This window comes from Serratia montpellierensis, assembly GCF_020858655.1.
GTDB lineage: Bacteria > Pseudomonadota > Gammaproteobacteria > Enterobacterales > Enterobacteriaceae > Serratia > Serratia montpellierensis.
The window spans coordinates 1-56,356 of record NZ_VOSN01000005.1 but is presented as its reverse complement, the minus strand read 5'-3'; the positions used below and the strand labels follow the sequence as shown (position 1 = coordinate 56,356).

General features: G+C 57.4%; 55 protein-coding genes, 2 other RNA genes and 3 pseudogenes (1 of these 60 cut by a window edge). 32 read left to right on the top strand and 28 right to left on the bottom strand.

Annotated elements, in window-relative coordinates; genetic code table 11:
• The 3 genes from mdtG to FUU19_RS05645 form a co-directional block, all read right to left on the bottom strand.
• On the bottom strand, window positions 1-655 hold the 5' portion of the coding sequence (mdtG, locus tag FUU19_RS05655; protein WP_197832738.1) for a multidrug efflux MFS transporter MdtG. The gene continues 581 nt to the left of window position 1, outside the view; only the first 655 of its 1,236 coding nucleotides appear in the window; its start codon is at window positions 653-655; its stop codon lies off the left edge, out of view.
• 199 nt (window positions 656-854) lie between these two features.
• A complete protein-coding gene (locus FUU19_RS05650; RefSeq protein WP_197832737.1) occupies window positions 855-1,139 on the bottom strand; it encodes a YciI family protein in 285 nt (94 codons plus the stop codon).
• Between the two features lie 100 nt (window positions 1,140-1,239).
• Entirely contained in the window at window positions 1,240-2,160 is a 921-nt protein-coding gene (locus FUU19_RS05645) for a Kdo(2)-lipid IV(A) acyltransferase (RefSeq protein ID WP_197832736.1), read from the bottom strand.
• A 415-nt stretch (window positions 2,161-2,575) separates the two neighbouring features.
• Here FUU19_RS05645 and trhO point away from each other — a divergent pair, with 415 nt between their 5' ends.
• A complete protein-coding gene (gene trhO / locus FUU19_RS05640) occupies window positions 2,576-3,643 on the top strand; it encodes an oxygen-dependent tRNA uridine(34) hydroxylase TrhO (protein WP_141969566.1) in 1,068 nt (355 codons plus the stop codon).
• Window positions 3,644-3,686: 43 nt separating this feature from the next.
• Here trhO and FUU19_RS05635 read toward each other — a convergent pair whose 3' ends face one another.
• A complete protein-coding gene (locus FUU19_RS05635) occupies window positions 3,687-4,265 on the bottom strand; it encodes a YceI family protein (RefSeq protein WP_016928208.1) in 579 nt (192 codons plus the stop codon).
• A gap of 23 nt (window positions 4,266-4,288) precedes the next feature.
• A complete protein-coding gene (locus FUU19_RS05630; RefSeq protein ID WP_033646456.1) occupies window positions 4,289-4,843 on the bottom strand; it encodes a cytochrome b in 555 nt (184 codons plus the stop codon).
• Between the two features lie 442 nt (window positions 4,844-5,285).
• On the opposite strand from FUU19_RS05630, the gene FUU19_RS05625 reads away from it, so the two are divergent.
• On the top strand, window positions 5,286-6,344 hold the full coding sequence (locus FUU19_RS05625) for an AI-2E family transporter (protein WP_230490324.1): 1,059 nt from the start codon (window positions 5,286-5,288) through the stop codon (window positions 6,342-6,344).
• A gap of 593 nt (window positions 6,345-6,937) precedes the next feature.
• Entirely contained in the window at window positions 6,938-7,453 is a 516-nt protein-coding gene (locus tag FUU19_RS05620; protein WP_230490325.1) for a DUF2778 domain-containing protein, read from the top strand.
• Window positions 7,454-7,786: 333 nt separating this feature from the next.
• Here FUU19_RS05620 and FUU19_RS05615 read toward each other — a convergent pair whose 3' ends face one another.
• From FUU19_RS05615 to pyrC, 8 genes are all read right to left on the bottom strand, one after another.
• The gene (locus FUU19_RS05615; protein WP_230490326.1) at window positions 7,787-8,806 is read right to left on the bottom strand and encodes a zinc-dependent alcohol dehydrogenase family protein; all 1,020 of its coding nucleotides are present in this window, start codon (window positions 8,804-8,806) and stop codon (window positions 7,787-7,789) included.
• 3 nt (window positions 8,807-8,809) lie between these two features.
• Window positions 8,810-8,926, bottom strand: coding sequence for a DUF2770 family protein (locus tag FUU19_RS05610; protein WP_004927822.1), 117 nt, complete (start codon window positions 8,924-8,926; stop codon window positions 8,810-8,812).
• Between the two features lie 122 nt (window positions 8,927-9,048).
• Window positions 9,049-9,675, bottom strand: coding sequence for a response regulator transcription factor (locus FUU19_RS05605; RefSeq protein WP_141969556.1), 627 nt, complete (start codon window positions 9,673-9,675; stop codon window positions 9,049-9,051).
• Window positions 9,676-9,891: 216 nt separating this feature from the next.
• Window positions 9,892-11,007 (bottom strand): N-methyl-L-tryptophan oxidase, encoded by a 1,116-nt coding sequence (solA, locus tag FUU19_RS05600; RefSeq protein WP_230490327.1) that lies wholly within the window; start codon window positions 11,005-11,007, stop codon window positions 9,892-9,894.
• Window positions 11,008-11,147: 140 nt separating this feature from the next.
• On the bottom strand, window positions 11,148-11,402 hold the full coding sequence (gene bssS, locus FUU19_RS05595; RefSeq protein WP_004927812.1) for a biofilm formation regulator BssS: 255 nt from the start codon (window positions 11,400-11,402) through the stop codon (window positions 11,148-11,150).
• A 206-nt stretch (window positions 11,403-11,608) separates the two neighbouring features.
• Window positions 11,609-11,890, bottom strand: coding sequence for a hypothetical protein (locus tag FUU19_RS05590; protein ID WP_141969552.1), 282 nt, complete (start codon window positions 11,888-11,890; stop codon window positions 11,609-11,611).
• A 130-nt stretch (window positions 11,891-12,020) separates the two neighbouring features.
• Complete coding sequence (dinI, locus tag FUU19_RS05585; RefSeq protein WP_033638037.1) at window positions 12,021-12,260, bottom strand: DNA damage-inducible protein I; 240 nt, start codon at window positions 12,258-12,260, stop codon at window positions 12,021-12,023.
• Between the two features lie 75 nt (window positions 12,261-12,335).
• Window positions 12,336-13,382, bottom strand: coding sequence for a dihydroorotase (pyrC, locus tag FUU19_RS05580; RefSeq protein WP_141969550.1), 1,047 nt, complete (start codon window positions 13,380-13,382; stop codon window positions 12,336-12,338).
• A gap of 213 nt (window positions 13,383-13,595) precedes the next feature.
• Here pyrC and FUU19_RS05575 point away from each other — a divergent pair, with 213 nt between their 5' ends.
• Window positions 13,596-13,883: a putative quinol monooxygenase gene (locus tag FUU19_RS05575; RefSeq protein ID WP_141972975.1), complete on the top strand. Its 288-nt coding sequence runs from the start codon at window positions 13,596-13,598 to the stop codon at window positions 13,881-13,883.
• A 60-nt stretch (window positions 13,884-13,943) separates the two neighbouring features.
• Here FUU19_RS05575 and rne read toward each other — a convergent pair whose 3' ends face one another.
• Complete coding sequence (gene rne / locus FUU19_RS05570) at window positions 13,944-17,276, bottom strand: ribonuclease E (protein WP_230490328.1); 3,333 nt, start codon at window positions 17,274-17,276, stop codon at window positions 13,944-13,946.
• A gap of 552 nt (window positions 17,277-17,828) precedes the next feature.
• Here rne and rluC point away from each other — a divergent pair.
• The gene (rluC, locus tag FUU19_RS05565) at window positions 17,829-18,788 is read left to right on the top strand and encodes a 23S rRNA pseudouridine(955/2504/2580) synthase RluC (protein WP_230490329.1); all 960 of its coding nucleotides are present in this window, start codon (window positions 17,829-17,831) and stop codon (window positions 18,786-18,788) included.
• A gap of 6 nt (window positions 18,789-18,794) precedes the next feature.
• On the opposite strand, the gene FUU19_RS05560 is transcribed toward rluC, so the two are convergent.
• On the bottom strand, window positions 18,795-19,376 hold the full coding sequence (locus FUU19_RS05560) for a Maf family protein (protein WP_141969544.1): 582 nt from the start codon (window positions 19,374-19,376) through the stop codon (window positions 18,795-18,797).
• A gap of 141 nt (window positions 19,377-19,517) precedes the next feature.
• Here FUU19_RS05560 and yceD point away from each other — a divergent pair, with 141 nt between their 5' ends.
• The 14 genes and pseudogenes from yceD (at window position 19,518) to ptsG (ending at window position 31,828) form a co-directional block, all read left to right on the top strand.
• Complete coding sequence (gene yceD, locus FUU19_RS05555) at window positions 19,518-20,039, top strand: 23S rRNA accumulation protein YceD (RefSeq protein ID WP_004927780.1); 522 nt, start codon at window positions 19,518-19,520, stop codon at window positions 20,037-20,039.
• 16 nt (window positions 20,040-20,055) lie between these two features.
• Window positions 20,056-20,223, top strand: coding sequence for a 50S ribosomal protein L32 (gene rpmF / locus FUU19_RS05550; protein WP_004927778.1), 168 nt, complete (start codon window positions 20,056-20,058; stop codon window positions 20,221-20,223).
• Window positions 20,224-20,234: 11 nt separating this feature from the next.
• Window positions 20,235-21,269, top strand: a complete 1,035-nt coding sequence (gene plsX / locus FUU19_RS05545; protein ID WP_141969542.1) for a phosphate acyltransferase PlsX — start codon at window positions 20,235-20,237, stop codon at window positions 21,267-21,269.
• A gap of 6 nt (window positions 21,270-21,275) precedes the next feature.
• Window positions 21,276-22,229 (top strand): beta-ketoacyl-ACP synthase III, encoded by a 954-nt coding sequence (locus tag FUU19_RS05540; RefSeq protein WP_060418432.1) that lies wholly within the window; start codon window positions 21,276-21,278, stop codon window positions 22,227-22,229.
• Window positions 22,230-22,247: 18 nt separating this feature from the next.
• Window positions 22,248-23,177, top strand: coding sequence for an ACP S-malonyltransferase (fabD, locus tag FUU19_RS05535; protein WP_015377451.1), 930 nt, complete (start codon window positions 22,248-22,250; stop codon window positions 23,175-23,177).
• An 11-nt stretch (window positions 23,178-23,188) separates the two neighbouring features.
• On the top strand, window positions 23,189-23,923 hold the full coding sequence (gene fabG / locus FUU19_RS05530; protein ID WP_016928193.1) for a 3-oxoacyl-ACP reductase FabG: 735 nt from the start codon (window positions 23,189-23,191) through the stop codon (window positions 23,921-23,923).
• Between the two features lie 154 nt (window positions 23,924-24,077).
• Entirely contained in the window at window positions 24,078-24,314 is a 237-nt protein-coding gene (gene acpP, locus FUU19_RS05525; RefSeq protein ID WP_004719003.1) for an acyl carrier protein, read from the top strand.
• Between the two features lie 82 nt (window positions 24,315-24,396).
• Window positions 24,397-25,638, top strand: a complete 1,242-nt coding sequence (gene fabF / locus FUU19_RS05520; RefSeq protein WP_127146660.1) for a beta-ketoacyl-ACP synthase II — start codon at window positions 24,397-24,399, stop codon at window positions 25,636-25,638.
• Window positions 25,639-25,781: 143 nt separating this feature from the next.
• Window positions 25,782-26,581: pseudogene (gene pabC / locus FUU19_RS05515) on the top strand (aminodeoxychorismate lyase).
• Window positions 26,582-26,594: 13 nt separating this feature from the next.
• Window positions 26,595-27,620, top strand: coding sequence for an endolytic transglycosylase MltG (mltG, locus tag FUU19_RS05510; protein ID WP_230490330.1), 1,026 nt, complete (start codon window positions 26,595-26,597; stop codon window positions 27,618-27,620).
• Window positions 27,610-28,248: a dTMP kinase gene (tmk, locus tag FUU19_RS05505; protein WP_141969536.1), complete on the top strand. Its 639-nt coding sequence runs from the start codon at window positions 27,610-27,612 to the stop codon at window positions 28,246-28,248. The genes mltG and tmk overlap by 11 nt, the downstream gene beginning before the upstream one ends.
• Entirely contained in the window at window positions 28,248-29,255 is a 1,008-nt protein-coding gene (holB, locus tag FUU19_RS05500; protein WP_141969534.1) for a DNA polymerase III subunit delta', read from the top strand. The genes tmk and holB overlap by 1 nt, the downstream gene beginning before the upstream one ends.
• 19 nt (window positions 29,256-29,274) lie before the next feature.
• On the top strand, window positions 29,275-30,051 hold the full coding sequence (locus FUU19_RS05495) for a metal-dependent hydrolase (RefSeq protein WP_141969532.1): 777 nt from the start codon (window positions 29,275-29,277) through the stop codon (window positions 30,049-30,051).
• Window positions 30,052-30,394: 343 nt separating this feature from the next.
• Window positions 30,395-31,828, top strand: coding sequence for a PTS glucose transporter subunit IIBC (ptsG, locus tag FUU19_RS05490; protein ID WP_016928184.1), 1,434 nt, complete (start codon window positions 30,395-30,397; stop codon window positions 31,826-31,828).
• 56 nt (window positions 31,829-31,884) lie between these two features.
• Here the strand turns inward: ptsG and FUU19_RS05485 are convergent, their stop codons facing one another.
• Together FUU19_RS05485 and mntR are read right to left on the bottom strand one after the other, a co-directional pair.
• The gene (locus FUU19_RS05485) at window positions 31,885-32,250 is read right to left on the bottom strand and encodes a DUF4180 domain-containing protein (protein WP_230490331.1); all 366 of its coding nucleotides are present in this window, start codon (window positions 32,248-32,250) and stop codon (window positions 31,885-31,887) included.
• Window positions 32,251-32,264: 14 nt separating this feature from the next.
• Window positions 32,265-32,735 carry a manganese-binding transcriptional regulator MntR gene (gene mntR, locus FUU19_RS05480; RefSeq protein WP_038875534.1) on the bottom strand — a complete coding sequence of 157 codons (471 nt, stop codon included), beginning with the start codon at window positions 32,733-32,735 and terminating at the stop codon, window positions 32,265-32,267.
• A gap of 230 nt (window positions 32,736-32,965) precedes the next feature.
• On the opposite strand from mntR, the gene FUU19_RS05475 reads away from it, so the two are divergent.
• Window positions 32,966-34,270, top strand: coding sequence for an Nramp family divalent metal transporter (locus FUU19_RS05475; protein ID WP_049271379.1), 1,305 nt, complete (start codon window positions 32,966-32,968; stop codon window positions 34,268-34,270).
• Window positions 34,271-34,279: 9 nt separating this feature from the next.
• Here the strand turns inward: FUU19_RS05475 and FUU19_RS05470 are convergent, their stop codons facing one another.
• On the bottom strand, window positions 34,280-35,185 hold the full coding sequence (locus FUU19_RS05470) for a LysR family transcriptional regulator (protein ID WP_141969527.1): 906 nt from the start codon (window positions 35,183-35,185) through the stop codon (window positions 34,280-34,282).
• A gap of 158 nt (window positions 35,186-35,343) precedes the next feature.
• Here FUU19_RS05470 and FUU19_RS05465 point away from each other — a divergent pair, with 158 nt between their 5' ends.
• On the top strand, window positions 35,344-35,862 hold the full coding sequence (locus FUU19_RS05465) for a YybH family protein (RefSeq protein WP_230490332.1): 519 nt from the start codon (window positions 35,344-35,346) through the stop codon (window positions 35,860-35,862).
• A 51-nt stretch (window positions 35,863-35,913) separates the two neighbouring features.
• On the opposite strand, the gene FUU19_RS05460 is transcribed toward FUU19_RS05465, so the two are convergent.
• Window positions 35,914-36,663, bottom strand: coding sequence for an SDR family oxidoreductase (locus FUU19_RS05460; RefSeq protein WP_141969523.1), 750 nt, complete (start codon window positions 36,661-36,663; stop codon window positions 35,914-35,916).
• A gap of 99 nt (window positions 36,664-36,762) precedes the next feature.
• Between FUU19_RS05460 and FUU19_RS05455 the strand changes: the two genes are divergently transcribed.
• Window positions 36,763-37,140 carry a winged helix-turn-helix transcriptional regulator gene (locus FUU19_RS05455; RefSeq protein WP_197832723.1) on the top strand — a complete coding sequence of 126 codons (378 nt, stop codon included), beginning with the start codon at window positions 36,763-36,765 and terminating at the stop codon, window positions 37,138-37,140.
• Here FUU19_RS05455 and FUU19_RS05450 read toward each other — a convergent pair.
• Window positions 37,137-38,042 carry a transporter substrate-binding domain-containing protein gene (locus tag FUU19_RS05450; protein WP_197801554.1) on the bottom strand — a complete coding sequence of 302 codons (906 nt, stop codon included), beginning with the start codon at window positions 38,040-38,042 and terminating at the stop codon, window positions 37,137-37,139. The two genes, FUU19_RS05455 and FUU19_RS05450, sit on opposite strands and share 4 nt — an antisense overlap.
• A 221-nt stretch (window positions 38,043-38,263) precedes the next feature.
• Between FUU19_RS05450 and hinT the strand changes: the two genes are divergently transcribed.
• From hinT to FUU19_RS05405, 9 genes are all read left to right on the top strand, one after another.
• Window positions 38,264-38,614, top strand: coding sequence for a purine nucleoside phosphoramidase (gene hinT, locus FUU19_RS05445; RefSeq protein WP_004928776.1), 351 nt, complete (start codon window positions 38,264-38,266; stop codon window positions 38,612-38,614).
• A gap of 11 nt (window positions 38,615-38,625) precedes the next feature.
• Entirely contained in the window at window positions 38,626-39,015 is a 390-nt protein-coding gene (locus tag FUU19_RS05440) for a YcfL family putative periplasmic lipoprotein (protein ID WP_202669323.1), read from the top strand.
• Window positions 39,016-39,042: 27 nt separating this feature from the next.
• A complete protein-coding gene (lpoB, locus tag FUU19_RS05435; protein ID WP_141969515.1) occupies window positions 39,043-39,633 on the top strand; it encodes a penicillin-binding protein activator LpoB in 591 nt (196 codons plus the stop codon).
• Window positions 39,614-40,480, top strand: coding sequence for a thiamine kinase (gene thiK, locus FUU19_RS05430; RefSeq protein WP_230490333.1), 867 nt, complete (start codon window positions 39,614-39,616; stop codon window positions 40,478-40,480). Before lpoB ends, thiK begins: the two co-directional genes overlap by 20 nt.
• Window positions 40,481-40,518: 38 nt before the next feature.
• Window positions 40,519-41,538, top strand: a complete 1,020-nt coding sequence (nagZ, locus tag FUU19_RS05425) for a beta-N-acetylhexosaminidase (protein WP_141969511.1) — start codon at window positions 40,519-40,521, stop codon at window positions 41,536-41,538.
• A 79-nt stretch (window positions 41,539-41,617) separates the two neighbouring features.
• Window positions 41,618-42,160, top strand: coding sequence for an alpha/beta hydrolase YcfP (gene ycfP / locus FUU19_RS05420; RefSeq protein WP_141969510.1), 543 nt, complete (start codon window positions 41,618-41,620; stop codon window positions 42,158-42,160).
• 332 nt (window positions 42,161-42,492) lie between these two features.
• A complete protein-coding gene (locus FUU19_RS05415) occupies window positions 42,493-43,797 on the top strand; it encodes an NAD(P)/FAD-dependent oxidoreductase (protein WP_004928794.1) in 1,305 nt (434 codons plus the stop codon).
• A 355-nt stretch (window positions 43,798-44,152) separates the two neighbouring features.
• Window positions 44,153-44,689: a glycine zipper 2TM domain-containing protein gene (locus tag FUU19_RS05410; protein WP_185742304.1), complete on the top strand. Its 537-nt coding sequence runs from the start codon at window positions 44,153-44,155 to the stop codon at window positions 44,687-44,689.
• A gap of 265 nt (window positions 44,690-44,954) precedes the next feature.
• Window positions 44,955-45,434 carry an RrF2 family transcriptional regulator gene (locus FUU19_RS05405; protein ID WP_141969508.1) on the top strand — a complete coding sequence of 160 codons (480 nt, stop codon included), beginning with the start codon at window positions 44,955-44,957 and terminating at the stop codon, window positions 45,432-45,434.
• 64 nt (window positions 45,435-45,498) lie between these two features.
• Here the strand turns inward: FUU19_RS05405 and sdeB are convergent, their stop codons facing one another.
• Window positions 45,499-48,642, bottom strand: coding sequence for a multidrug efflux RND transporter permease subunit SdeB (gene sdeB, locus FUU19_RS05400; protein ID WP_230507088.1), 3,144 nt, complete (start codon window positions 48,640-48,642; stop codon window positions 45,499-45,501).
• A gap of 24 nt (window positions 48,643-48,666) precedes the next feature.
• Window positions 48,667-49,854, bottom strand: a complete 1,188-nt coding sequence (gene sdeA, locus FUU19_RS05395) for a multidrug efflux RND transporter periplasmic adaptor subunit SdeA (RefSeq protein ID WP_202669326.1) — start codon at window positions 49,852-49,854, stop codon at window positions 48,667-48,669.
• A gap of 299 nt (window positions 49,855-50,153) precedes the next feature.
• Between sdeA and FUU19_RS05390 the strand changes: the two genes are divergently transcribed.
• Entirely contained in the window at window positions 50,154-50,510 is a 357-nt protein-coding gene (locus FUU19_RS05390; RefSeq protein ID WP_033642706.1) for a helix-turn-helix domain-containing protein, read from the top strand.
• Between the two features lie 68 nt (window positions 50,511-50,578).
• Here FUU19_RS05390 and FUU19_RS05385 read toward each other — a convergent pair whose 3' ends face one another.
• From FUU19_RS05385 to FUU19_RS24750, 6 genes and pseudogenes are all read right to left on the bottom strand, one after another.
• Window positions 50,579-51,274, bottom strand: coding sequence for a hypothetical protein (locus FUU19_RS05385; RefSeq protein ID WP_197832718.1), 696 nt, complete (start codon window positions 51,272-51,274; stop codon window positions 50,579-50,581).
• 146 nt (window positions 51,275-51,420) lie between these two features.
• Window positions 51,421-51,540: non-coding RNA, RtT sRNA (locus FUU19_RS05380), on the bottom strand.
• A gap of 46 nt (window positions 51,541-51,586) precedes the next feature.
• A non-coding RNA gene (locus FUU19_RS05375) (RtT sRNA) lies at window positions 51,587-51,706 on the bottom strand.
• Between the two features lie 549 nt (window positions 51,707-52,255).
• On the bottom strand, window positions 52,256-53,644 hold the full coding sequence (locus FUU19_RS05370; protein WP_230490335.1) for a hypothetical protein: 1,389 nt from the start codon (window positions 53,642-53,644) through the stop codon (window positions 52,256-52,258).
• Window positions 53,645-54,790: 1,146 nt separating this feature from the next.
• A pseudogene (locus tag FUU19_RS05365) lies at window positions 54,791-55,886 on the bottom strand (IS3 family transposase).
• Between the two features lie 62 nt (window positions 55,887-55,948).
• Window positions 55,949-56,071: pseudogene (locus FUU19_RS24750) on the bottom strand (integrase); the annotation flags it as partial.
• Between the last annotated feature and the right edge of the window lie 285 nt (window positions 56,072-56,356).

The window sequence follows — 56,356 nt, the reverse complement described above, 5'->3', positions numbered from 1 at the left end:
CCAGCTTCGGGTTCTTCAGCGAGGCGAACACCTGCTTTGCGTGCAACATGTCGCGTTTTTGTACCGGGGTAAATTGCTCTTTGACATACAGCAGCGTCAGCATGAAGCAGACGAACAACACGGCGGCGGTGATATAAAACACCGGGCGCAGGCCGTACAGATCGGCCAACAAACCGCCGATCAATGGGCCTATCAGCGCACCGCCGACGCCGCCGGTGGACAGGGTGCCGAGCGCCCAGCCGCTGCGGTTGCGCGGCACCTGGGTGGCGATCAGCGCGTTGGCGTTGGGGATGAATCCGCCGAGCAGCCCCAGCACTGCGCGCAGCGCGAGAAACTGCCAGACCGTTTGCGCCATGCCCATCAGCGCCATGACGATCGCCATGCCTAGCGCCGAACGCAGCAGCATCAGTTTACGGCCGCGCCGATCGGCCAGGGCGCCCCAAAACGGCGCGGCGATGGCGGAAAACAGGAAGGTGATGCTGAACAGCAGACCGGACCACATGTTGAGTGCCTGATGGCCGGTAACGCCCAGCGTCTCTACGTACAGCGGCAGAAATGGCATCACCAGGCTGAAGGCGGCGCCGGTGAGAAAACATCCCAGCCAGGCGACGAAAAGGTTGCGTTTCCAGTTAACGGGTTCTGCTGCCGAAGCCATAAATGTCCACTGCCGAAAGGTTACGCGTTTTGCCGGCGGCAAGATGAAGGGGCAAAACGTGAAAGTTAGCCTGGTAAGTATGCGCCGCAAGCGCGGCGACGGCAAACGAGGGGACAAAGATTGGGTGAAAAATGAAATAAAGTTTTAAAAATGACGTTTAAACCTTATTCCGCGCTTAGCGCGCGGAATTTACAGCGTTTTATAGTCCGGTCAGCGCCTCGAAACCGGCGGCGGTGGTGGTGGCGCTAAAGTCGGTGACCTCGTAGTGGGCTACGGCGTTGAAGGGATCTTCGGCCAGGATGGCGTCTAACTGCGCACGGTCAATGCCCTTGGTCAGGATCACGCCGCCGGTGCGGGGATTCTTACGGCCGGAGGCGATAAAGGTACCGTCCTGAAAATATTTCTTAAGCCAGGCGATGTGGCCTTCAAGGTGGCTGTCTACGTCGGCGATTGGGCGATGGTAGGTCAGGCTGACAATGTACATAACGGCTCCAGGGTGGGCGACAAAGGCTTTACCATCCCACCCTCGCCGTCGATTCTCAAGAGGCGCGCAAATAAAAAACCCGCCGGTGGCGGGTTTTTTATCAGTAGAGCGAAGGCTCGCCTTCCGGGCGGGTCTTGAAGCGGCGATGCAGCCACATATATTGGTCCGGCGCCATCAGGATCTCTTTTTCCACCACTTTATTCATAAAGGCGGCGGCCTCGAGTTCGTTATCCAGCGGGAAGTTTTCCACCGCCGGTTGCATGATCAGCTCATACCCTTTGCCGTCCGGCAGGCGGCGCGGGGTGAACGGGATGATCGCCGGTTTGCCCATCCGCACCAGCACGTAGCTGCCGGTGGTGGTGGCGGCTTTTTCCACCGCGAACAGCGGCACGAAAACGCTGCTGCGCGGGCCGTAGTCGTGATCCGGCGCATACCAGATGATATCGCCCTGTTTCAGGGCGCGGATCATGCCTTTGACGTCTTTGCGATCCAGCATCGACTTGTTGGAACGCATGCGGCCCCAGGTTTGCAGCCAGTCCATCAGCTTGTTGTCGTGCGGGCGGTAAACGCCGATGCCCGGGTTGTGAATGCCGAAGATGCGCGCGCCCAGTTCCAGCGTCAAGAAGTGCAGGCCAATCAGCAACACGCCCTGATGGTTGTCGCGCGCTTTTTGGATGTGCTCCAGGCCGCTGACCTTGAACCAGCGTTCGATGCGCCAGTTCGGCCAGAACCACGCCATACCGGTTTCAAACAACCCCATGCCGACCGATTCGAAATTCTTTACCACCAGCGCATCGCGTTCGGCCTGCGGCATGTCGGGAAAACAGAGCTCGAGGTTACGTTGGGCGATAACGACGCGCCGTTTGAGAAAGCGCATGGAAAATCGCCCGATCGAGGTGCCGAGCCAGTAGATGACGGGGTAAGGCAACAGTACCAGCAGATACAGTAAGCCGATACCCACCCAGGTCAGCCAGTAGCGCGGGTGCAATAATGAGCGATTGAAAGTAGGAACTTGAGTCATGGGTTCTCTGTTTGAATACGGTTGTCTAAGTGTAATGACAGAGTCATAGCATGGTCTGGCGGCCGGGTCGGCTCGGCCGCAAGGTTCGTTTCTGCCGTTTGTTTGCGACTATTGTGGCATTTTTCTCGCGATCCGGGAAAACACAACGCATTAAAATCCCCTTTTGGCTATTGAATATGCATCAATTGCCGAATTTTTCCACAATGCTCCCGCCAAAGATCATGACGATATCACGATCGGGTAATTAGCAGGGGGTTAATGCGCCGGCATCATGGATGAGTGCGGGGAAACGGGTTTAGGGACGTTTGCGCCAGGGCTGCGCGGCGCCGGTTTTTCGGGTATGATGTGCGCCGCGCGCGGGCCGGCTGGCAGCGCGCGGTAATCAGTCACCTCCCGAAAAACAGGAAAGTACACCATGCCAGTGTTACATAACCGAATTTCTAACGAGGAACTGAAGGCGCGCATGCTGGCGGAAACCGAGCCGCGCACCACAGTTTCTTTTTACAAATACTTCTCTATCGACGATCCTAAAGCGTTTCGCGACAGCCTGTACGTTCAGTTTGAGAAACTGAAGGTGTTTGGCCGCATCTATGTGGCCAAAGAGGGCATCAACGCGCAGATCAGCGTACCGCAGCATCACTTCGACGCGTTCAAAGCCGCGCTGTTCGCCTCGCACCCGGCGCTGGATCAGGTTCGCCTGAACATCGCGCTGGAAGACGATGGCAAATCCTTCTGGGTGCTGCGCCTCAAGGTGCGCGAGCGCATCGTGGCCGACGGCATCGATGACGAGAGCTTCGATCCAAGCCAGGTGGGCGAATATCTGCAGGCCGATCGCGTCAATCAGATGATCGACGATCCGAACACGGTATTTGTCGATATGCGCAACCACTATGAGTACGAAGTCGGCCACTTCGAAAACGCCATCGAGGTACCGTCGGACACCTTCCGCGATCAGCTGCCGATGGCCGTGGAGATGCTGCAGGACAGCAAAGACAAGAATATCGTCATGTACTGCACCGGCGGCATTCGCTGTGAAAAAGCCAGCGCCTACATGCTGCACAACGGTTTTAAAAACATCTACCACGTGGAAGGCGGGATTATCGAATATGCCCGCAAAGCGAAAGCGCAGGGGTTGCCGCTGAAGTTTATCGGCAAAAACTTCGTGTTCGATGAGCGCATGGGCGAACGCATCTCCGACGATGTGATCGCTAACTGCCACCAGTGCGGCGCGCCGTGCGACACCCACACCAACTGCAAGAACGACGGCTGCCATCTGTTGTTCATTCAGTGCCCGAGCTGCGCCGCCAAGTTTGAAGGGTGCTGCAGCGAGATTTGCCGTGAAGAGCTGAAGCTGCCGCGCGAAGAGCAGCGTGCGCGCCGTGCCGGCCGCGAAAACGGCGTAAAGGTTTTCAATAAATCGAAAGGCTTGTTGCAGACCACGATGCACATTCCGGCACCGGAAGAAGAAGGCCCAGCCCGCTGAGCCTGAGGAAATAAGAAGCCCGGCCGCCAAGCCGGGCTTTTTTTTATTTCTCGCGCACGCCTTCTACGGAGATGATCAGCTCAACGTCTTGCGAGGCCGGGCCCAGATCGGTAGTGATGCCGAAATCTTTCAGCTTGATCTTGCCGTTGGCCTCAAAGCCGGCGCGGTAGCCGCCCCACGGATCGTTGCCCTGGCCAATCAGTTTGGCGTCCAGCGTGACCGGCTTGGTGACGCCGTTCAGCGTCAGGTTGCCGACCACCGCATAGCCGTCGCCGCTTTTCTTCACTTCGGTGGATTCAAACTTGGCCTGTTTGTTCTTTTCCACATTCAGGAACTCGGCGCTGCGCAGGTGCTTGTCGCGCTCGGCGTGGTTGGTGTCGACGCTGGCGGTATTGATGGTCACGTTGACCTTGTCCTTGGACGGATCTTTTTCGTCGAAGGTGAAGCCGCCGTCGAAGTCTTTAAAGCTGCCGTATAGCCAGCTATAGCCCAGGTGCTGGATGCGGAATTCGATAAAGGCGTGCTGGCCCTGTTTGTCGATCTTGTAGTCCGCCGCCAGTGCGGAACCAGCGCTCAGCAGCAGGGCGCCTGCGGTCAGGCCCAATACGGTCTTTTTCAACATAGCAATCTCCATAAATCCAAAGGTTAATCGGCGCTGCTACCCAGCATCCGTTTCAAAGTGACATCACGATCGATAAAGTGATGTTTAAGCGCGGCCAGCCCGTGCAGTACCGAAAGCACTACCACGGCCCAGGCCAGGTAAAGGTGAATGGCACCGGCGGTATCGGCTTGCTCCGCCATACCGGTCACGGTGGCGGGCACGTCGAACCAGCCGAACACGCTGATCGGTTGACCATCGGCGGTCGAGATCAGATAGCCGCTGATTAGAATGCCGAACAGCACGGCGTATAACGCCAGATGCGCGAGGATGGCGCTGACGCGAGTGAGGCGGCCATAGCTGGCCAGAGGCTTGGGTGGCGGCGAGACAAAGCGCCAGATCACGCGGATCACCATGACGATGAACAGCAGTGCGCCGATACTTTTGTGGATCTCCGGCGCCTGGTGGTACCAGACGTCGTAATAGCCCAGCGTCACCATCCACAGACCGAGCGCGAACATGCCGTACACCGTTAGCGCCACCAGCCAGTGGATCAACACTGACACATGGCCGAAACGATCGGCGGTATTTTTCCAGAGCATCCTGTTTCCTTCGATTACCGATTGGCTGGTTGCAATAATTAAACTTTAGGAAACATAAAATCAATAATAAATTTAACTATGTTACTTCTTAGAAATATTAGTCAGTGAATTTGTTTGAGATGTTCGGGGTTCATCAGATAAATCGTTGAAGATGATATTATTTTCTTCACATAACAATTATGCTAGTTGTTGAAAATTAGGCTTATTATCTATTAATGTCAGCTTTTGTCATTTTACGTAAACTGTCCATGAATTGCTCGGTGGGATTATTTGATGGCAAAGGTTATGCCTATTTCTTGCGGCAAAGAGCAGGGCGAAAAGATTAATTTTTTCGAACGGTTGCGCTAAATCCTCTGCGGCGTGACGGTGGATTTTGCTACCATTAGCGCCAAACGTCGGCTCTTGGTGGCCGGTTAACCCAGTGAAATAACAAGGAAACGTCATGGGCCGAACCCGTGTAACCGACAACAGCCTGCGTTTGGCCGTCCTGCTGGCGATGCTGGTGATCATTTTGGCTGGGGTAAAAGCCGCCGCCGACATTGTGGTGCCGTTTTTACTGGCGGTGTTCCTCGCCATGGTGCTGAACCCGCTGGTGGCGATGCTGGAACGCCGCCGGGTGCCACGCATCGTCGGGGTGACGTTGCTGGTGACGGCGGTGATCGTGGTCGTGATGCTGTTTATCGGCATGCTGGGCGCTTCGCTAAACGAGTTCGCCCGCTCGCTGCCGCAGTACCGCGGCATGATGATCGAGAAACTGCGCGAGCTTCAGCATTACGCCGATCGCTTCAATATCAGCCTCTCCAGCGAAGCGATGCTGCAGTATGTCGATCCCAGCGCGGCGATGAATCTGGTCACCCGCATGCTGGGGCACCTGTCTGGCGCCATGACCAACGTCTTCCTGCTGCTGATGACCGTGGTGTTTATGCTGTTCGAAGTGCAGTTGCTGCCTTACAAGCTGCAGCAGGCGCTGGATAAGCCGAACGAGGGGCTCGCCGCGATGCGGCGGGCGCTGGACGGTGTGACGCGCTATCTGGTGATTAAAACCATCATCAGCCTGGCCACCGGGGTGATCGTCTGGATCTTCCTGGCGGCGGTCGGCGTGCGCTTCGCCTTTATCTGGGAGCTGCTGGCGTTTCTGCTCAACTATATTCCCAACATCGGCTCGGTGTTGGCCGCCATTCCGCCGCTGATTCAGGCGCTGCTGTTCAATGGATTGGGCGATGCGCTGGTGGTGGCGGGCGGCTTTATCGCTGTCAACATGGTGATCGGCAATATCCTCGAACCGCGGGTGATGGGGCGCGGGCTGGGATTGTCGACGCTGGTGGTGTTTCTGTCGCTGATCTTCTGGGGCTGGCTGCTTGGCCCGGTGGGTATGCTGCTGTCGGTGCCGTTGACGATCGTGGCGCGCATCGCGCTGGAGACCACCGAAGGCGGCTATCGGCTGGCGGTTATCCTGGGCGACGGCCGCCCGCCGCGCCAGCCTCCGGCGTCGCCGGAGTGAGGAAGATTTTGCCGCCACGTTGAGCCCAGAGTTGTTAATACGCTTTGAATAAGCCACCCAACGGTGGCTTAACGCTTAAACTGTTAGTGCAGACTGGGAACATTGACTAATCAGTAAAAAACTACAACCACTTAGACCACTTTACATAGGCGACACAAACAACGATAGCCCAGATGAGAGTGAGATAAAAACCAGAGTTTGGGAACACTGAAACGAAAATAACCCCGCCGATAATAATGAGTACGATAGGGATTAGGTAAGCGAACGAGTTACCCAGCCATTCAATCAACCACTTCATTTTGTGAGTACCTAAAGCTCAGAAAGGTTTTCTATTTTACTCCTGAAGACTATACGGGTAACAACAGTAATATCACCTCGGTAAATTAGCGATACCCAAGGGATTCGTAAATTTTATCTTTATCCATATTATTTTCAATATATATAGTGCGGTAGTGATTAATGACAGGAATTATGGGTGAGACAGCGAGTGAAATACTTTTGCGAGCACAGTGAGAACTGCTATACATACTAAGAAAAGAGGTAGAGTACATAAATGTACCAAGCATAAGGATATGCGCATGTTGATAATGAGGATGAGTTACAACGATCTTTCAAAAAACGGAGGAGAAGCGAAGCTCCACGTCTATGGGCTAGGTACTTTCCCCGTGTTTTCTGGTAGGCAGCCGTACACAAATGATCCCAACTGTACCTACATTGAGAACAGTGCAATACCTGTTGGTCGTTATTGGGTGGTTGACAGGCCGAGAGGTAGTCTAGCCAATCAAATTCGTTCGTGGGTGCTTGACCAGTACACAGGAAACGATCATAGCGACTGGTTAGCTCTGTTCAGTGCTCAAACAATGAGTGACAGCATGTTTGTAAATAAGATCGCACGTGGTAGTTTTAGATTGCATCCGCTCAGACCAGATGGCCGCGGTTATAGTGAAGGGTGCATTACGTATGTAAGTCGTCTGGATTTTTACAAGGTCCGTCGCTTCATCCTGGGAATGAAGCTGATTAGAGTTCCTGGGTCACGCAGTACTATGATGACCTATGGTTTTGTTGATGTGCAAGGGGAGAGCAAGTTTGAAAAATGCATCGTTCGTTAAGAATATAGTACTGTATATTGCATGTTTCATTACTGCTTTCTGTTTCTCACACTATGGGATGCCACTGTATAGCTTAACGTCACTCATCATAGATACCTCTCAACAACTCTTTGGCAGGTACCAAACAGGTTTCTATGAAATGGACGCAGATCCACTGACATTCAGTACGCTGATATTCACTGTGGCTTTCTATGCTTTGGTTCTATTCGGTTTGGTAAAGATGGCATTAAGACAATTCAGATAAATACAGAATGTCCGATGTGCTAACAAAAGTGCATCTCACCACTAATAAGTTTGCATTAACGGAAAAGGCGCGTTTTCCTCCATGGCATTTTATTTATTGGGGACCCCGTTGAATAAGGACTCTTCCACCGCAATCGTCTCCGATGCCGTCGGCGTAAGGAAGATTTTGCCGCTGACGCCGGGCTGGGCGGCGTGTTGCAGCGCCGCTGCGTACTGTTGTAAAGGGTAAATCGCGGCGGGTGGGCGCAGCGCCAGCTGGCCGCGCCGCAGCAGCTGGAATAGCTGATAAAACGCCGTTTGCCACTGCGCCGGCGCCGCCTGCGCATTCCATTTACGCAGGTGAAACAGCGAAGCGCGCAGCTTCAATTCGTCCACCACGCGCCGCCAGTCTACCTGGCAGCCGCTCAGCAGGCCCAGCGCCACAAAATCGCCGCCGGTGCGGACTGCTCGTGCCAGCTGCAATCCGTCTTCTCCGCCGATGCAGTCGATAGCGGCGCGGGCGCCAAAGTGGGTCATTTGCGCCAGCTGCGGCGCTTCGATAACGCGCCAGGCGCCGGCGGCCAGCAGCGCCGGGCGATGAGTGACGTTGCGCACCACCACTGCCAGACGAATACCACGCAGCGCCGTCATCTGTGCCAGCAGCAGGCTAACGGCGGAGCCACCGCCGTTGAGCAGCAGCACGTCGCCGGCGTTGAGCGGTAGCCATTGCGTCAGCAGCACCCAGCAGGTGAGCGGGTTGATATAGATTTGCGCCGCGCTGGCATCGTCGATGTCGTCCGGTACCCAGACCACCCGTTCCTCAGGCAGCGTGACGAAGGTTTGCCAGCTGCCGTCACCCGCTACCGCCAGCGCGCGTCGGCCGGTCGAGCGTCCGCTTTGCGGATCGACGATGACGCCTACGCCTTCATAGCCCGGCACCTGCGGCAGGGCGATGCGGTGCGCGTATTGGCCGTGAATCGGGATCAGGTCGGAAGGGTTGATCGGGGCATAGCGCATCTGCAGTAGCCGCCGGCCGGGGCGCAGCGGCGGCCGGCTCGTCTGCTGCAGCGTCAGCACCTGGGCGGGATCGCCGAAGCGGCTGAAGCTCAATCGGGGAAATGACGACGGCATGGGTTACATCACGAAGAAAAAATAGACATCCAGCGCCAGCAGCACCAGCCACAGACAAAGATACAGCACCAGGTGCTCACGCACGTTGTTGACGATAGCCGCCAGTATTCGGTTTAACATTTCAGCCGCCTGAAGAAAGAGACCTTTGATTATAGTCCTTTTCTCGGCACCTTTTATAGCGGGGTGCGCGTGAGCGCTGGAAGAGCGGCGATAAAAAAGCCTGCGTTATCGCAGGCTTGATGTTACACCGCCAGCAGCGCCAGCGGCGTCGAATTCGTTGGCGCGCTTGGCGGGTAGAAATAACGCAGCACGTTATACAGCGAGTAGAACTCCAGCCGGTTGCGCGCGTTGATCTTCTCCGTAATGTGACGCTTGTGCACATACACCGTATGCGAGCTGATCTGCAGCTTTTTCGCGATGCGGTAGTTGGGCATTTCCGCCATCCAATATTTCATCACCGTCAGTTCCTGCGGGCTGAACAGGGAACGCTCTTCGCCGTCATCGGCCAGCGCCAGCGGATTTTCGCGCAGCGTGCGCAAGGTGAGCGGCAGAATGCTTTTATTGAACAAAAAGGCGTTATCGGCGATGCGCATCGGCGTTTCGCTGTAAGGGTAAGGTGTATCGAGATAGATAAACAGCGAGGCAGACTGGCTGGCCTCCATAAATGCCAGCAGCTGCGCGTCTGCTTCGTTATAGCGGCACTGGTTGCTGAGGTTCACCAGAATATGGCTTGGCTGAAAGCTGGCCAACAGCGGCGTAGCGTGCTCAATGCTGTGGCAGCACTTGATCGTCGTAATCCCACTATCAGCAAAGTAGCTGGCTATACCGACCCGGGTGAAGCAGCATTCGTCCACGACAAGTAGTTTCATGGTGACGTCCTTGTTGAAAGCCGATGGAGCATATCTTCTGTAAAATAGGACTTACACTGCAAGTGTTCAATTCGGAAATTCAAATGCTGAATACAAGAAATTTCCGTTATCAGAAATTTTACTTGGTATTTAAAAGAGTTAGCAGGTTAATAAATTGTAACCGCCAAATTTCGCTGTCCAGGGCTCGACGGCAACCTGGACAGCGAAATCCTTCGCTTAGCTAAATCGTTTCAGACCAAAGCTGGCGACGTCGACCGGCGGCGCTTTGTCCTGCGCGAACAGCGCGGCAATCTCACCCAACGCGCTGGCGAACTTGAAGCCGTGGCCGCTCAATCCGCTGATGACCATCAGGCGATCGCACCCCGGCAGGGTATCGATAATAAAGTCTTCGTCGGGGCTCATGTCATAACTGCAAGCTTCGCCGTGTAAACATACGCCTACACCCGGCAAAAACTGCCGCAGGAAGGTGAAAACTTCGGTGCCGTCGCTGGCGTAGCTGCCGAAGGGTTTACGCTGCTCGGGGGCGTCCATCGGCTGGCCGCCGTCGTGTTTGCCCACTTTCAGGCCGTCGTTATCCGCCGGGAAGCCGTAATAGTGCGTGCCGTCTTGCGCCTCGACGGTAAAGGCCGGGAAGCGATTGTTCACGCTATAGCGGCCGTCTGCCTGATGCCAGGAGAAGACTTTGCGCAATGGTGCAACCGGCAACTGCGGCAACAGCGCTTTCACCCAGGTGCCGGCGGTGACCACCGCTTTTCGCGCCGTGAAACGCCCTTCGCCGGTGACGACTTCAACGCCGCCCTCGATGGGGTTCACCGCGCTGACCGGGCAGTTGAACAACTGGCTGCAGCCGGCCTCTTTCGCCAGCTTGATCAGAGTGGCTATCGCCAGCTCGGCACGCAGGAAGCCGGCGTCGGGCTCGAACACGCCGACATAACCTTCCGGGGCCTGGAATTCCGGCCAGCGTTGAGCGATCTGTTCGGCACTGAGGGTTTGCGCGTTCAGGCGGAATTTTTGCGCGCTCTGCTGAGCATTGCGAATGAAGTCGGAGTGCTGCGGCCCCAAATTGAGGACGCCGCACGACTGGAACAGTTCCTCGCCGGATTGTTGAATCAGCGCATTCCACAACGCCTGGGCGCGCAGCACCAGCGGCACGTACTTTTCACCTTCGCCGTAAGCGTGACGGATAATGCGGGTATCGCCGTGATGGCTGCCGTTGCGGTGCGGGGGAATGGCGCTGTCGATCATCAGCACTTTCAAGCCGGCCCGGGTAGCGTAATACCCTGCCGCTGCGCCGACGGAACCGCTGCCCACCACAATCAAATCATATTCCACGTGCCCACCCTCTCTGATAACGATTTCTTATCGCTCCATGATAAAAGGTTGGCGAGTGCAATGCACTGATTGAACGGCGAAAGGCAAAGAAAAAGGCGCCGGGAACGGTCGCGGCGCCTTAGGGGGTAGGGAACGATGAATCAATGTTTTCTGCGATCAAGATCCTGGTAATCCGTAGCTTCAATTTTGGCGATGCCGGCCTCTAAGATATTGATTAATTGACGGGCGACATCGGTGGTCAGCCAAAGCGTTCGGTCTACTTGGGCTTCTTCTGGCGTTTGGTCTAGTGAAGACAGGTAATGAAGGCGTATCATCATGGCGTCGTAAACGTCGACAGTACTGATATCCCAACCGACAAGCGGGTGCGTCTGAATTACTTCATCATTTCTGTCCATAAAGACCCCTTATTGAGTAGTAACTACCGTGAGTGACTAACGAGGATCAATGCGGCTCATCATCATGATGAGCAATTACAGTATACGCATCCGCCTCCATCGGTGGAGGGGGTTGTCACCTAAATTTGCAAAATAAATATTTATTTGAACAATTATTCTACAAATTTGTGTGTGGGCATGAGGATGAAGAGTGAGGCGCAGTGGCGTTATTCCGCGCCGCTGCTGGGAGGAGGCGAGCCGTGCAGGCATTTTTCCAACTCTTCGGCCAAGTGGGCGAAATGTTTCTGCGTTTCGGCGTCGCGGTTCTGGCTGTGTGATTCCAGCTTTAGGCTGTGGATCAGCCGTTGGTTGGCTTTGTCATCCAGGCTGAAGGCCAGATAAGAGAAAGCCACTTCCAATACGTTCAAGCGCCTTTTCTGATCGGCAATCAGTGCCAGCAGTTCGCCAAACGTCATCGCGTCTTCGGATTTCACCTTGTCCGGGGCCATGCTTACTCCTTTGCGTTAAATACAGCGCTGAGGCGGGTTTTGTTCCAGAGTAAGGGTAAGCGATGAATGGACAGGGCGCCAGAAACAAAAAAGCCGGAGAGCGACCCCCGGCAAAAACAGCATTGCAGTGTTATTCTGCGCTGAACCATTCGTCCGCGCTTTCCCAGGTTTCCTGAAGGATTTCCTCGATCAGGTCCCGGTCGGTTTTGGCGCCCCCCAGCACGGAGAGCCCGTTGGCGCCGGCATAACGTACGTGCACGACGGCGTCTGGAAACTGGCGATTGACCCGTTTGCCCAGTTCACCGGTCAGCGCCTCAATGGCGCCCGACGGCAGTGGCCGGGTTTTATCTATAGTGACTTCAACACGCATAATTGCCCCCGAAGCGATTTACTGTTTATTTATACAGTTAACCGAGTGCGGGGGCAAGAGGGCGAAGCAAAAATATCAGTCTTTCAGCGACCAGTTCAGGGTTTCACCGGCCAGGAAGGGGATCACGGATTCATTGCCCAGGGCGATCTCTTCCGGTTGGGTGGTCGGCACGCGCTGCAGCTCGATGAAGTCTTCGTTGAGCGGCAGGCCATAGAAGCGTGGGCCGTTGAGCGAGCAGAAGGCTTCAAAGTGCTCCAACGCGCCGAGTTGTTCGAACACGGCAGCGTAAGCCGGGATGGCATTCGGCGCGTTGAAGCAGCCGGCGCAGCCACAGCTGGATTCTTTGCGGTGCTTGAGATGCGGCGCGGAGTCGGTACCGAGGAAGAAACGATCCGAACCGCTGGCGACCGCCTGACGCAGCGCTTCCTGGTGGACATTGCGCTTGAGGATCGGCAGGCAGAACAAGTGTGGGCGAATGCCGCCCACCAGCATGTGGTTGCGGTTGAACATCAGGTGCTGTGGCGTGATGGTGGCGCCGAGGAAACGATTGCCTGCCTGCACATATTGCGCCGCTTCTTTGGTGGTGATGTGCTCGAAGACGATCTTCAGCTCTGGGAACTGGCGGCGGATAGGTTCCATGACCTGCTCGATAAAGCGCGCCTCGCGGTCGAAAATATCGACGGCAGGATCGGTCACTTCGCCGTGGATCAGCAGCGGCATACCGATTTTTTGCATCTGCTCGAACAGCGGATAAATGCCGGTCACGTCGCTGACGCCGTGGCTGGAGTTGGTCGTGGCGTTGGCCGGATACAGCTTGGCGGCGGTAAACACCCCTTGCTCGAAACCGCTGACCAGTTCGCTGGCCGCCAGAGAGTTGGTCAGGTAACAGGTCATCAGCGGAGTGAAGTTGTGGCCCTGCGGGACCGCCGCCAGAATGCGATCGCGGTAGGCGCGCGCGGCGGCCACGGTCGTTACGGGGGGAACCAGGTTCGGCATCACGATCGCCCGGCCAAATACCTGGCTGGTATAGGGCACCACCGTTTTCAGCATCTCGTCGTCACGCAGGTGGATATGCCAGTCGTCTGGGCGGCGGATTTTCAGAACTTGAGGTTGTGCGGTCATCTAGCTAGGCTCCGGCGGTCAAATACGTCTAATGAAAAGCGAATAATGGGTTTATTCACGCCGGGGTGTAAGGATAAGCGGAAAGTGCCTGAGATGCATCTGTTTGTTGGCGACAAGTTGAAATCAATAGGGCGGCGGGCGCATAGTGGCAGAGACTTCAACGATGCCGACGCCAATACCGTCGACCTTCATCAAGTAGAAAGGGAGAAAGCAATGGAAGTACGCGTTATCGCCACCCTGCAAGCGAAAGCGGGATTTGAGGCCGCAGTCAGTGAAGCGGTGCACGACATTATCGAGCCGAGCCGCCAGGAGCTGGGCAACCTGCAATATGATTTGCATCGCGATCTGGAAAAAACGGGCGTTTTTGTGTTCTTTGAGCGTTGGGCCAGCAGCGAGGCGCTGGACAAGCACAATGAGACGGCGCATTTTCAGCAGTTCGTCAGCCGGCTTGACGGCAAGTTGGACGTTCTGGACATCAAAAAACTGAAGAAGATCGCCTGAGCATTTTACAGGCAAGAAAAAACCCGCCGATGGCGGGTTTTTTTAGGGTTACAGATTAACTTATTCGTTAACCGGCTGCGGCTTGGTGGCCGGCGCGGTGGCCTGGCTTACCGCCGAATGGCCGCCGGCTGAGCCTTTGCCTTCAAAATTGAAGGAAGGGCGTTGCCAGTCGCTGTGTTTGCGCGCTTCCGGCTGGTAGGCCGGCGCAGGCGCTTTGGTCATCGGCGCAGTGGCGATGTGTTTGTACAGCACGTCCTGCACGGCTTTCACCGGTGCCGGCTGCTGAGCTACCACAGGCGCAGGTTCGGCGATTGGCGCTGGGGCTTTTTCGACCGGAGCGGCTTCTACGGTGGCTGCCGCAGGTGCGGCTTCTACCACTGGCGTTTCTTCCGCTGGCGTGGCTTCTACCGGTGCAGTTTCGACCACCGGTTCGTCTTCCGCTGGTGCAGGTTCAACCACTGGCTCTGCAGCTACGGTTTCAGCCACCGGCTCGGCTTCCACTGCCGGGGCAGTCTCTTCCGCTTTCGGCTCTTCAACTGCGGCAGGTGCCGGGGTTTCCTCTGCCGGGATAGCAACGACAGGCGCTACGGCTACAGCTTCTTCCGTTACGGTGACGGCTGCAGTTTCAACGGTGGCTTCTGGTGCCGGCTCGTTGACGTTGGCCGTGGTCTGAGTATCTTCCACGGCAACGCTGTGCTGTTCAACCGCTGCGGCGACAACCGGTGCCTGTTCTACGGCTTCGGTTTGCACTTCGGCCTCTTCAACCTGAGCAACCGGGTAGCTCACCCAGACTTTACCTGACGCCATTTCCGGCGAAGCGAACGCGCCCGCCAACGGCATTGGGGATTGCAGCGGGTAACGCTCATCGCGGTAACGACGGCGACGCTGGCCGCTGACGCGCAGGTGACGCGGTGAACGACGGGAACGACGCGGCATGCCTTCGCCGTTGCCGCGGCTTTCGCCCTGGGCATCGTCTTCCTGCTGTGCGGCAACGGTTTCCGGCAACAGCTTGACGCTATCGTCGGCGGTCGCTACCGGCGCTTTCGGCGCCAACAGCTCTTCCGCTGCACGCTGCAGCTCTTCTTCCGCAGACAGGATACGCACTTTCTGCGACAGAGGGCGGCGCTGACGGCGCTGCATGTTCTGCTGCTGGCGCTCTTCCTGCTCTTCGTCGGTACTCTCGACTGCGTCAACGCTTTCCAGCGCTTTCACTTCCTGCTGAGCCTGACGTTTCTCTTCCTGACGACGACGCTGGCGTTCAGCACGCTGCTCACGGCGTTGCTGCTGATCTTCGCGCGGCGCTTTAGCACCTTCTTCCGAAGCGGTTTCCTCCGCTACCGGCGCGTTCTGCTGCTGGTTGCGGCGGTTACGGCGCTGTTCATCGCGGGATTCACGCGATTCACGGCCTTCACGGTTCTCACGCGGTTCACGGTTATCGCGCTCGCGATTGTCACGGCCTTCACCGCGCTCTTTACGCTCGCCGCGTTCCGGGCGATCGCCACGGTCGCTACGCTCACCGCGCTCTTTACGGCCGGTGCCTTGACGGCGCTGACCGCGACGATCCTGACGACGGTTCTCACCGTTGCCTTCCGCCTTCGGCGTTTCGGCCGGTTTGGCTTCTTCGACGGCAGGTTGTTCTTCACCGGCGAACAAGTTCTTCAGACCACCGAACAGGCGGCCCAGGAAGCCCGGTTTAGCGGCGGCCGGCGCTGCGGCTTTAGCCTTGGCGGCTGCAGCGACAGGTTTGGCAACGGCGACGGGTTCTTCAGCCGGCGGCGGCACATCGGCGGACAGGGAGAAGGAAGCCAGGGCCGGTTGCTCCGGACGCTTGCGTTCCATCGGCGCATCTTCCAGCGGACGCTCCATGTCTTCTTCATGCAGCTTCGGCAGCAGGTAGCTGAGGGTAGAGGTTTCCTCGCCCTTGCGCACGCGCAGCACCGAGTAGTGCGGGGTTTGCATTTCATCGTTCGGCACGATGACGGCTTTCACGCCACCCTGACGTTTTTCGATCGCGCTGACGGATTCGCGCTTTTCGTTCAGCAGGTACGAAGCGACCTGAACCGGCACGATAGCGTGAACTTCTTTGGTGTTTTCCTTCAGCGCTTCTTCTTCGATCAGGCGCAGGATGGACAGCGCCAGCGATTCGTTGTCGCGGATGGTACCGGTGCCGTTACAGCGTGGGCACACGTGGTGGCTGGACTCACCCAGCGACGGGCTGAGGCGCTGGCGTGACATTTCCAGCAGGCCGAAGCGGGAGATGCGGCCGATTTGGATGCGCGCGCGGTCTTGACGCACGGCGTCGCGCAAGCGGTTTTCCACTTCGCGCTGGTGGCGTACCGGCGTCATGTCGATGAAGTCGATGACGATCAGGCCGCCGAGGTCGCGCAGGCGCAGCTGGCGAGCGATCTCGTCCGCCGCTTCCAGGTTGGTGTTGAACGCCGTCTCTTCGATGTCGCCACCACGGGTTGCGCGTGCGGAGTTGATGTCGATGGCGGTCAGCGCTTCGGTGCTGTCGATGACGATCGAGCCGCCGGACGGCAGGCGCACTTCGCGCTGGAAGGCGGATTCGATCTGCGATTCGATCTGGTAGTGGCTGAACAGAGGGATTTCACCGCTGTACAGTTTGATTTTGCTGCTGAAATCCGGGCGGCCCAGCGCAGCGATGTGCTCTTTGGCCAGATCGAGAATTTTCGGGTTGTCGATCAGGATTTCGCCGATGTCCGGGCGCAGGTAATCGCGGAAGGCGCGCACGATAACGTTGCTTTCCTGGTGGATCAGGAATGGTGCAGGGCGGCCTTCGGCGGCTTTTTTAATCGCTTCCCAGTGCTTCAGACGGAAGGAGAGATCCCACTGCAGCGCATCGGCGGATTTGCCTACGCCCGCGGTGCGAACGATCAGGCCCATGCCATCCGGCAGTTGCAGCGAAGAGAGCGCTTCTTTCAGCTCGGTGCGATCGTCACCCTCGATGCGGCGAGAAATACCGCCGGCACGTGGGTTGTTCGGCATCAGCACCAGATAGCTGCCCGCCAGGCTGATGAAGGTGGTCAAGGCAGCGCCTTTGTTGCCACGTTCTTCTTTGTCTACCTGAACGATGACTTCCTGGCCTTCGCGCAGCACATCTTTGATGTTCGGGCGGCCATGGGAAGAGTAATTGCTAGGGAAGTATTCGCGGGCGATTTCTTTAAGAGGGAGAAAACCATGTCGTTCTGCGCCGTAGTCCACGAACGCTGCTTCAAGACTTGGCTCAATGCGGGTGATTTTGCCTTTGTAAATATTCGCTTTTTTCTGCTCATGACCCGGACTTTCGATATCCAAATCATACAGCCGCTGTCCATCTACGAGGGCAACACGCAACTCTTCCTGCTGAGTTGCGTTAATCAACATTCTTTTCATCTTAACTTACTCGTTATTTTTACATTATCGACAAAGCTGCGGGCAAAATAACCTCATGGCCGGAGTTAAACCGAAAGCCCCGTGTCTTCTCGCAAAGCCGTCAACCTCACGGTTGTCGCCTGCATAGGGGCGCATTATCTCGGTAAGCCTGCTTTTCTTTGTGAAAGACAGCACTTTTACTAGGGGAATAGCCTCTGATTTACGTCGACAGATCTGATTCCATTTGCCGGCCAAGCTGCAACCCGCAGCCCGCTAATTGTTTGATTTCGCATTACGTCTTACGCCATTGCTGCGTTTTTGCGCGATCAGACAAATTTTATAATTCCACCGTTTTCCCTGTTTAACGAGAATCAACGCGGAAAGTGACTGCATTATTCCACTGCTGATGCCGTTATAGCAAGGTGACTTTTCCTTAACTGCGGAAGAAATCGCAAACGTTCAAATCGGCTTGCTGCCTTATTGTCCGCTGGGGTTTCGTCCGCCGTCAGAGAGACAGTTAAGCACAGAAAAAGATGTGGCGCTATTCACGCGCTCTATTTAGAATCCCGCACCATGAAAACGAACAATCCAGCAGTACAATTCATCACGATTTCCGACGACGAAGCCGGTCAGAGAATCGACAACTTTCTGCTCGCTCGCCTGAAAGGCGTGCCGAAGAGCATGATTTATCGCATCGTGCGTAAAGGCGAGGTGCGGGTCAATAAAGGGCGCATCAAGGTCGAGTACAAATTGGCGGCCGGCGACGTGGTGCGCGTACCGCCGGTGCGCGTAGCCGAGCGCGAAGAGGCGCCGGTGTCGGCGAAGCTGGATAAAGTGGCCGCGCTGGCCGACTGCATTCTGTATGAAGACGACCACCTGCTGATCCTCAACAAACCTTCCGGCACCGCGGTGCACGGCGGCAGCGGTCTGAGCTTCGGCGTGATTGAAGGGCTGCGGGCGCTGCGCCCGGAAGCCCGCTTCCTGGAACTGGTGCATCGTCTGGATCGCGACACCTCCGGCGTGCTGCTGGTCGCCAAAAAGCGTTCCGCGCTGCGTTCGCTGCATGAGCAACTGCGGCTGAAAGGCATGCAGAAGGATTATCTGGCGCTGGTGCGCGGCCAGTGGCAGTCTCACTGCAAGGCCGTCCAGGCGCCGCTGTTGAAAAACATTCTGCAAAGCGGCGAACGTATCGTACGTGCCAATAGCGAAGGCAAGCCCTCGGAAACCCGCTTCAAGGTGGAAGAGCGTTACGAATTCGCTACCTTGGTGAAGGCCAGCCCGATCACCGGGCGTACTCACCAGATTCGCGTGCACACTCTGCACGCCGGGCACCCGATCGCTTTTGACGATCGCTATGGCGACCGCGAGTTCGATCGTCAGCTGGCGGGTACCGGCCTGAAGCGGCTGTTCCTGCACGCCGCGGCGCTGCGCTTCGAGCATCCGGCCACCGGCGAAACGATGCGTATCGAAGCGCCGATGGATGAAGAACTGCGTCACTGCCTGCAGGTGCTGCGCCGTCAGGCGACCAAATAATTCGTGTCAGACCAGCGGGTTGATGCCTTCAGCCCGCAACATCGCCAACAGCGCGATCAACGGCAGGCCGATCAGGGCGTTCGGGTCCCGGCCTTCCAGCCTGTCGAACAGCGCGATCCCCAATCCCTCGCTCTTGAAACTGCCTGCGCAGTTCAGCGGTTGCTCCAGACGGACATAGGCGGCGATCTCTGCTTCGCTCAGCGCGCGAAAATGCACGTGGAACGGCTCGCACAGGGCCTGCAGCTGCTTGCTGCGGCTGTTGTACAGCGCCAGGCCGGTATAGAAGGTCACGGCCTGGCCGCTGGCCTGGCGCAGCTGCGCCCGGGCGTTCACCTCGGTATGGGGCTTGCCGGTGATGCTGCCATCGATCACGCAGACCTGATCGGAACCGATAATCAGATGCTCGGGATAGGCGAGGGCCAGCGCCTGAGCCTTCGCTGCCGCCAGGCGCAGCACCAGCGCTTCGGCGCTTTCATCCGGCAGTGGGGTTTCATCCACCTGCGGCGCGGCGCAGTCGAAGGGCAGCTGCAGCTTCTCCAGCAGCATTTTTCGATAGGGGGAGGTGGAGGCTAAAAGCAATCTCTGCATAATTTTTTTCGCAAACCGTAGCGTAAATGGGTACGGCATTTTAAACTGTCGGCCGCTGTGGAAGCGAATATTGGTGAAAGGAGCCGTTTTACGGCCTTTTTCTTTGACTCTATGTCGTTACAAAGTTAATATGCGCGCCCTATGCAAAAGGTAAAATTACCCTTGACCATTGATGCGGTACGTACCGCTCAGAAACGCCTGGACTATGCTGGTGTCTATGCGCCTGAGCAGGTTACTCGTGTTGCCGACTCCGTGGTCAGTGTGGACAGTGATGTCGAGGTGTCGTTGTCGTTTAATATCGACAATCAGCGCCTCGCGGTGATAACAGGGCATGCGGACGTCACGGTAACGTTGATGTGCCAACGCTGTGGAGTCCCGTTCGAACATCAGGTTCACACAACATATTGTTTTAGCCCGGTCGTCAATGATGAGCAGGCTGAGGCATTACCGGAAGCGTACGAACCGATCGAAGTTGACGAGTTTGGCGAAGTCGATCTGTTGGCAATGATTGAAGATGAAATTATTCTTTCACTGCCTGTCGTTCCGGTACATGAATCTGAACACTGTGAAGTGTCCGAAGCGGACATGGTATTTGGCCAACTGCCTCCTGAGGCGGAGAAACCGAATCCGTTTGCCGTATTAGCCAGTTTAAAGCGTAAGTAATTGAGGAGTAAGGTCCATGGCCGTACAACAGAATAAACCAACCCGTTCCAAGCGTGGCATGCGTCGTTCTCACGATGCTCTGACCACGACTACTCTGTCTGTAGACAAAGTATCCGGTGAAACTCACCGTCGTCACCACATCACTGCCGACGGTTTCTACCGCGGTCGCAAGGTTATCGGCTAAGTAGCGATACCTTGACTCGTCTAACCCTGGCGTTAGATGCAATGGGCGGGGACTTCGGTCCCTGCGTCACAGTGCCTGCTTCGTTGCAGGCACTGGCCTCTAATTTACAGCTTCATCTCCTGCTGGTCGGCAATCCCGACGTCATCTCCCCTTTGCTTGCCCACGCCGATCCGGTTCTTCTGGAGCGTCTGCAAGTCGTGCCCGCCGAGTCTGTGATTGCCGGCGACGCCAAACCTTCACAAGCGATACGCGCCAGCCGCGGCACGTCGATGCGCATTGCGCTCGAACAGCTCAGCAGCGGCAATGCGCAGGGCTGCGTCAGCGCCGGTAATACCGGTGCACTGATGGGATTGGCGAAGCTGTTGGTCAAGCCGCTTGACGGCATCGAGCGCCCGGCGCTGATGACGGCGATCCCGAATCAGCAACGCAGTAAAACCGTGGTGCTGGATCTGGGCGCCAACGTCGAGTGCGACAGCACCATGCTGGTGCAGTTTGCCGTGATGGGCGCAGTGATGGCGGAAGAGGTGATCGGCATTACCCAACCGCGGGTGGCGCTGCTGAATATTGGCGAAGAAGAGACCAAAGGCCTGGATAATATCCGCGAAGCGGCCGCTGTGCTAAAAAATACTCCGGCAATCAACTATATTGGTTACCTGGAAGGAAACGAACTGCTCACCGGCAAGACCGACGTTTTGGTCTGCGATGGCTTCGTGGGCAACGTCACCCTGAAAACCATGGAAGGGGTGGTCAGGGTATTCTTATCGCTGCTGAAATCGTCCGGCGACGGAAACAAGCAAGCGTGGTGGCTGAAATTGTTGGGCCGTTGGTTGCAAAAACGGGTGGTTAAGCGGTTCGGCCACCTGAACCCCGACCAGTATAATGGCGCATGTCTGTTAGGATTGCGCAGCACCGTAGTCAAGAGCCACGGCGCTGCGAACCCTCACGCGTTTGCAGTCGCAATCGAACAGGCTGTGCAGGCGGTGCAGCGGCAAGTCCCGGAAAGGATTGCTGCGCGCCTTGAGGCTGTATTACCTAAGAGTGACTGATCGTACATGTATACAAAGATTCTCGGTACGGGGAGTTATTTGCCCGTACAAGTGCGCACCAATGCTGATTTGGAAAAAATGGTGGATACCTCTGACGAGTGGATCGTCACGCGTACCGGTATCCGCGAACGTCGCATCGCCGCTGCGGATGAAACCGTTGCGACGATGAGCTTCCAGGCCGCCGAGAAAGCGCTGGAAATGGCAGGTGTGGCTAAAGAAGACATTGGGCTGATCGTCGTGGCGACCACCACGACCACTCACGCGTTCCCGAGCGCAGCGTGCCTGGTGCAGCAAATGCTGGGCATCAAAGACTGCGCGGCGTTCGATCTGGCTGCGGCCTGTGCCGGCTTCACTTACGCGCTCAGCGTGGCCGATCAGTACGTGAAAAACGGCGCGGTCAAACATGCGCTGGTTATCGGCGCGGACGTCTTGTCGCGCACGCTGGATCCTGAAGATCGCGGCACCATCATTCTGTTTGGCGATGGCGCAGGGGCGGTGGTGCTGGGGGCTTCTGAAGCGCCGGGCATTCTGTCTACCCATCTGCACGCCGACGGCAGCTACGGCAACCTGCTGACGTTGCCGTACAAGGATCGTCAGAATCAAGACAAGCCGGCCTATGTCACCATGGCGGGCAACGAAGTCTTCAAGGTTGCGGTCACCGAACTGGCGCGCATCGTCGACGAGACGCTGCAGGCCAACAACCTGGACCGCAGCGAGCTGGATTGGCTGGTGCCGCACCAGGCCAACCTGCGCATCATCAGCGCAACGGCGAAAAAACTGGGCATGGGGATGGACAAAGTGGTGGTGACGCTCGATCGTCACGGCAACACGTCTGCCGCCTCGGTGCCTTCCGCACTGGATGAAGCGGTGCGTGACGGGCGAATTCAGCGTGGCCAACTGGTGCTGCTGGAAGCCTTTGGCGGCGGCTTTACCTGGGGCTCGGCGCTGGTTCGTTTCTGATTTGGACAGGAAGAAAAAATGACGCAATTTGCTTTTGTTTTCCCGGGCCAGGGGTCGCAGACCGTTGGCATGCTGGCCGAGTTGGCCGCACAGTTCCCGATCGTCGAAGAAACCTTCGGCGAGGCTTCTTCCGCCCTGGGTTACGACCTGTGGCAGCTGGTGCAGCAAGGCCCGGCGGAAGAACTGAACAAAACCTGGCAGACCCAACCGGCTCTGCTGGCTGCCTCGGTGGCGATTTTCCGCGTTTGGCAGCAGCAGGGCGGTAAAGCGCCTGCGCTGATGGCGGGTCACAGCCTGGGCGAATACTCGGCGCTGGTCTGCGCCGGCGTGCTGGACTTCAAGGCGGCAATCCGTCTGGTCGAGCTGCGCGGCAAGCTGATGCAGGAAGCGGTGCCGGAAGGCACCGGCGCTATGTACGCCATCATCGGTCTGGACAACGACGCGATCGCCAAGGCGTGTGAAGAGTCTGCGCAAGGGCAGGTGGTTTCTCCGGTCAACTTCAACTCGCCGGGCCAGGTGGTCATCGCCGGCAACAAAGAAGCGGTTGAGCGCGCAGGCGCCGCCTGTAAAGCCGCCGGCGCCAAACGTGCCTTGCCGCTGCCGGTGAGCGTGCCTTCGCACTGCGCGCTGATGAAGCCGGCCGCCGACAAGCTGGCCGTGGCGCTGCAGGACATCACCTTCAACGCGCCTCAGGTACCGGTGGTGAACAACGTCGACGTGCGCACCGAAAACGATCCGGAAGCGATCCGCAGCGCGCTGGTACGTCAGCTGTACAGCCCGGTGCGTTGGACCGAAAGCGTAGAGTTTATCGCAGCACAGGGCGTGACGTCGCTGCTGGAAGTGGGGCCGGGCAAAGTGCTGACCGGTCTGACTAAACGTATTGTTGACACCCTGACGGCTGCGGCGGTGAACGACACCGCCAGCCTGTCGGCGGCGCTTGAACAATAAAGAGGAAAATGATGAGCTTCGAAGGTAAAATCGTTCTGGTCACCGGCGCAAGCCGCGGTATTGGCCGAGCTATTGCAGAAACGTTTGTGGCACGCGGCGCCAAAGTGATCGGTACCGCGACCAGCGAGAGCGGCGCTGAAGCGATCAGCAGCTACCTGGGCGCAAACGGCAAAGGGTTTATGTTGAACGTTGTTGATGCGCAATCTATCGACAGCGTGCTGGCATCGATTCGCGCCGAATTTGGCGAAATCGACATTTTAGTGAATAATGCCGGCATCACGCGTGATAACCTGCTGATGCGTATGAAGGATGACGAGTGGGAGGATATCCTCGACACCAACCTGACTTCCGTATTCCGCCTGTCAAAAGCGGTAATGCGCGCTATGATGAAAAAGCGGTTTGGCCGTATCATCACCATCGGTTCCGTTGTCGGCACCATGGGGAACGCAGGGCAGGCGAACTACGCGGCGGCTAAAGCCGGCCTGATTGGTTTTAGCAAATCTTTGGCACGTGAAGTTGCTTCACGTGGCATTACGGTCAACGTCGTGGCACCTGGCTTTATTGAGACGGACATGACACGGGCGTTGACAGATGATCAACGCGCAGGCATTTTGTCATCAGTTCCAGCCAACCGGCTGGGCGATGCTAAAGAAATCGCCAGCGCTGTTGCATTTTTGGCCTCTGATGAGGCCGGCTACATCACCGGTGAAACGTTACATGTCAATGGCGGCATGTACATGATTTAAAAAATGTGAAAACCATTTGCGTTATTTGAGGCAAAAACCGCAAAATAGCGTAAAATCGTGGTTTGACCAGCCGGGATTTAGTTGCATCTTTTTCAGCATTTTATACACTACGAAAACCATCGCGAAAGCGAGTTTTGATAGGAAATTTAAGAGTATGAGCACTATCGAAGAACGCGTTAAGAAAATCATTGTTGAGCAACTGGGTGTTAAACAGGAAGAAGTTTTGAACAACGCTTCTTTCGTTGAAGATCTGGGCGCTGATTCTCTTGACACCGTTGAGCTGGTAATGGCACTGGAAGAAGAATTCGACACCGAGATTCCAGACGAAGAAGCTGAGAAGATCACTACTGTTCAGGCAGCTATTGATTTCATCAACGCTAGCCAGCAGTAAGAGAACATATCTAGGCGGTCGTTCGACCGCCTAAGTTTTTTCTATCCCTAGTGTCATATTTTTCCCTCCCTGGAGGACAAACGTGTCTAAGCGTCGAGTAGTTGTGACCGGACTGGGCATGTTGTCTCCTGTCGGCAATACGGTAGAGTCCACGTGGAACGCTCTTCTTGCCGGTCAGAGTGGCATCAGCCTGATCGACCATTTCGATACCACTGCCTATGCGACCAAGTTTGCTGGCCTGGTAAAGAATTTTAATTCTGAGGATTTCATCTCTCGCAAAGATGCGCGCAAGATGGATGCCTTTATCCAGTACGGTATCGCTGCCGGCATGCAAGCCATGCAGGATGCAGGTCTGGACATCACCGAGGCTAACGCCAGCCGTATTGGAGCCGCGATCGGTTCCGGCATCGGCGGCCTGGGTTTGATCGAAGAAAACCACAGTTCACTGGTTAACGGTGGCCCACGGAAAATCAGTCCGTTCTTCGTGCCCTCCACCATCGTGAATATGATTGCAGGCCACCTGACAATCATGTACGGCATGCGTGGCCCAAGCATTTCCATCGCCACCGCCTGTACTTCAGGTGTGCACAACATCGGCCATGCGGCGCGTATCATTGCTTACAATGATGCTGACGTGATGCTGGCCGGTGGGGCAGAGAAAGCCAGCACCCCATTGGGCGTCGGCGGCTTTGGCGCAGCGCGTGCCCTGTCCACCCGTAATGAGAACCCGCAGGCGGCGAGCCGTCCGTGGGATAAAGACCGCGACGGCTTCGTGCTGGGCGATGGCGCCGGCATGATGGTGCTGGAAGAGTACGAACACGCGAAAAAACGCGGCGCGAAAATCTATGCCGAAGTGGTTGGCTTTGGGATGAGCAGCGACGCTTATCACATGACGTCACCACCGGAAAACGGCGCAGGCGCTGCGCTGGCGATGGAAAATGCCTTGCTTGATGCCGGTGTGACCCCGTCACAAATCGGTTACATCAACGCACACGGCACGTCTACGCCGGCGGGCGACCAGGCGGAAGCGCAGGCGGTAAAATCCGTCTTCGGCGCTGATGCCCAGCGCGTGCTGGTGAGCTCGACCAAATCGATGACCGGCCACCTGTTGGGTGCGGCGGGCGCGATCGAGTCTATCTTCACCGTGCTGGCGCTGCGCGATCAGGCGGTACCGCCAACCATCAACCTGGATAACCCGGATGAAGGTTGCGATCTGGACTTCGTGCCTCACGAAGCACGCCAGGTCAGCGATATGGAGTACACCTTGTGTAACTCCTTCGGCTTCGGCGGCACCAACGGCTCGCTGATCTTCCGCCGAGTGTAACTCGCGCGGTTGTTCGCTGATGAAAGCCCGGTTTTTAACCGGGCTTTTTTACGCCTATCGTTTGGGGCCCAACAGGGCTGCGTATTGCCTCGTCGCCTGCTATTCTGCGAGCGTAATGAAATCACCCGGCAACAGGAGGAAGCATGTACTGGATTAACGGACAACGCGCCACGATGCGCTGGCGCCGAGCGATCGTGGCCTGCAGTTCGGCGATGGCTGCTTTACTACCGCCCGGGTTGTCGATGGCAAAATCGAGCTGCTGCCCTGGCATCTGGAGCGGCTGCAGCAAGCGGCACAGCGGCTGATGCTGCCTGCCACCGATTGGCGGGCTTTCGAGCGGGAGATGGCGCTGGCGGCCGAATCAATTCCGCTCGGCGTGGTCAAAGCGATACTGACGCGCGGCAGCGGCGGGCGGGGCTACAGCCCGACGGGATGCGAAAACCCGACGCGCATCGTTGCCCGCAGCAGCTACCCTGCGCACTATTTGCAGTGGCGCGAGCAGGGCATCACGCTTGCGCTCAGCCCGGTGGCGCTGGCGCGTAATCCGCTGCTGGCGGGGTTGAAGCATTTGAACCGCCTGGAGCAGGTGCTGATCCGCGCGCATCTTGACCAGACGGCCGCCGACGAGGCGCTGGTGCTTGACACTGCCGGTATGCTGGTGGAATGCTGTGCGGCTAATTTGTTCTGGCGTAAGGGAAAAGCGGTGTTTACCCCGGATCTGAGCCAGGCAGGCGTCGCGGGCCTGATGCGGCGGCGGGTGATCGCGCTGCTGGCGGGCTCGGAATACCGTCTGCACTGCGTCAGTGAACCGCTGGAGACGCTGGCCGATGCCGACGAAGTGCTGGTGAGCAATGCGCTGATGCCGCTGCTGCCGGTAAACGCTGCGCAATCATGGCGTTATGCTTCGCGCCAGCTGTATGATTTTTTGCGTCCACACTGTTAACCATGGCTGATTGATGAAGAAAAGAAAGCTGAAGGTCCTGTCTGTTATTGTTGTTCTGGTATTGGCGCTGCTGTTTTGGGGCTACCAGAAGATCGAACGCTTTGCCGATACGCCGCTGGCTATCCAACAAGAAACCATCTTCAAACTGCCGGCCGGCACCGGCCGGGTGGCACTGGAAGGGCTATTGGTGCGCGATAAACTGGTGCGCAACGGCCGTTGGTTCCAATGGTTGCTGAAACTGGAGCCGGAGCTGGCGGAGTTTAAAGCCGGTACCTACCGGTTCACGCCGGGCATGACGGTGCGCCAGATGCTGAAACTGTTGGCCAGCGGCAAAGAGGCGCAGTTCACCGCACGCTTTATCGAAGGCTCACGCCTGCGTGACTGGCAGCAGGTGCTGCAGCAGTCCAAATACCTAAAACACACTCTGGCGGGCAAGAGCGAAGCGGAGATCGCCGCGGCGCTCGGTATTCCTGCGGGAGAAACACCGGAAGGGCATCTGTACCCGGATACCTATCAGTATACCGCCGGCATGAGCGATATCGCGCTGCTCAAACGCGCACATGTGCGCATGAACAAAGCGCTGCAGGCTGCATGGGCCGGCCGCGACACCAGCCTGCCGTACAAAACGCCGCAAGACCTGCTGACCATGGCCTCGATCGTCGAGAAAGAGACCGCGGTGCCGGAAGAGCGTAGCAAGGTGGCGTCGGTGTTCGTCAACCGTTTGCGCATCGGCATGCGCCTGCAGACCGATCCGACGGTGATCTACGGCATGGGCGAAAGCTATAATGGCAACATCACGCGCAAGGATCTGGATACGCCAACGCCGTACAACACCTATGTGATCGCCGGCCTGCCGCCAACGCCGATCGCCATGCCGGGTGAGGCCTCGTTGCAGGCGGCCGCCAATCCGGCCAAAACGCCTTATCTCTATTTTGTCGCCGACGGCAAGGGAGGGCATACCTTCACCACCAATCTGGCGAGCCATAACCAGGCGGTGCGCGTGTACCGTCAGGCGTTAAAGGAAAAGAATGAAAAGTAAATTCGTTGTTATCGAAGGGCTGGAAGGCGCGGGTAAAACCACCGCGCGTGATACGGTGGTCAATGTGCTGCGCGAACACGGCATCAACGACATCGTCTTCACCCGCGAACCAGGCGGCACGCCGCTGGCGGAGAAGCTGCGCGATCTGTTCAAACGCGGCATCGACGGCGAATTGCCGACCATCAAGGCCGAAGTGCTGATGCTGTACGCCGCGCGCGTGCAGCTGGTGGAGACCGTGATTAAACCGGCCCTGGCGCGCGGCGCCTGGGTGGTGGGCGATCGTCACGATCTCTCTTCGCAGGCTTACCAGGGCGGCGGCCGTGGCGTGGATCCGCAGCTGATGAGCTCGCTGCGCGACACCGTGCTGGGGGACTTTCACCCGGATCTGACGGTCTATCTCGATCTGCCTCCGCTGGTCGGCCTGCAACGCGCACAGGCGCGCGGCCAGCTGGATCGCATCGAACAGGAGGCGCTGCCGTTCTTCGAACGCACCCGCGCTCGCTATCTCGAGCTGGCGGCGCAGGATGAAACCATCGTTACCGTTGACGCCGCCCAGCCACTGGAGCAGGTGACCGCGGCGATCCGCGACTGCGTCGGCCACTGGCTGCGGCAGCAGGAAGGCGCATAATGAACTGGTACCCGTGGCTGAATGGCCCTTATCGCCAATTGGTTGGTCAGTACGCCGACGGTCGCGGCCACCATGCGCTGCTGCTGCACGCGGCGGCGGGCAACGGTGACGATGCGCTGGCCTACGGCCTGAGCCGCTGGTTGATTTGCCAGCAGCGCAACGGCGAAAAAAGCTGCGGCGAGTGCCACAGCTGCCGGCTGATGCTGGCGGGTAACCACCCGGATTATCACGTGCTGGCGCCGGAAAAGGGCAAGAGCAGCCTGGGGATCGAACCGATCCGCCAGGTGATTGAAACGCTTTATGCCCACGCGCAACAGGGCGGCGCCAAAGTGATTTGGCTGGCGCAGGCGGAACAGTTGACCGAGGCGGCGGCCAACGCACTGCTTAAAACGCTGGAAGAGCCGCCGGAGAAAACCTATTTTCTGCTGGGCTGTCGTGAGCCGTCGCGGCTGATGGCGACGCTGCGCAGCCGCTGCCTGTACTGGCATTTGGCCAGCCCGGATGAGCAGCTCAGCCTGCAGTGGCTGGGCCGACAGGCGGCCGGCTCTCAGACGGATCGCCTCACGGCGCTGCGCCTGCACGACGGCGCGCCGCTGGCCGCCGAACAGCTGTTGCAGCCGCAGCAGTGGCAACAGCGCAGCGCCCTGTGCGCCGCGTTGAGCGCCGCGCTGCCGCAGCGCGATATGCTGTCGCTGCTGCCGGTGCTGAACCATGAAGACGTCGCCGAGCGCCTGCACTGGCTGTGCGCGCTGCTGGTGGACGCGATGAAGTGGCAGCAGGGCGCGCATCACTATGTATTGAATCAGGATCAGCAGCCGCTGGTGCATCAGCTGGCCAGCCTGCTGAGCAGCGCCTCGCTGCAGCAGATCGTGCAGCAGTGGCTGACCTGCCGCCATCAGCTGCTCAGCGTGGTGGGCGTCAATCGCGAGCTGCTGCTGACCGAACAGTTACTTCGCTGGGAACAGATGCTTGGCGTCGCCGGCTATTCCCAACCTCATTCGCTGTAAAGTAAAAGAGTTAAAAATTATGTTGTTAGTCGATTCTCATTGCCACCTTGACAGTCTGGATTATCAAACGCTGCACCAAAATGTGGACGATGCGCTGGCCAAGGCCAAAGCGTGCGACGTCGGCTATGTGTTGGCGGTCGCTACCACGCTGCCGGGCTACCGTTCCATGACCGAGCTGATCGGCGAGCGCAACGACGTGGCCTTCTCCTGTGGGGTGCATCCGCTCAATCTGGAAGGGGGCTATGATTACGCCGAGCTGCGCCGCCTGGCGGCGGCGGAGCAGGTAGTGGCGCTGGGGGAGACCGGGCTCGATTACTTCTACCAGAAAGACAACCTTGAGCTGCAGCAGGACTCTTTCCGCGAACATATCCGCATTGGCCGGGATCTGAACAAGCCGGTGATCGTCCATACCCGCGATGCGCGTGCGGACACGCTGGCGATCCTGCGTGAAGAGAACGCACAGGAGTGCGGCGGTGTACTCCACTGCTTTACTGAAGATCTGGCCACCGCCGAAGCCCTGCTGGATCTGGGTTTCTACATCTCCTTCTCGGGCATTGTGACCTTCCGCAACGCCGAACAGCTGCGTGAGGTGGCCCGCTATGTGCCGCTGGATCGCATCCTGGTGGAAACCGATTCGCCTTATCTGGCGCCGGTGCCGCATCGCGGCAAAGAAAACCAACCCGCCTATGTGCGCGATGTGGCTGAATACATGGCGGTATTGAAGGGCGTCAGCCTGGAACAACTGGCCGAAGCCACCACCGCCAACTTTTCACGCTTATTTCACCTCGATCTGTGATCTTTGACCTAGGCTATAGCTGTAGGTCATTGTCTGCGTAATTTTTTTTAAGCTCGTAATTAATCACTGAAACGGGTAAGGTTCCCTCCCGTTTCAGGGTGATTGGTGCGTGTTTTTTGGCCGGTTTTGCCAAAAAACAGCCGGTTTATGCAAAGTTACCGCGGCTCGATCATCGAAACGTGATTGTCATCAAACATTGCGCAGGCTATTTATTTTACTCTGCGTAATAAATTCAAGGGGTGCTCAGACACCCTGAATTGCAGGGGTTTTTCTCCCCCCCTTGCAGCGCGAATCAACGCGACAAGAAGTAGCAAAGCATTATTACTCAGGAGCACACTCAACTATGTTCAAGAACGCATTTGCAAACCTGCAAAAAGTAGGTAAATCGCTCATGCTGCCGGTGTCCGTGTTGCCTATCGCAGGTATCCTGCTGGGCGTCGGCTCCGCCAACTTTAGCTGGCTACCTGCGGTAGTCTCCCACGTGATGGCGGAAGCGGGCGGTTCGGTCTTCGCCAACATGCCGCTGATTTTCGCCATCGGCGTCGCCCTGGGCTTCACCAACAACGACGGCGTTTCCGCGCTGGCGGCGGTGGTGGCCTACGGCATCATGGTGAAAACCATGGCGGTGGTTGCGCCGCTGGTGCTGCACCTGCCGGCTGAAGAGATTGCGGCCAAACACCTGGCGGATACCGGTGTGCTCGGGGGGATTATCTCCGGTGCCATCGCGGCCTATATGTTCAACCGCTTCTTCCGCATTCAACTGCCGGAATACCTGGGCTTCTTTGCCGGTAAGCGTTTCGTGCCGATCATTTCTGGTCTGGCGGCGATCGTTCTGGGCGTAGTGCTGTCCTTCATTTGGCCGCCGATCGGTACGGCTATCCAGACCTTCTCGCAGTGGGCGGCTTATCAGAACCCGGTCGTGGCCTTCGGCATTTACGGCGTGGTTGAGCGTGCTCTGGTGCCGTTCGGTCTGCACCACATCTGGAACGTACCGTTCCAAATGCAAATTGGTGAATTCACCAACGCGGCGGGCCAGGTATTCCACGGCGACATCCCTCGCTACATGGCGGGTGACCCAACCGCGGGCAAACTGTCCGGCGGCTTCCTGTTCAAAATGTACGGTCTGCCTGCTGCGGCCATCGCCATCTGGCACTCGGCCAAGCCGGAAAACCGTGCGAAAGTTGGCGGCATCATGATCTCCGCCGCGCTGACCTCGTTCCTGACCGGTATCACCGAGCCGATCGAGTTCTCCTTCATGTTCGTCGCGCCGATCCTGTATGTGATCCACGCTATCCTGGCCGGCCTGGCGTTCCCAATCTGCATCCTGTTGGGCATGCGTGACGGCACCAGCTTCTCGCACGGCCTGATCGACTTTATCGTACTGAGCGGCAACAGCAGCAAAATCTGGCTGTTCCCAATCGTCGGCATCGTCTACGGTCTGGTGTACTACACCATCTTCCGCGTGCTGATCGCCAAGCTGGATCTGAAAACCCCGGGCCGTGAAGACACCGCTGCCGAGCAGACTGCGCAGGGCGGTTCCGAAATGTCCGCGGCGCTGGTTCAGGCCTTCGGCGGTAAAGAAAACATCACTAACCTGGATGCTTGCATCACCCGTCTGCGCGTCAGCGTGGCCGACGTGTCCAAAGTTGACCAGGCGGGCCTGAAGAAACTGGGCGCAGCCGGCGTAGTCGTCGCTGGTTCCGGCGTGCAGGCCATCTTCGGCACCAAGTCCGACAACCTGAAAACCGATATGGACGAATACATCCGTAATCACTGATTCAGGCAGGGGAGTTACAAAGGGAGGCGCAAGCCTCCCTTTTTTATTGCCCGTCGTCAGGCGCCAAGGCGCTGTTCGAGTTCGGTGAGAGAAGAGAGGAACCAGACCTGTTCGCCGCGATTGGCTTCGCGCACAAAATCTTGCAGCGCGTTGCTTTGCGTCAGCCAGGGGGTGATATCGCCCAGCAGCGTCACGCGCAGGCGGTAGTTGATGAATTTCTGTAATACGGCGCCGGCCATGCCGCTTCTTAGCTGGAAGAAGGCGGCGTCGAGGCGGTTGACGGGGAGGGCAATCATCCCGGCATCGTGTTCAAAGGCGGGCGCGATAAACAGGCTGACGTCGTTCTCGTCTTTCAACATTGGCCCGGCTTCGGCGAAAACCACCAGGCGCAGATCATGGATTTGCCGCACGGCGTAGCTCATCGGCGCTCCGGGAGTCAGGGTTTGGCGTGCTTTTGCAGGTAATGCTCGAACACCGCCAGCGTTTCGTCCGAGATATGGTGTTCAATCCCTTCGCTGTCCAGCTCGGCGGTTTCGCTCGGCACCCCGACGCACATCAGCAGATCGACCACGATGCGGTGACGGCGGCGCACCTTCTGCGCCAGCTGCTCGCCTTCCTCGGTTAGAAATACCCCGCGATAAGGGCGCGATTCCACCAGCCCGGCGCTTTTCAGCCGCGCGATATTTTTGATCGCCGTCGGATGAGACACGCCGAAGCGGCGCGCGATATCGGTGGTTCTGGCTTCGCGGGTGCTTTGCAGCAAATCGGCGATCAGCTCAACGTAATCTTCGATCAGCGCATTGGACTGCGCTTCGCGGGCGCGGCTAAAACGCAGGGCGTGCTCGGCCTCGTCCGGCATGTCGGTCTGGGCGTGGCGGTCGGCGTTATCTGGCGCGCGGGTAACCATAGCGTGGGGCGTCCTGTAAGCATAAAAATGGCGTCTCCCGGCAATGCGGGGAGGGTTGCCCTAAGTTAGTCCAAATAGCACACATTATCAATTCGATGCCACGCATTGTGGTAGTTAGAAACATCTTTACACACAGCCAATGAATTTCGCCTGTTGCATAAAGTGTAGCTGATGCTACATTGTCAGCATGATAGGTGGAAAAATAACCAGCAAAAGATTGAGGGTACTTCATGCGTGACGCGGCAACCACCCCATCGTTAACCGAACGGACCAACATCGCGATTGGCGCCGCCCTTGCCGGACGCAAGCGCGGCGCCTTTACGCCGCTGCTGTTCGCCGGCCCGGCGGTGATTGCCTCTATTGCCTATATGGATCCCGGCAACTTCGCCACCAACATCCAGGCTGGGGCGAAATACGGTTACAGCCTGCTGTGGGTGGTGGTGATGGCCAACCTGATCGCCATGCTGTTCCAGGCGCTGTCGGCCAAGCTGGGTATCGTCACCAACCGCAATCTGGCGGAGATGTGCCGCGATCAGTTTTCACGGCCGGTAGTGATCGGCATGTGGCTGCTTAGCGAAGTGGCGGCGATGGCCACCGATCTGGCGGAGTTTCTCGGCGGCGCGATTGCGCTGGCGCTGTTGTTCCACATGCCGCTGCTGGCGGGGATGGGCGTGACGGCGGTGATCACCTATGCGCTGTTGATGGTGGAAAAGAAAGGTTTTCGCCCGGTTGAGCTGATGATCGGCGGCCTGGTGGGCATCATTGCGCTGTGTTACCTGGTGGAGATGTTCATCGTACCGGTGGATTGGCAGGCGGCCGGGATCGGCATGGTGACGCCGCAACTGCCGGACGCGCAGGCGCTGACCATCGCCGTCGGCATTATCGGCGCCACCGTGATGCCGCATGCCATTTTCCTGCATTCGGGGCTGACCCAGCACCGCAGCCCGGCCAGTGATAACGGCGAGCGGCGCAAGCTGCTGCGTTTCTCCAATATTGAGGTGGTGATCGCGCTGGCGCTGGCCGGGCTGGTGAATATCGCGATGGTCATCATGGCCTCGAGCGCCTTCCACGCCGGTAACAGCGACGTGGCCGAAATTGGCACTGCCTACCATACGCTGACGCCACTGTTCGGTGCGGCGGCCGCCGGTATCTTCCTCGCTTCGCTGATCGCCTCCGGCATTTCCAGCTCGGTGGTGGGCACCATGGCCGGGCAAATGATCATGCAGGGCTTCGTTGGCTTCCGCATTCCGGTGTGGGTGCGCCGCCTGGTCACCATGGTGCCGGCGTTTATCGTGGTGGCGATGGGCGTCAACGCCACCGACGCGCTGGTCTACAGCCAGGTGGTGCTGAGCCTGGCGCTGCCGGCGCCGATGATCGCGCTGGTGATGTTCACCCGTCGCCGCGACATCATGGGCGAGTTCGCCAACGGCCGCTGGACCAGCCTGGCGGCGGTCGTCGGCACGGTAGTGATCGTGTTGCTCAACGTGGTGCTGCTGTTGCAGACCTTCGGCGTCGAGATCCCTGGGCTGGGGTGAGCCGCGCAATCAGGGCCTGGCGAATTTGTTGGCGAACAGCTCGCTGATGAAGTCGACGAAGACCCGAATTTTGTGGCTGCGATCCCGCAGGCGCGGATAGAGAATATTGATCGGCGCTCCCGTGGGCGCCCATTCCTGCAGTATCGGCTCCAATTCCCCTGTCTTCAGATAATTTTCCAGCGTGCAATCCAGCAAGTAAACCAGGCCGAAGTGATTCCTGGCAACCTCGCACAGCGATGGGGAATGGTTGAAACTCAGCAGCGGGCTGGGCGCCAGAGAGTAGCGTTCGTCACCGCGAATGAACTGCCAGTCGTCCGCCGCCGCTGCGCCTGAACGGATAAATCCCAGCCGCTGATGCTGTTGCAGCTGTTTCGGGTGTTCCGGCCGGCCATGGCGCGCAAAATAATCGGGAGACGCACAGCACAAATAGCGTGGTTGCAGCAATTGGCGGTTGACCATCTCGGGGATGTCGCCGGCGCCGATGCGAATAAATACGTCGGCGCGATCTTCCGCCGGATTGACCAGGCGATCGCTAACCGACACGCTAAGCTGCAATTCCGGGTATTGCGCCAAAAAAGCCGGCAGCGCCGGGGCGATATGCATGCTGCTCAGCATTGAGGCTATCTCAACCCGCAGCGGTCCGCGCGGTTGTTCAAAGTCACCCGACATGTCGTTTTTCAGCTGGTCAAACTGCCGCAGTATCTCTTGCGCGGTGCGATAGCAACGCTCCCCGGCGCTGGTCAGCGAAAAGCGCCGGGTTGAACGCTTGAAGAGGGATTGCCCGAACTGTTTTTCAAGCTGATTGATGCTGTACGTGACGCTGGCTGGGGAGAGCCCCATTTTGGTTGCCGCCTGGCTGAACCCCTCCATTTCCACCACCTGGCAGAACACGCGCAGCGCATGCAGTTCATTCATGTTAACGGCTTCCATTATTTAAATTATTAAAAGAGTATTTTTAAATATGCCGGCTGTCAATTTAACGCGGCATTGGATAATTTATTTTCAGCGTTTTTATTTATCTGAAATCGCATCCTGTATTGCCATAATGAAATAACGCCGAAGAGGATATTTACATGAAAAAGTTAACTGCCGTATTGTTATTGGCGGGAGCAGGCTTGTGCGGCCAAACGTATGCCGCAGGCAGCGAGGCCGTGCCGCAAAGTTACAGGGTTTCCGCAGAGGCGGACGTCGCGGCCGAGCAGAAAGCGGTGTATGAGCTGATAAACCGCTACCAGACAGCGCTTAATGCCGGCGATACGCCAACGATCTTGTCACTTTTTGCGCCAGAAAGTTACTCGCAATGGAACGAGAAACCGACGGCGGATAGCAATGAAAAGCGCCGCCAACAATATGACAGCTTATTTAAAAACGAGAAATTTGAAACAGAGTTTGCTTATGACAGCGTCAACGTGAACGGGAATATGGCCTATGTGCGCACGCACCATCATCGCGGCGCAACGGTTACCCGAATAAGCGACGGTGCTACCCTGATCGATTTAAACCGTGAAGTATTTGTATTGGAGAAACAGCAGGGCCAATGGAAGATCGTGGTCTATACCTTTAATACCAACCCGATTCAAGGGGTGAGTTGAGAGGGACAGATAAAGGCCGCGCAAGCGGCCTTCTTATGGTGTCGCGCGCGGTTACAGGTTCCCCACGCCGCCATCCATCTGCAGCTCCGCGCCGACCATAAACGCCGACTCATCCGCCGCCAGAAACACCGCCGCTTTGGCCAGTTCCAGCGCGCTGCCCATGCGGCCGATCGGCACCAGCGCGCGGATATCATCGCGCAATGCCCGTTCATCCGCTTCCGCCAGTCCCAGTTTTCCCAGCGCCGGGGTTTCGGTCGGGCCGGGGCTGAGGCCGTTGACGCGAATGCCGCGCGCGTGCAGCTCACCGGACAGCGTTCTGGCCAGCGACAGCAAACCGGCTTTGCTGGCGGCGTAGGCGCTGCTCTGCGGCAGGCCGATATGGGCGCTGACCGAACCGCACAGGATCACCGAGGAAGGGTTGGCCAGCAGCGGCAGCAGCGCCTGGATCAGAAAGAACGGCCCCTTCAGGTTGATGTCCATCAGCCGCTGGTAGCTCTGCTCATCCCACTCCGGCAGCGGGCGGTGCGTGACGTCGCCGGCGTTAACGTACAGCACGTCCAGCCGCGGCCACCGTTGCTCCAACTGCTGCGCCAGTTCTCGCTGCTGTGGGATGTCGCCGGCGTCGCTCAGCAGCAACAGCGCGTTGCCCGCCAATGCCTGGCCCGCCGCGTCCAGGGCGCGTTGGCTGCGGCCGGTGATCGCCACCGTCGCGCCCTCGGCGATGAACTGGCGGGCGGTTTCCAGCCCGATGCCGCTGGTGCCGCCGGTAATCAAAGCGTATTTGCCTTGCAGTCGTGACATAACCGATTCCTCTTTCGCGTCTGTTGCGGCATTATTTGCGCTATAGTTCCTTTTGCATAGTAGGCACCTTTTGGATACTAAAGGGCGAGGTGGGATGAAATGACGACACAAGCGCCATTAGCGGCGGAAAATAATTTGTCGGCGTTGCCGACGCCGGGCGAATCCTGCCCGATGGTGGACTTCGTCAATCTGGTGTCGGGCAAGTGGGCGATACCGATCCTGTACCGGCTGATAATGATCGATGGCCCGGTGCGATTCAGCGAGCTGCAGCGGGCGGTGGCGCCCATTGCGCAAAAAGAGCTGACGCGCCAGCTGCGGCTGTTCGAGCAGCGCGGCCTGGTGACGCGGCAGGTGTTTCCCGAAGTGCCGCCGCGGGTGGAGTACCAGGTCACCGCGCTGGGCAAATCGCTGCGGCCGACGCTGGACTCGCTGGCCGAGTGGATGCGCCGACATGCCCCGCAGCTGATCGGTAGCTAGTCGCCGATGCCCGGCGGGTTGATGGTTGAGCGCTCGACCTTTTCGTCGCCTTCACCCCAGCGTTCCAGCACCTGCGCATATTCGCCGCTGACGATCGCGCCATTGATCGCGGCGTTGACGGCGTTCACCAATCCGTTGCCTTTTTTGGTGGTAACCGCGACGTAGGCCACGCTGGGGCCGATGCCGACCATTTTGGTTTTGCCGGTCAGCGCCGCCTTGTAGGCGCCGGTGGAGTGGGGGCCGAAGAACGCATCGGCGCGCCCGGACTGAATGCTGAGGTTGGTGGCGGCGTCGTCGGTCACGTAGATCGGCTGTACCGGCGGCAGCCCGGCGGCGCGATTCTGCTTATCCCATCCCAGCAGAATGTTTTCCTGATTGGTGCCTGATCCGACGATGATCCGCAGCCCGGCCACGTCCTGCGGGCGATTGATCGAGGTGATGTGGCTGGTGGATTTGACGTAAAAGCCCAGCGTGTCCACCCGGTAGGTGGCGAAGTCGAATTTGGTTTTACGCTGTTTGGTGACGGCGATGTTGAAGATCGCCGCATCGTATTTGCCCGCGCTGATGCCCAGTGGCCAATCTTCCCAGGAGGTAGGCACCAGATTCAGCTCCAGTCCGAGGCTGTCGGCCACCAGGCGGGCGATGTCCGGATCGCTGCCGATCAGCGTTTTATTGTCCTCGGCGAACAGCGCCAGCGGCGGGGAATTCTCGAACGCCACCGCTACCGTCAGCTTGCCGGGGACCGCGAAGTGAAAGTTCGCCGGGATCAGCGCGATAGCGGCGGGGTTTTTCGCTGCGCGTATCGGCTCTCGGTTAGCCTGCAGGTCGATACCGCCCGTCGTGGCCGCCTGAACGGCGGCGCTCAGCAACAGCGCGCACAGCGCCGGTATTCTCGGTGACATAACGCCCTCTATCCTTTGTTAATCATGGGGTTACTATTAGCGGCGGCGCGGGGCAAGTAAAGCAACAATAGTGAATAACCAAAGCGAAAAGGTGCACAAGCGGGGCGCCGGCCTGCGCGAATCTGCAGCACTCGACGTGGAAAGTGCGCAATCAGGTTGAAAGCAGTAGAATTTGTCACTCATACTGCGTACAGCTAATTGTGTAAAACAAGGAACGCCAGATGGCCGAAGAAACGATTTTCAGTAAAATTATCCGCCGCGAAATCCCTGCTGATGTGGTTTATCAGGATGAACTGGTCACCGCTTTCCGTGACATCTCCCCCCAGGCGCCTACCCATGTGCTGATCGTTCCCAACGTGCTGATCCCAACCGTCAACGACGTGACCGTAGAGCACGAAGCCGCGCTGGGCCGCATGATCACCGCCGCAGCGAAGATCGCCGAACAGGAAGGCATCGCCGAAGACGGCTATCGCCTGATCGTCAACTGCAACCGCCACGCCGGTCAGGAGGTCTATCATATTCATATGCACCTGGTCGGTGGCCGCTCGCTGGGGCCGCTGTTGTCACGTTAAGCGAGGAAATCATGCGCGGTAAAAAAACTCTGCGTGGTCTGATGGCGTTGGCACTGCCCGTCGCGTTGCTGATGGGGTGCAGTTCGCCGTCCGGCATCGCGGTCAACCAACGTCAAACGGTGGTGATGGATCCTTCGGTGCTGACCGCCGGCATTTTGGCCGATACGCCCTCGATTTCGAACGCCTCCGGGCGGGTGATGGCGACCTCGGTGCTCAATAACAGCCAAGTGACGCCGGTCACCGTGCATTATCGTTTCTATTGGTACGACGCACAGGGGCTGGACATTCGTCCCTTTGAAGAACCGCGTGAGATCGTCGTGGCGCCCGACTCGGACGCCAAAATCTACTCGATTAACGGCAACTTGGACGCCAAAAGCGCGCGTCTGTATCTGTACCTGTAAGCGCTTGCCAGGTTTGGAGAAAAAAGCATGAAAAAGTACGTCTTAGTGGCGCTGGCCGCATTAACCCTGAGCGGCTGTCTGTCGCGCCAGCCTGAGCCGGATCAGCCGCTGCCGCCGGTCACCGTCGAGCCGGATCAGCCGACGCCGCCGGTCGAGCAGCCGCAGCCGCCAACCACCGAGCCGGTGCCACAGCCGCCGAAAATCCAGCAGCTCGACTGGCTGGGCAGCGTTCAGCCGCTGGTAGGGCAGATGCTGAAGGCCGATGGCGTCACGGCCGGCAGCGTGCTGCTGCTGGACAGCGTCAAGAACAACACCAACGGTTCGCTGCAGATGGGCAAAGCCACCGCGGCGCTGTACAAGGCGCTGGCGTCGAATTCCACCTTCAGCGTGGTGCCGGAGGCGAAGCTGACCAGCGCCAGACAAACGCTGGGCCTGTCGGCGGATGACAGCTTCGGTTCGCGCAGCAAGGCGATTGGCCTGGCACGCATCGTCGGCGCGCAGTACGTGCTGTACAGCGACGTCAGCGGCGACGTGAAGTCACCGGCGTTGGATATGCAGCTGATGCTGGTGCAAACCGGCGAGATCGTCTGGTCGGGCAATGGCGCCGTTAAACGCTGAGGCCGCGCTGCGACGATTGATGGAAACCAGACTGCCGGCGGTGAATACCGCCGGTTGTCATTTCAGCCCGGTGCAGGGGCTGACCGGTGAGAGCTGGCGTATCGACGGTTCGGGCATCACGTTGTTGGCGCGGCAGCACAGTGTGGAAAAACGCGCGCTGGGCGTGAGCCGACGGCGGGAAGCGCAGGTCTTGCGCCGCTGCGCGCCGGGGCTGGGGCCGCGGGTTTTCGCACAGAATAATCAGTGGCTTATCCTCGAATGGCTCGAAGGTGACATCGTCACAGATGCCGAGTTTGCGGCGCTGAATCAGCGCGGCGAGCTGGCGGCGATGGCGGCGGAACTGCATCGGCGGCCGCTCAGCGGTTACCGGCTGGATCTGCGGCGGCAGTTCCGCCGCTACTGGCAGCAGCTGGATACGCGGCGTTTAACTCCTGACTGGCTGCGCCTGCAGCATCACTTTTTGCAAAACGCGCCACCCTCACCGCTGAAGCTGGCGCCGCTGCACATGGACATCCATCCGGGCAATCTGCTCGCCACCGGCGAAGGGCTGCGCCTGATCGACTGGGAATATGCCGCCGACGGCGACGTGGCGCTGGATATCGCTGCGCTGTTTCGCGGCAACGGCTGGTCGGCCGAGGAGCAGCAGCGCTTTTTGCAGCACTACGCGCGCCAGGGCTATCACGACGTCGTCCGGTTGCAGGTACAGGTGCGGTGCTGGCTGCCGTGGGTGGATTATCTGATGTTGCTGTGGTTTGAAGTGCGCTGGCAGCAGAGCGGTGACGCCGAATTTTTGCGCTGGGGCGCGGTGGTGCGCCGGCGATTCGGTTTATCATCATCCGAATTCTGAACGAACACTAATGAAGCGAGGTGCCCGTGGGCCCAGTAATGCTAGATGTCGCCGGCTACGAGCTGGATGCAGAAGAACGCGAAATATTGAAACACCCGCTGGTTGGCGGATTGATCCTGTTCACCCGCAACTTCCACGATGCGGAGCAGCTGCGTGAGCTGGTGCGCCAGATCCGCGCCGAATCGCACGATCGGCTGGTGGTGGCGGTAGATCAGGAAGGCGGGCGCGTGCAGCGCTTCCGCGAGGGCTTCACCCGTCTGCCGGCGGCGCAGTCGTTTGCCGCGTTGCACGATGCGCAGGAAGGTGGCCGTCTGGCGCAGGAGGCCGGCTGGCTGATGGCGGCGGAAATGATTGCACAGGATATCGACATCAGCTTTGCGCCGGTGCTGGACATCGGCCACGTCAGCGCAGCGATCGGCGAGCGTTCGTTCCACAGCGATCCGCAGCAGGCGCTGGCGATGGCGGAACGCTTCATCCTCGGCATGCACAGCGCCGGCATGAAAACCACCGGTAAACACTTCCCGGGGCATGGCGCCGTCAGCGCCGATTCGCACAAGGAAACCCCGCGCGATCCGCGGCCGCTGGCGCAGATCCGTGAGCATGACATGGCGATCTTCCGCGAGCTGATCAACCGCCAACTGTTGGACGCCGTCATGCCGGCCCACGTCATCTATACTGAAGCGGACCCGCGTCCGGCCAGCGGCTCGCCGTACTGGCTGCAACAGATCCTGCGTCAGGAACTGGGCTTCGACGGCGTGATTTTCTCCGACGACCTGTCGATGGAAGGCGCCGCGATCATGGGCAGCTACGCCGAGCGCGGCCAGGCGGCGCTGGATGCCGGTTGCGACATGATCCTGGTGTGCAACCACCGCGAAGGTGCGGTCAGCGTGCTGGATAACCTGTCCCCGGTCAAAGCAGAGAAGGTGAAGCGGTTATATCATCGCGGTCAGTTCACCCGTCAGGAACTGCGCGACTCCGAGCGCTGGCAGCAGGCGCACAAGGCGCTCAGCGCGCTGAGCGAACGCTGGGAGGAGCACAAGCAGCGTTCGCAAGGGTGAATCCAGGCGCCGCATCGCGGCGCGGAGCGGAAATGATGAGGGCCGCGCCCGCGGCCCTTGGCTTGTTGCGAGGATCCACATGATTATCTATTTGCACGGCTTCGATTCCACCAGTCCCGGCAATCATGAAAAGGTGTTACAGCTGCAGTTTATCGATCCGGACGTGCGCTTCATCAGCTACAGCACGCTGCATCCGCGTCACGACATGCAGCATCTGTTGAAAGAGGTGGACAAGGCGGTGCAGCAGGGCGGCGACGCGCACCCGTTGATCTGCGGGGTCGGCCTCGGCGGCTTCTGGGCGGAACGCATCGGCTTCCTGTGCGGCATTCGCCAGGCGATGTTCAATCCCAATTTGTACCCGGAAGAACACATGCACGGCAAGATAGACCGGCCGGAAGAGTATCGCGATATCGCCACCAAGTGCGTGGAGGACTTCCGCGAGAAGAATCGCGATCGCTGCCTGGTGGTGCTGTCGCGGCAAGACGAGGTGCTGGATAACCGGCGCAGCGCCGAATTGCTGCATCACTACTACGAAATCGTCTGGGATGAGCAGCAGACGCACAAGTTCAAAAACATCTCACCCCATCTGCAGCGGATCAAGGCGTTCAAGGCGCTGGGTTAACAGTTTCATAACGCTGCCGCGAGCCGCGCTCCCCGTTTTTCACCGACGGAAAGTGCGGCTTTTTTGTACGCCAAGGTAAAGTTTTTCGTGGCAATCGGCAAAATTTAAAACTGTGACTCAGCGCTAACTATTTGAATCACAATCCCCAAAAAATCCCCGCGTCCAGCCTTTAACCAAAAAAATTTGATGTACGTCAATTTTGGTATGACCAAATAACCTCACATGTTATTCTGGCCTCAGAGAGCCGATTTATTTTAAGCGAACCCTATGTATTCTAAGGATATTATTTATTTACCCTGGAATAACAAATGGTTCACATTTAGGGGGTTATTTTGACAACGCCAAAGAAGAAAATCGTTATTGTTGGCGGCGGCGCCGGTGGCTTGGAGCTGGCGACCAGCCTGGGCCATAAACTTGGCCGCAAGAACAAAGCGGAGATCACGCTGGTGGATCGCAACCACAGCCATTTGTGGAAACCGCTGTTGCACGAAGTGGCGACCGGCTCCCTCGATGACGGCGTGGATGCGCTCAGCTACCTGGCGCACGCGCGCAATCACCATTTCAGCTTCCAGCTGGGGTCGTTGACCAACATCAACCGCGAGACGCAAACGCTGCAGCTGGCGCAGATCTGCGACGAGCAGGGTGGCGAACTGGTGCCGGCGCGTGAACTGCCGTACGACATCCTGGTGATGGCGCTGGGCAGCACTTCGAACGATTTCGGTACGCCGGGCGTGAAAGAGCACTGCATCTTCCTGGATAACCCGCATCAGGCGCGTCGTTTCCACAACGAAATGCTCAACCTGTTCCTGAAGTTCTCGGCCCAGCCGGGGCAAAAAGAGCGAGTTAACATCGCCATCGTCGGCGGCGGCGCCACCGGCGTTGAGCTGTCTGCCGAACTGCACAACGCGGTGAAGCAGCTGCACAGCTACGGTTTCGAAGGCCTGGACAACAGTGCGCTCAACGTGACGCTGGTGGAAGCCGGCGAGCGAATTCTGCCGGCGCTGCCGCCGCGCATTTCCGCTGCTGCGCACCAGGAACTGATCAAATTGGGCGTGCGCGTGCTGACCAACACCATGGTGACCAGCGCAGATGCCAAAGGCCTGAACACCAAGGGCGGCGAGTTCATCGACGCCGATCTGATGGTGTGGGCGGCCGGCATCAAGGCGCCGGATTTCATGAAAGACATCGGCGGCCTGGAAACCAACCGCATCAACCAGCTGGTGGTGGAGCCGACGCTGCAGACCACACGCGATCCGAACATCTTCGCCATCGGCGACTGCGCCTCCTGCCCGAAAGAGGGCGGCGGTTTCGTGCCGCCGCGCGCCCAGTCGGCGCACCAGATGGCCTCGCGCTGCGCCACCAATATTTTGGCGCTGATGAACGGCCAGACGCTGAAGCCATACGTATATAAAGACCACGGCTCGCTGGTGTCGCTGTCGCGCTTCAGCACCGTCGGCAGCCTGATGGGCAACCTGATGCGCGGCTCGATGATGGTGGAAGGGCGCATCGCGCGCTTCGTTTACATCTCGCTGTACCGCATGCACCAGGTAGCGCTGCACGGCTACATCAAAACCGGCCTGATGATGCTGGTAGGCGGTATCAACCGGGTGATCCGCCCGCGTCTGAAAATGCACTGATCCTGCCTTTGTCGACCAACCCGCGCCGGTTCGCCCGCGCGGGTTTTTTTATGGCGGCGCGAGGCGATCGGCGGCGGTTGTTTGATTCTTCAGCATAAGCTGTCGTCGGCATGGGTAAAATTCTTAAGATTCCTCCTAAACAGCGGCGAAACGACCGTTTTCCCGCATTTTTGGTCCCCTTGTCTTATTGCGGGTCCTCAGATCATTGTGCAGACTTTACCTCGTTTACAGACGGCGCGTCGCGCACGCCGTAAACCGGGATACCGCAAGCCGCCCATGCGCAAAATAATAAGCGCGGTGCAGCCGGTCACAGACCCCGGACAAAATGCGTGGTAACACTTTCAGGAGGTTTCCTGTGAACAAGTCAATGTTAGCCGGTGTTGGGATTGGTATCGCTGCCGCTCTGGGGATTGCCGCGGTAGCCAGCCTGGACGTCTTTTCTGCCGGTCCGCAGTACGCGCAGGTGCTCGCCGCAACGCCGATTAAAGAAACCGTCAAAACGCCGCGTCAGGAATGCCGCAACGTCACCGTTACGCACCGTGCACCGGTGCAGGATGAAAACCGTATCGCCGGTTCTGTGCTGGGCGCAGTGGCGGGCGGTGTGATCGGCCACCAGTTTGGCGGCGGTCGTGGGCGCGACGTGGCGACCGTGGTCGGCGCGCTGGGCGGCGGCTATGCCGGTAACCAGGTGCAAGGGGCGATGCAGAACAACGACGTCAGCACCAGCGTTCAGCAGCGTTGCAAAACGGTCTATGACAAGTCTCAGAAAATGCTGGGTTATGACGTGACCTACAAGATCGGCAATCAGCAGGGCAAGATCCGCATGGATCACGATCCGGGCACGCAAATCCCGTTGGATAAAAACGGCCAACTGGTGCTGAACAGAGCCTGATCGCCACATTCGAATTAAGCCCGCGGGCAGTGTTAGTTCTGATCGTTTAACCCGGTTAAGCGAGCGGCGTTAACATTAACGCGGGTTTCTGTTTTTTGTCCGCCGGAGAATTCTGCGATCGTTCTAATGTCTGCGTGCGATATCACTGGGCAAAACTTCAAAAAAGCCCCCGCGTTTGTTATATTATTGTGCAATTAAGCGGTGTGTTCGGCGCCAATCGCCACACCGGCCAAACCCGAGTATTTCGTCTCGCAGAGATAACGACATGTTAGATTTTCGCTTTCCGACAGCGTTGCAAATGGTCCTTAGCGTCGCCGTAGCTGAGAAGCAGGGCATGCGTTCGACAAGTGCCACCCTCGCCGCCGCTCTGGAAGCCAACCCCAGCTTTATCCGCAAACTGATGGTCCCGCTGACCAAAGACGGCATCATCGTTTCCACCCTGGGCCGAAACGGCTCTATCCACCTTGGCCGCCCGGCGGAAGAGATTACTCTGCGCGATATCTATCTGGCGGTGATCGACGACAAGCGCATCTGGGCCTCGCGCCCTGAAGTGCCGGCCCGCTGCCTGGTGAGCGCCAACGCCTGCTGGTATTTCAAATCGGTGGTGAACGAGGCCGAGCAGGCTTCGCTTGCTGTGCTGGCGCGCCACACCGTAGCCGATTCGCTGGCCGAACTGGAGCGGGGCGACAAGCGCGCCTGTGCGGAGTACGCCGCCGAGCAAGAGGCCGAAACCGCCGGTAAATAATACCGGATGGAATGCATAAAAAAGGTCGGGCAATGCCCGACCTTTTTGCATGTTAAGGCGATGATTACGCCGTCTGCGGCTGTGCCTTGCGTGCCACCAGGCGGCGCAGGGTGACGTAGAACACCGGCGTCAGGAACAGCCCGAACAGCGTGACCCCCAGCATGCCGGAGAACACCGTGATGCCGGTGACGCCGCGCACTTCGGCGCCGGCGCCGTGACCGAGGATCAGCGGGATGGTGCCGGCGATGAAGGCGATGGAGGTCATCACGATCGGGCGCAATCGCAGGCGACAGGCTTCCAGTGCCGCCTCGACGATGCCTTTGCCCTGCATTTCCAGCTCGCGGGCGAACTCGACGATCAGGATGGCGTTTTTGCAGGCCAGCCCCATCAGAACGACCAGCCCGACCTGCACGAACACGTTATTGTCGCCGCCGGTCAACCACACGCCGAACAGCGCCGACAGCATGGTCATCGGTACGATCAGGATCACCGCCAGCGGCAGCGTCCAGCTTTCATACAGCGCCGCCAGCGCGAGGAACGCCAGCAGCACCGCCACCGGGAACACCACCAGCGCGGCGTTGCCCTGGGTCGATTGTTGGTAGCTCAGATCGGTCCACTGGATGTTCATGCCGTTCGGCAACAGCTTGCCGGCCATCTGCGTCAGCGCGCCCATCGCCTGGGTAGAGGAGAGCACGCGCGGATCGGCGTCGCCGATCAGGTCCGCCGCCGGGAAGCCGTTATAGCGGATCACCGGATCCGGTCCGTAGGTGGTGCCGATGCTGACCATGCTGCCGATCGGCACCATTTCACCTTTGTCGTTGCGGGTGCGCAGATTGGCGATGTCCTCCACGCTGTCGCGGAACTGGCCGTCGGCCTGCGCCATCACCTTCCAGGTGCGGCCATAGCGGTTGAAGTCGTTGATGTAAGACGAACCGAGGTAGGTTTGCAGCGTGCTGAACAGCGCATTGAGCGGCACGCCCTGCGCCTTGGCCTTGTCGCGATCGATTTTGGCGTCCAACTGCGGCACGTTGGCCTGATACGAGGAGATCGGGAAGCCCATGCCCGGCGTTTGCATAATGGCGCCGGACATCGTGTTAATAGCCGTCTGCAGTGCGCCGTAACCCAGCCCGCCGCGATCCTGCACGTACAGCGAATAGCCGGAGCCCTGGCCGATGCCGAGGATTGGCGGCGGCATGATCGAGAAGGCGAAGCCTTCCTGGATCGTTGAAATGCGCGCGTTGATCTCGGCGTTGATCTGCGCCGCAGTGCGGGTACGGGTGCTCAAGGGCTCCAGCGCGAAGAACACCGTGCCGGTATTCGGCGTATTGGTGAACTGCAGCGCATTCAGGCCGGGGAAGGCCACCGCATCGGTGACGCCGTCCACGCTCAGGCCGATGGCGCTCATCTTGCGGATCACCGCATCGGTGCGCTCCAGCGAGGCGCCTTCCGGCATTTTCACGCCGCCGATCAGGTACAACTTGTCCTGCGTCGGGATAAAGCCGCCGGGCACGGTCTTGAACATTACCCCGGCGGCGGCCAGCAGCAGCAGGTAAACCACGAATACCGCGCCGCGTCGGCCCAGCACGCGGGATACCCCGTGCTGATAACGCTGCGAACCGCTGGCGAAGAAGCGGTTGAACGGCCGGAACAGCCAGCCGAACAGCCGGTCGATCAGGCGCGACGGCATATCTTTCGGCGCGCCGTGCGGTTTCAGCAAGCGTGCCGCCAGCGCCGGCGACAGGGTCAGCGAGTTGATGGCAGAAATCACCGTCGAGATGGCGATGGTGACGGCGAACTGCTTGTAGAACTGGCCGGTAACGCCGGAGAGGAACGCCATCGGCACGAACACCGCGCACACGCACCAGGCGATGGCGATGATCGGACCGGAGACCTCGCGCATCGCCTGGTGCGCCGCCGCCAGCGGCGACAGCCCCTCTTCGATATTGCGCTCGACGTTTTCCACCACCACGATGGCGTCATCCACCACGATACCGATCGCCAATACCAGCCCGAACAGGCTGAGTGTGTTGAGCGAGAAGCCGAGCAGATACAGCGCGGCGAAGGTGCCGACTATGGAGATCGGGACCGCCAACAGCGGAATGATCGAGGCGCGCCAGGTCTGCAGGAACAGAATGACCACCAGCACCACCAGGATCACCGCTTCCAGCAGGGTATCCACCACCGCGCGGATCGAATCGCGCACGAACACCGTCGGATCGTACGGCGCTTTCCAGCTCATGCCGTCCGGGAAGCGGGTTGCCAGCTCGGCCATCTTGCCGCGCACCGCGTCCGACAGCTCGATGGCGTTGGCCCCCGGCGACTGGAAGATGCCGATACCGACCGCATCCTTGTTATTGAGCTGGGCACGCAGCGCGTAGCTGCCGGAGCCCATTTCGATGCGTGCCACGTCGCGCAGCCGCACAATCTCGCCGTTGTCGCCGCTCTTGAGGATGATGTTGCCGAACTCTTCTTCGGTTTGCAGGCGCCCCTGGGCGTTGATCGACAGCAGATAGTCGCTGCGCGTCGGCATCGGCTCCGCGCCGAGCTGGCCGGCGGAGACCTGCACGTTTTGCTCCTGCATGGCGCTCACCACGTCGGAGGCGGTCAGGCCACGCGCGGCGACCTTGTTCGGATCGAGCCAGATGCGCATCGCATACTCACCGGCGCCGAAGATCTGCACCTGGCCGACGCCCGGCAGGCGGGCCAACTCGTCCTTGACCTTCAGGGTGGCGTAGTTGCGCAGGTACAGTGAATCGTACTTGCCGGAAGGCGACACCAGATGCACCACCAGCGTCAGCGCCGGAGACTGTTTCTGGGTGGTGATGCCCTGGCGTGGCACGTCCTCCGGCAGGCGCGCTTCGGCCTGTGCCACGCGGTTTTGCACCTGCACCTGCGCCTGATCGGGATCGGTGCCGGGGTGGAAGGTGACGGTGGTCACCAGCACGCCGTCGGAACCGGCGACCGATTTCATGTACATCATGTTTTCGACGCCGTTGATCGCTTCTTCCAGCGGTGTGGCCACCGTTTCAGCGATCTCTTTCGGGTTGGCGCCCGGGTATTCGGCGCGCACCTGCACGCTAGGCGGCACCACGTCCGGGTACTCGCTGATCGGCAGCAGCGGAATGGCGATCGCCCCGGCGACAAAAATCAGTATCGACAGCACCGCGGCAAAGATCGGCCGGTCGATGAAAAAACGGGAAAAGTCCATGGGTCAGAAGTCTCGGCTGGGAGCTTAGTTAAGTGCGGAAGCGGTGGTGGTCATCGCGACGCTTTTCGCGTCGACCGGCATGCCCGGCATAAACACTTTCTGCATGCCGTCGACGATCACCCGATCGCCGTTTGCCAACCCTTTCTGCACGATGCGCATTCCTTCGGCCATGCGGCCCACGTCGATGTCGCGGCGCTGCGCCTTGCCGTCTTTATCGACGATGTAAACGAACTTGCGGTTCTGGTCGGTCATCACCGCTTTATCGTCGATCAGCATGGCGTTGAACTCGGCGCTGCCGGGCATCTGTACCCGGGCGAACAGCCCTGGCGTGAAGCGGCGCTCGCGGTTGTCGAGCAGGGCGCGCATGCGGATGGTGCCGGTCCCGGCGTTCAGCTGGTTATCGGTGAAATCCACCAGACCCTGATGCGGGGTGCCCTCTTCGCCCACCAGGCCGACCTTCACCGGCAGGCGCGCGTCGTGCCGGCCCTGCTGCTGATAGCGCAGGAAGGTGGCTTCATCCACGTCGAAATAGACGTAGACCTTGTCGAGCGACACCAGCGTCGTCAGCACGCTGGCGCTGTCGCCGGCGGTGACCAGGTTGCCGGCGGTGATCATCGCACGGCTGGCGCGTCCGTCAATCGGCGCGGTAACGCGGGTAAAGTCGAGATTCAGCTGCGCCATGTCGAGCTGGGCCTGCGCCGCCAGCACGTTGCTTTGCGCCTGTGCGGCGGACGAACGACGCTGTTCCCACACCTCTTGCGAGATGGCCTGAGTGCCGATCAGCTTCTCGGTGCGCGAAGATTCGCTGCGCGCCAGGGCGGCCTGATTGCGCGCTCGCACCAGCTCGGCCTGCGCCTGTTCGCGCGCGGCGCGGTAGGTGCGATCGTCGATGGTGAACAGCACCTGGCCTTTCTTCACCTCGTCGCCTTCGGTGTAGTTGACCCGCTCGATGTAGCCGGAGACCCGTGGGCGCAGTTGCACGCTTTGCACCGCTTCGACCCGGCCGTTGAAGGCATCCCACTGGCTGATCGGCTTGACCACTACGCTGGCGGCGCTGACCACCGGCGGCGGTGGCGGGGCGTTGTGCGCGACGCTGTTGTCGCACCCGGCGAGCAGGGCGGCCAGCAGCGCCACCCCGGAGAGCCGCTGACCCAGAGCGACGGCGCGCGTGCGGCCGCCGGCGTTGAACGATGAGTTTGGTTGATTTGCCATTGTTTTTATTCCGATAAGTAAGCGCTGTCTGGCCCCATACCCAGCCCTGTTTTCCGGGCTTTCCCTTCATGTGTGCCTGCGTTCGGCGGAAGGGGCGCTGTGCCTTGTTATGGCGCAACGTTAGGTTTTGAAACATATTGGTGTCACATTAATGTATCAATATCGGTTACATTAATTGGGTGGAGTATAGAGGCGGCTTTCTGGTAAATGCAATAATAAAAATTGCATTTAAAGCGAAACTGTTGCAACGTATGTGCATCGGGCAGAGGGGGACCCTGCCGAATGATGGGAGCATCAGCATGAACACGACGGGTTTCATTACCGATTTAAAGACGTGGATCGACAACAATCTGGAAGAAAAACTGGATATCAACACCGTGGCGGACCGCGCGGGCTACTCCAAATGGCACCTGCAGCGCATGTTCAAGCGCCAGACTGGCTATGCGCTGGGGGAGTATATCCGCATGCAAAAATTGAAGGTGTCGGCGGAGCGTTTGGCCAACAGCGGCGAACCGATTGTCAGCGTGGCGATCTCGCTCGGCTTCGATTCACAGCAGTCGTTCAACCGCAGCTTCAAGCGCCAGTTCGGCCAAACGCCGGGTGACTGGCGCCGTGCCTTGGCGCAGCCGACGGCGGTGAGATGCACGCATCACTGAACGGTTGGGCAGTGGGAATAAAAAGCCTGAATTTGCGTTCGGGCTTTTTTGTCTTTACCTGTGGGGATTCAAAAGTTGTCGCAACTGCCTGACTTCGCCACCGTGTCGCTGTCGCGGCAGAATATACGAATCGCCTCGTTGAGAGAGTTTGAACGTGAAGGCGTCCAGTAGTTCTCAATGACCAGGTAGCGAACGGTGTGCTGACGGGAGTGGAGACCCAGGACGTTAAATACGCTTTCAATAGCGGCAAGTACAGGGTTTGACGAGTCGATTTCATAGCGAATATCGACGATGGCTGCCTCCGGTGCCATCCAGGTGCGGTTGGAAAGCGGCGGCACGCGAAACTTGAATGAGGAGTTCGCGGATAAGCGCTGGCCATCAAGCTCTTTAAATTCTGCGGCGGGAACATAACTCTGGTTACCGCCCGGCAAGGTGATCTGCCCTTTTTCGTCGCGGGTGGCATACACATCCTCGGTGACTTTGTAGATCACTTGCTGGACGTCGGGGGGAATGATGCGGAAGGATTTTACGGTACGATCCGAAGGCGTGTCATTTGTCAGTTGGAACTCATAGGCCCTTCCGACGGATTGAACGAAAGCTAATGAAACGCTGCCCGCAAAGTACTGATAGGCGGCGCCCAATATGGCCACGAGAATCCCCGAACCTACCAAAAATGCCGATACTTTCGCCAAACGGTTATTCGATTTTTCTTTAACGGGGCCTGTCTTTGGCCGCGGGGCATTGCTTTTCTTCTTACGCGCCACGTTTCTCCCTTGCATTACGCATTGGCCTACCTATATGAGGGTATTATGATCGACAGCTTATGCCGCTGTCGAGGGGGCGCTCTCTGGCCGGTGCGTTATGCAAACAAAAAAGCCTGAACTTTCGCTCAGGCTTTCTCGTTAGAATATGGCGGTGAGGGAGGGATAGATTCGCTGCGCTCACCCTGCGGGCCGCCGTTGGCGGTCCAAAACGCAGGCGTTTTGTCGAACCCTGTCGAGGGTTCTCACCCTCCCGGTCGGTGCGCTATGCAAACAAAAAAGCCTGAACGCGAGTTCAGGCTTCTTCGTAGAATATGGCGGTGAGGGAGGGATAGATTCGCTGCGCTCACCCTGCGGGCCGCCGTTGGCGGTCCAAAACGCAGGCGTTTTGTCGAACCCTGTCGAGGGTTCTCACCCTCCCGGTCGGTGCGTTATGCAAACAAAAAAGCCTGAACTTTCGCTCAGGCTTTTTTGTTAGAATATGGCGGTGAGGGGGAGATTTTAACCCTCAGGGTTTTACGATAAAATATTTATAATCAATAAATTATAGTTATAGCAGTAGGAAAGAATGTCACAATTATGTGACACTTTCAATTGGCTCAGGTTTAGGTAACCTCTACAACTTACCCATACTTTCTATTGACTTAATCCTATCGAAGGAATTTCAAGATGCATCTCCTTTTGCGTAACGCCCAATTAAGACGTGATCCACGGGACTTTACCTCTTTAAGTAAAAAGTAGAGATTAATTTTTGAGTTAAAATAGTGCTGCTCTGAAATTAAGCATCAAAAATAAAGTCTTTTTATTTGCCTATCCAATTATAAATTGAAACAGTTTCCTTTTCGAATGTATTCATATTTCTCCTTCATGCATCACGTCCACAATAGGGTCAAAATGGGCTAGAGCAAATTTTCGGTAAAGTTAGCAAAACGAACCGCAAGTTGGCGGCACCTAGTATTTTCCATTACTTGTGATTGTTATAACTCATTGCCTCGATAAGAAACCCGCTAACTGCGCATGCCGCCTTAAGGTTACTTTTATTTGCTCTTTGATAGTAGATGGCATTGTGTTTTCAGAGGCATACACTTTCAATTCGATAATCTTTTGGGGCTTTGTGTCACTTTCAGTGACCACGAGAACATCTGCCCGGACTGTAGAATACTGTGTGGTTATGTCAGTCTCATGAGTTGCGTTTAAGCCACATTCTCTTAGTATTTTTGCAATTCTTCTGCCTAACTGAGTCGGTTGATTCGTTATAGTTTCATACCACTCCCGTGCTTCTTCTGAGCGTTGCGACTCTCGCTCTCGCACAGGGTTGTAGTCATAATTTTGCCAGTTATCCGACACTACATGGAAGAGGTGTGTATTGGTAAATCGCGTAAGATACGTATTCGCGAGCGTCTTAGTATCATCCCCTAAGTCCAAACAAAGCCGATGCAAATCAGCGACCCTAAATGGAATAATTCTAAAGTCAAAATATAACCTTGTTCGATTGAACTCATGCAGAGGAAGCGTCCTGCGGTCATCTGCGTTTAGTTCTGCATACCAGACATCCCAATTTAGACGATACCCCTCTCGAGGTCTCGAAAATTGTAGCACTCGCTGATTTCTAAGCGAGTCTGCAACTGGCCAAAACAATAAAACCTGATATTCTGAAATGTTCTGTAAGCTTTCCAGGCTTTCTCCAAGCCTGTTACCAACTATCTCGATACACTCCCCTATAGTGGAGGCATCATGACTCATTTCAACAAGATCATCTCTAATTATGCCAAAGTCGGACAACGGATTCTCTGAGTTGTGAAACGTAAATGTTTCCTCAATTATTTTTGCCCATTCCGATTTCTCTGGCCCAACCAAATTAAAATCTTTTGACAATAATATTCTTTTGTTTCTCGTTGTCGCAGAAACAAGCATATCTCTGAAATCTACGCTTGTTGTTAACCAAATAAATATTGCCGGAATTCTTCTAAGGTCCCCCCTATCAATAAGGCTAATTTTTTCTACGAATTGGGATGGGATCTGTTCACGACCATGAACGTTTTCCTCATACTGATCGATTACAAAGACTAATGTCTTATCGCTGTTTCGAGTATGAAGTCCAACTATTTTTTCCTTTAATCTTTCTATAGATTCTATTTCTTCTCGATTAAGAAGTTGGCATATGACATCAGGCATGTGTGTTGAAAGCTCTCTGGAAGCTGAGCTTTTGCCTGAACCACTTTCACCAAAAATAGGCAAAAAACGGATGCCACCAGATATAGTCATTGCCTTTTTTGCCTGCACGATCAAAGAAATAAGACTTCTATTTGGAGACAGGCGTCCTCTGTACGCTTCGCTCAGATCTTCATAGCGAGAAGGTAGATTTATGTTCATATACTTCCTTTTGATTTATAACGCTTTGCTCACCGGGAAATTAGGAGCGCAGCAAGTAATTTTCCGAGTGCGGCAACTTGTTTTACATGTTTTGCGAATTGATCGCGGCCAATTAAAATCGGCGGGCTTAATGACTAAAACTGCCACTTTGGCAGTCGTTGGCGGTCTGTTTTATATGCGCCCATTAATTCACTTAGGGAAGGTGAGAATTAGTACCGTGTATGCCAAGGCGAAATTATTTTTCCGTTTAATATCAATTGATTAGCATAGTTTTTGTGCTAAGTGACTTATTAGCACCTTTCCTAGCAGTGGTACTGCATAGCTTGTGTTGCAAGCGCGGCAGCTAGCACCCCGCTGGATTTGGTCTGCGGATGTTATTTCATAATGAATTGCCAAAAATTCGTTCAGAACCTTCATCTTATTCCCCTTACTTAGGTAGCTTTGGAAAGATTCACGTTCAGCGTATTCCGCATGTACGGCCCTGAGAGCGGTAAGGCGACAGGCTGGCTCTTGCCGGGTTTCCTCTTGCACTCGTGCTAATAAGGCTATAACGGCGTCAAACCTGCCCCAATGAGTTCCAGAGACGGCTCATGTGGTTCATAATTATCCCGTCCGGCTTGTTGTAGCTCTACTCCGTATTAGGATGGCTACCGCACCCGACTGCACTGTCAGGGATCAGTATCGTCGCAGTCATTTGGCCACTGCTTCATGATTTTTTCAGTTATACCATGGCGTTACTACCATGAATATAAGCCATATCACTATTCAAACGAATATTGTCAATATATTGATTCTGCTCCACTGCTAGGAATGGGGCGAGCGGTCTGATATCCTTAAACAAGGATATTGGGGCCTATGTGGTTAATCTGCCATTGAGTATTCAGTGGCAATAAGAAAATCAGCCACAACGACCATTAGGTTGTGCAGCGTCAATGCCGATATACCTGCTGGACTCTCGACGTAACGGTGATCGTTATAGTGTGTGATCGGTTGCTGTGGCTAGATACTGGTTACGCTAGTCAAATCCCTCTTCATCAACCCCAGAACCTTGCTATGACAGTGTTTGAAGGTGGTTAAGAACCATTGCCGCAAAGCGTTGTAAGCGTTTGAGGTGCCCTGACCTGCCCCCAGTATTAGATACAACTGTCAGTTAGTAATGTCGGTTTGTTTACCTTCACATTTTCCATTCCGCCACCGTGCTGCAAACTCTGATGGCGTCTGATAATTTAGTGCTGAATGTGGACGACACACGTTATAATCCTGCCGCCAGTCATTAATGATTTTCCTGGCGTGAACGATATCTTTGAGCAAATGCTCATTCAGACATTCATCGCTAAATCGTCCGTTGAAGCTCTCAATAAATCCGTTCTGCGCTGGCTCGCCCGGCTGGATTAAGCGCAACTCAACATCATGCTCAAAGGCTCATTGATCCAGTGCGCGGCAGGTGAACTCTGGTCCCTGGTCAATTCTTATCGTAGCCGGATAACCTCGAAACAGTGCAATGCTATTCAGAATACGCGTGACTTGAACGCCTGAAATCCCGAATGCGATGGTAATTGTCAGACACTCCTTCGTGAAGTCTTCCACACAGAGCAGGCACTTGATCCTGCGACCGATGGTCAGCACGCCCATGACGAAATCCATCGACTAGGTCAGGTTGGGCGCCGCCGGTCGGAGCAGCGGCAGACATTCTGTTGCCAGTCCTTTACGACGTCGTCTGCGTTTTGCGCCAAGTCCGCTGAGATGATAAAGGCGGTACACGCGCTTGTGATTAATATGAAAACCTTCACAGCGCAGTAACTGTCAGATGCGGACGTCTGCGCTCCAGTGCCGCCCCGATAAATGTGCGTCAGCCACCGGACGCTGAGCCTCATAGCGACAGGTCGACAGGGACAAACCTGTAAGTCTGCAGGCACGGCGTTGCGACAGACCGGTCGCATCACACATAAATTCAACGGCTTCCGCTTCTGGCCTGTCGTCAGTACTTTCGTCTCAGAGCCACCTGAAGTGCCTCCTTATCCAGCATGGCTTCGGCAAGCAGCTTCTTGAGTCTGACGTTCTCTTCCTCAAGCGACTTCAGGCTCTTAGCCTCGGGAACCTCCATACCGCCATACTTCTCACGCCAGGTGTAAAAGGTGGCATCGGAAATGGCGTGGTTGCGGCAGAGTTCACGGGCAGAAACCCCGGTTTCAGCCTCGCGGAGGATACTGATGATCTGTTCGTCGGAAAAACGCTTCTTCATGAGGATGTCCTCATGTGGCTCATGAAGATGTTACTAGTGTATTAATCAACGGGGAGCAGGTCAGCAGTATTCGACAGTTGTCCTTCACGAGGGGTAGGGAACACAAAGTTATTGTTCTTAAAGCGGGGTAAATTCTTTAGCAGAGGAACAGCAGCATTAGACAGAGGAGTCCGGTGCTTTTTACTATCGAGAAATAACTTATCCAGACTTTTCTAAGGTATTTCAGGTGGGGGAGTTGGGGGGGAGACAGAATCTATAGCAACTTCCCCATAGCGCAACAAAAGGCCCAAAAACAAACCTTTACCATGAAAATAACTTAAAAAACAATATATTAATATGAATGAGGTCCGTTTGCGCGAGCTTCTTTATGCGGAAAAAACAATACTACGTTGTAACTGATTGATTATGTGGCAAATATGGCGGTTTTGGAGGGGTGGATCCGCTGCGCTCACCCTGCGGGCCGCCGTTGG

Excerpts from the sequence above, each read along its gene's own strand:
- FUU19_RS05460 (WP_141969523.1), bottom strand. The coding sequence starts at position 36,663 with ATGTCACGACTGCAAGGCAAATACGCTTTGATTACCGGCGGCACCAGC.
- FUU19_RS05645 (WP_197832736.1), bottom strand. The coding sequence starts at position 2,160 with ATGACTCAAGTTCCTACTTTCAATCGCTCATTATTGCACCCGCGCTAC.
- FUU19_RS05465 (WP_230490332.1), top strand. The coding sequence starts at position 35,344 with ATGAAAAAGTTAACTGCCGTATTGTTATTGGCGGGAGCAGGCTTGTGC.
- FUU19_RS05540 (WP_060418432.1), top strand. The coding sequence starts at position 21,276 with ATGTATACAAAGATTCTCGGTACGGGGAGTTATTTGCCCGTACAAGTG.
- FUU19_RS05405 (WP_141969508.1), top strand. The coding sequence starts at position 44,955 with ATGTTAGATTTTCGCTTTCCGACAGCGTTGCAAATGGTCCTTAGCGTC.
- FUU19_RS05485 (WP_230490331.1), bottom strand. The coding sequence starts at position 32,250 with ATGAGCTACGCCGTGCGGCAAATCCATGATCTGCGCCTGGTGGTTTTC.
- FUU19_RS05610 (WP_004927822.1), bottom strand. The coding sequence starts at position 8,926 with ATGTTAAACCGAATACTGGCGGCTATCGTCAACAACGTGCGTGAGCAC.
- FUU19_RS05625 (WP_230490324.1), top strand. The coding sequence starts at position 5,286 with ATGGGCCGAACCCGTGTAACCGACAACAGCCTGCGTTTGGCCGTCCTG.
- lpoB (WP_141969515.1), top strand. The coding sequence starts at position 39,043 with ATGAAAAAGTACGTCTTAGTGGCGCTGGCCGCATTAACCCTGAGCGGC.
- trhO (WP_141969566.1), top strand. The coding sequence starts at position 2,576 with ATGCCAGTGTTACATAACCGAATTTCTAACGAGGAACTGAAGGCGCGC.
- FUU19_RS05470 (WP_141969527.1), bottom strand. The coding sequence starts at position 35,185 with ATGAATGAACTGCATGCGCTGCGCGTGTTCTGCCAGGTGGTGGAAATG.
- ptsG (WP_016928184.1), top strand. The coding sequence starts at position 30,395 with ATGTTCAAGAACGCATTTGCAAACCTGCAAAAAGTAGGTAAATCGCTC.
- FUU19_RS05605 (WP_141969556.1), bottom strand. The coding sequence starts at position 9,675 with ATGAAACTACTTGTCGTGGACGAATGCTGCTTCACCCGGGTCGGTATA.
- FUU19_RS05590 (WP_141969552.1), bottom strand. The coding sequence starts at position 11,890 with ATGGCCCCGGACAAGGTGAAATCCGAAGACGCGATGACGTTTGGCGAA.
- ycfP (WP_141969510.1), top strand. The coding sequence starts at position 41,618 with ATGATTATCTATTTGCACGGCTTCGATTCCACCAGTCCCGGCAATCAT.
- rluC (WP_230490329.1), top strand. The coding sequence starts at position 17,829 with ATGAAAACGAACAATCCAGCAGTACAATTCATCACGATTTCCGACGAC.
- nagZ (WP_141969511.1), top strand. The coding sequence starts at position 40,519 with ATGCTAGATGTCGCCGGCTACGAGCTGGATGCAGAAGAACGCGAAATA.
- rpmF (WP_004927778.1), top strand. The coding sequence starts at position 20,056 with ATGGCCGTACAACAGAATAAACCAACCCGTTCCAAGCGTGGCATGCGT.
- sdeA (WP_202669326.1), bottom strand. The coding sequence starts at position 49,854 with ATGGCAAATCAACCAAACTCATCGTTCAACGCCGGCGGCCGCACGCGC.
- FUU19_RS05390 (WP_033642706.1), top strand. The coding sequence starts at position 50,154 with ATGAACACGACGGGTTTCATTACCGATTTAAAGACGTGGATCGACAAC.
- mntR (WP_038875534.1), bottom strand. The coding sequence starts at position 32,735 with ATGGTTACCCGCGCGCCAGATAACGCCGACCGCCACGCCCAGACCGAC.
- thiK (WP_230490333.1), top strand. The coding sequence starts at position 39,614 with ATGGCGCCGTTAAACGCTGAGGCCGCGCTGCGACGATTGATGGAAACC.
- acpP (WP_004719003.1), top strand. The coding sequence starts at position 24,078 with ATGAGCACTATCGAAGAACGCGTTAAGAAAATCATTGTTGAGCAACTG.
- rne (WP_230490328.1), bottom strand. The coding sequence starts at position 17,276 with ATGAAAAGAATGTTGATTAACGCAACTCAGCAGGAAGAGTTGCGTGTT.
- fabD (WP_015377451.1), top strand. The coding sequence starts at position 22,248 with ATGACGCAATTTGCTTTTGTTTTCCCGGGCCAGGGGTCGCAGACCGTT.
- tmk (WP_141969536.1), top strand. The coding sequence starts at position 27,610 with ATGAAAAGTAAATTCGTTGTTATCGAAGGGCTGGAAGGCGCGGGTAAA.
- pyrC (WP_141969550.1), bottom strand. The coding sequence starts at position 13,382 with ATGACCGCACAACCTCAAGTTCTGAAAATCCGCCGCCCAGACGACTGG.
- FUU19_RS05450 (WP_197801554.1), bottom strand. The coding sequence starts at position 38,042 with ATGTCACCGAGAATACCGGCGCTGTGCGCGCTGTTGCTGAGCGCCGCC.
- FUU19_RS05615 (WP_230490326.1), bottom strand. The coding sequence starts at position 8,806 with ATGCCGTCGTCATTTCCCCGATTGAGCTTCAGCCGCTTCGGCGATCCC.
- dinI (WP_033638037.1), bottom strand. The coding sequence starts at position 12,260 with ATGCGTGTTGAAGTCACTATAGATAAAACCCGGCCACTGCCGTCGGGC.
- FUU19_RS05475 (WP_049271379.1), top strand. The coding sequence starts at position 32,966 with ATGCGTGACGCGGCAACCACCCCATCGTTAACCGAACGGACCAACATC.
- FUU19_RS05370 (WP_230490335.1), bottom strand. The coding sequence starts at position 53,644 with ATGAACATAAATCTACCTTCTCGCTATGAAGATCTGAGCGAAGCGTAC.
- FUU19_RS05620 (WP_230490325.1), top strand. The coding sequence starts at position 6,938 with ATGAGTTACAACGATCTTTCAAAAAACGGAGGAGAAGCGAAGCTCCAC.
- FUU19_RS05560 (WP_141969544.1), bottom strand. The coding sequence starts at position 19,376 with ATGCAGAGATTGCTTTTAGCCTCCACCTCCCCCTATCGAAAAATGCTG.
- FUU19_RS05650 (WP_197832737.1), bottom strand. The coding sequence starts at position 1,139 with ATGTACATTGTCAGCCTGACCTACCATCGCCCAATCGCCGACGTAGAC.
- FUU19_RS05635 (WP_016928208.1), bottom strand. The coding sequence starts at position 4,265 with ATGTTGAAAAAGACCGTATTGGGCCTGACCGCAGGCGCCCTGCTGCTG.
- FUU19_RS05575 (WP_141972975.1), top strand. The coding sequence starts at position 13,596 with ATGGAAGTACGCGTTATCGCCACCCTGCAAGCGAAAGCGGGATTTGAG.
- bssS (WP_004927812.1), bottom strand. The coding sequence starts at position 11,402 with ATGGACAGAAATGATGAAGTAATTCAGACGCACCCGCTTGTCGGTTGG.
- hinT (WP_004928776.1), top strand. The coding sequence starts at position 38,264 with ATGGCCGAAGAAACGATTTTCAGTAAAATTATCCGCCGCGAAATCCCT.
- holB (WP_141969534.1), top strand. The coding sequence starts at position 28,248 with ATGAACTGGTACCCGTGGCTGAATGGCCCTTATCGCCAATTGGTTGGT.
- yceD (WP_004927780.1), top strand. The coding sequence starts at position 19,518 with ATGCAAAAGGTAAAATTACCCTTGACCATTGATGCGGTACGTACCGCT.
- fabG (WP_016928193.1), top strand. The coding sequence starts at position 23,189 with ATGAGCTTCGAAGGTAAAATCGTTCTGGTCACCGGCGCAAGCCGCGGT.
- FUU19_RS05455 (WP_197832723.1), top strand. The coding sequence starts at position 36,763 with ATGACGACACAAGCGCCATTAGCGGCGGAAAATAATTTGTCGGCGTTG.
- FUU19_RS05440 (WP_202669323.1), top strand. The coding sequence starts at position 38,626 with ATGCGCGGTAAAAAAACTCTGCGTGGTCTGATGGCGTTGGCACTGCCC.
- FUU19_RS05630 (WP_033646456.1), bottom strand. The coding sequence starts at position 4,843 with ATGCTCTGGAAAAATACCGCCGATCGTTTCGGCCATGTGTCAGTGTTG.
- mltG (WP_230490330.1), top strand. The coding sequence starts at position 26,595 with ATGAAGAAAAGAAAGCTGAAGGTCCTGTCTGTTATTGTTGTTCTGGTA.
- FUU19_RS05495 (WP_141969532.1), top strand. The coding sequence starts at position 29,275 with ATGTTGTTAGTCGATTCTCATTGCCACCTTGACAGTCTGGATTATCAA.
- sdeB (WP_230507088.1), bottom strand. The coding sequence starts at position 48,642 with ATGGACTTTTCCCGTTTTTTCATCGACCGGCCGATCTTTGCCGCGGTG.